This window comes from Domibacillus enclensis, assembly GCF_900156125.1.
In the GTDB taxonomy this organism is placed as follows: Bacteria; Bacillota; Bacilli; order Bacillales; family Domibacillaceae; genus Domibacillus; species Domibacillus enclensis.
Genome location: NZ_FTLX01000015.1, coordinates 1 through 44,247, shown reverse-complemented (window position 1 = coordinate 44,247; position 44,247 = coordinate 1). Strand labels below are relative to the sequence as shown.

The window sequence follows — 44,247 nt, the reverse complement described above, 5'->3', positions numbered from 1 at the left end:
GGAATGATGCCGGTGAACATGCCCATAAAGGTTTCGCCGCCTTTTTGGAACATGCCAATGAATCCTTCTGCAAATTTAACTAAAAAGTCCATGTTTCAATTCCCCCTTACGTTCAAAATATATAACGCTTACATTTATCTGCTAATTTCAGTCCTTGACTGAAATTAGACCTGCTCTAAAAGTGCAGAAGCGGTGTCTTCATCTGTAATCAGTACGTCGACAAGCTTGCCTTTTAGGGCTGCTTTGATCGCTTTCACTTTTTCCTTGCCGCTTGCCACGCCGATCACAAGTGGAAGCTCCTTCAGCTTTTCCAGCTCGAATGCAATAATTCGCTCGTTCCATGTGTCTTCTGAAACATGGCCGTCCTCATTGATAAAATTGTAGCAAATGTCTCCCGCTACATCCTGATCCGTAAAATACCCTTGATGCTCAAGACCAAGATACGATTGAACCATCGTCGAATGCTCCGGTGTGCCGCCGATGCCGACTATGGCAATATCCGCCTCAGCCGCAATGTCAAACACACGCTTGATTGAGGTTTGCCTTTTAAATACTTCTTTTGCTTCTTTGGAATCGACCATCACCGGTGTATGAAGAAGCTCATATTCCGCATGAAGCTGCCCGGCAAGTGCTGCCACGATATGATTGGCGTGGATATCCACCCGCTCATTGCCCATTCCGCCTACAAGCGGAACGAACCGGACTGATGGAAATGCTTGATTGGATGTCATGGCTTTTGCGACTTCAAACAGTGTCGTTCCGGATGAAACGCCAATCGTCTGGCCATCCTGCATCACACGCAGCAAGTATTTTGCTGCTGCGGCTCCAAGACGGCTTTTCGATGATTCACCGCCAAAGCTTGGAATACAGACCACTTCCCGGATGCTGTAAGCACGCTCTACCTTCATCTCAAGCTGACGAAATGGATGGATAATGTCGTCATGAATAATGATTTCAACGATCCCCTGCTCTTTTGCCTTTGCCAGGTATTTCGATATTAACGAACGGCTGACGCCCATTTCTTGTGCAATTTGCGATTGTGTAGCGCCTTCCTCGTAATACATGTGAGCCATTTTCACGAGCGCGCGGCGGTCCTCTATAAATGTCATGTTTTCTACCCCTTTGCCATGCTGAATGAAAAGGAAGAATGACTCTTCCTTCCCTTATTATACAGCATGAACGGTGCTGGCAGATGGTTGATTAAACGCTCGTTAAGCTAGCCAGAAGCTCTTTTTGAAGCGCATCTTCAGGAAATAGGTGGTCCTGGAGCTGTCTCAGCTTCCAAACTGTTGTGCTTGGATCAAGCTCGACATCATCTGTTGTTAGGAACTGTCCTTGTTTAATCGCTCGCTTGGCGACAACTTTCCCACTGATCAAGCCGATCGGAATATGACCGTTACGTTTCATATCCTGATGTGTTTCCAAAACACCCCGAACCGAATAGCCGCCGATTCCATCTAATGCGTCCCCAGGCTGCATATCCTTTTTTGCTACGGCGACCGTTTCAGAAATCGGCGCACCGAGCGGATGAATGGAAGACTCATGCTGAAGAACGGCTTTGGCAATCGTAATCGGCGTCTCCAGGCTCGCTAAATGATAAGGGCGATACAGCGTGTAATGCGGTCCTTTGCCCACTTTTAAATAACGAAGCTCTTCATCCACCGGCTCAAGATCACTTTTTACAATAACGAACACACCCGGTGCCAGGCCGTGAACGTAATCGACAACGCCGAATTGATCGAGCACACCGCCATTTTCCTTCACGTTCAGTTTATCTGCCACTGTATTCACGTCCGCCTCTACTCCGTGCATCCCTACTTGATCCGGAATTAACCCGGTCGCGTTGCTGAGCAGGTTCATCTCTGCCATTGTTTTTGTCCCATCCTGGAACGCCGCCAGCATGTGTGAGCTCATATGCTTCTGCTTTGCTTCCGCCGCACATGTATCCGGATTCGATGTTGGAATAAATGGGTTGTTCTTCCCTTTTCCGGCCACTAGCACGTCCATGCCCATCGTTTTCGCAAATTCGAACAGCTCCATCGTGGCAGCAGGCTCATCACCCGCTGATCCTGTATAAACGAGCCCGGCGTTTGTGAACAACTGATTCATCACAGAGCCGATCGTAATGTCTACTTCCACATTTAAAAGCACGATATGTTTTTTGGACCGAAGCGCTTCAAGGGAAATGTTCGCGCCTACCTCCGGAATACCGGTCGCATCCACAATTACTTCTACGTTCGGAGACTGAATGACTTCCCGCAAATCATTGGTCACGACAATAGACTCTTTTCGCGCCGCTTTCAAATTGTAGTAACCCGCTGCTTTTTGTGCGGCCTGCACGTTAATATCACTGATTCCCGTTACACTCATTCCTGGAATGTTTGAAATTTGTGCGATCATGCCAAAGCCCATTTGACCTGCTCCGATCACCCCAACTTTAATTGGCTGATTTGCTTTTTCTCGTGCTAGTAATTGCTGATAGATAGACATCGAATAGCCTCCTTTAAATTAAACAATCATTTGTCAAATGTGAATTAAATTCTTTTTTATATTTATTTTTCACATTTGATAATTTAATTATCATTTGTTAATTAGAATAATACAATGGAATGAAAGGGCTGTCAAACTGTTTTTTGAATTTTGTCCACAAAAAAAAGAGCGCTTATGATTAAACGCTCTTTTCATGTCATTCATTAAATTTCCATTAATAAGTAAACGTACTTTTTACCATGCCACTTCGTAATCTACCACGATCACATTTTCAATCAACCCATCAATGGCTTCAAGGAATTCCTTGTGAACCGGGTGAGGCAAGTAGCCATCCAGTGCTTCCTTGTCTTTAAAGGAAACGCGCAGCCCGAGCGTATAGCCTTGCGCACGATCTGTTTCTTCCGTTGCATTGACGCCTGCTGTGACTTCCAGAATGCCAGGAATCTTTCCTTTAAAGGCTAAAAGCTGAAGCGCCAGTTCCTGCTGCTTTTCAGGTGATACGTCTTCTTTGAATTTAAAGCTGACCAAGTGTTCATACATGTACAGCGACACCTTCCTCTTTTTAGATTCAATCCCTTTATTCCCTTTTTTATGATGGAATATGCAAAAGAAAAACAGAAGGGATTGGGGGTCCACTTCTGTTTTTGTTTGATTGCTATTACTTAGGGTTGATATTAGTATACACTATTTTTGTTTATTTTTGAATATCTTTTTTATTTTTTATACTTGGAACTGTTTTACTTTATTCTCTAGCTCGTCGGACAGAGTAAGAAGGGATACCGCACTCCCTTTCATGTCTTCCATTGATCCGTTCAGCTGCTGGGACGAAGCGGCTGTTTGCTGAATGTTGGCTGATGATTCTTCGGAAACCGACGCAATCGACTGGCTTGATGAGCTAATTTGATTGCTTCGGTCTGTTAACGTATCCATTCTCTTGGAAATCAACTGAATTCTCGAGACCATGTTCGTCACAGATTCAATAATCCCTGCAAATGTGCCGGTCGTTTTCTCCATCGTTCCACTGCCTTTTTCTACTTGCTCGTATCCTTCGTTTAAGGTTGTCACAACGGCGCCCGTTTCTTTTTGAACGCCGGAAATAATGCCCGTGATTTCGTTAATGGATTCGTCTACCTGAACCGCAAGCTTCCGTACTTCATCCGCCACGACTGCAAAACCGCGGCCATGCTCACCTGCACGTGCTGCTTCAATGGCCGCATTCAGGGCCAGCAAATTCGTTTGAGCGGAAATGTCTCGGATCACTTGAATAAGTGTCGAAATCTCGCCCGTCCTTTTTTCTAATCCGTTCATCTTTTGAACTGAATTGGACACAAGACGGGTCATCTGGCCCATCTGTTCGGCAAGCTCCGCGATCTGCGCCCGGCTGCCGTCTGATATAAGCAGAACATCCTCAGACATTGCCTTTAGTTCATCGCTTTCCTCACGCGTTTTCGTAATTTCCTGGTTGAGCATTTCAATCAACTGGCTGATTTCGCCTGCTGCGTCCGCCTGCTGTCCCGCTCCATCCGTTAAATCATTCATGGCCGCCGCGATTTGGCCGCTGCCTTCCTTCACTTCATCTGACATCGTATTTAGCGTCCGGCTTTCTTTTTTCACTTCACCTGCAACCGCTACAAGCTGACTGACGATGCCGCGCAGCTGCTCGGCAATTGAGTTCGTGGAAGAAACGAGCTGGCCGATATCGCCTTTTCCGCTTCCTTCAAGCGGTAATACGGCCAAATTGCCTTTCGCAATCTCGCTGCTGTTATGAACAACACGATTTAACTGTCGATTCACGCGTCTGCCAATGAGGACGGTTAAGATGATGCTGACTAGAAGGGCTGCCAAAACAGATAGAACTAAAATAATAAGTGCTTGCTTTGAATCGGCTTTTGCCTTGGCAACAGAAGCTGTATAGTCAGCTTTTAAATCTTCCTGAAGGTCTGTTAAATATTCCAGTGTCATGCTCCGAATGTCCGCGGACCGGATGCGCGAATACATAATCATATTTTCTTTTTCTTCTTTCACTGCGTCGATCGTTGTCTCGAAAAACAAAGTATTTATTTCTTCATTGCTTGATAAAATTTGCTGGAAGATTGCTTCACGCTGCTGCGTGTTCATGACCGAGTCTACCTGTTCCTTTAAGTCATTAAACTGATTATTTTGCACTTCAAATTCTTCTACCAGCCGCTCATCCTTTGTAAAAATGTAGTCGCTAACAACCATATCCTTGGCACGAAACACTGAACCGATCTCACTTAACGCAAGGGCTTGATCGCCTTTTTGCTCTAGATCGTCCATCTGGCTGTTTAAATTCATCAAAATTGAGCCAGCGAAAGCGCTTGCAGCTATAAACAAAAAAATAACGCCAGCAAGAACGAGCCCATACGTTTGACTAATTTTAAGCTGATCTAAAAATCTGGCTTTTTTTCTTTTTTTGAGACTGGGCTGTTTTGCTTTTTTCTTAAACAAAAAAACATTGCTTTTCCCTTTTTTTTGCTTCGGCTCTCTTTTTTTAGCCGGTTTTTTCCCCATTTGAATACGCTTGCTTTCCATTCTCTCACCATCCCATCCTACTAAAAATACCAAACGATCGTCCCTGCGTCAATATACCCAGTTAATATTTTTTGAAAAAGCAGAGAATTCAAACGAATTCTCTGCTTTTCTTTAACGTTTCGACAACACGGCTTTTTCATATTCCTTTACTTCATTTAACCACGCCTCTTGAACAGGTACGTTCATTTGCTCACAGTAGTAGTCCCAGACGGCGCCAAATGGATAGGTTTTGAATTCTTCCATGAGGGCAAGACGATCCGTGAAGTTCCCTTCCTCCTGAAGCTGCTTTAAATGATCATTCGGTACAAGCAGCGCATACAGAAGTGCTTTAACCATATTGCGGGTGCCGATGGTCCAGGCTGCGACACGGTTAATGCTGGCGTCAAAAAAGTCCAGGCCGATAATCACCTTGCCCAGCGCATCGTTGCGGACAATCTCCAGTGCAATTTCACGAAGCTCATCGTCCAAAATGACAACGTGGTCACTGTCCCATCGAACGGGTCGTGAAACGTGAAGCGCCAATTTATCTGAGTACAGCAGCATCGATGAAATTTTATTCGATACCGTTTCAGTTGGATGATAGTGGCCTGTATCAAGCAGACAGAGCTTGTTGTTTTTTAATGCGTAGCCGAGGTAGAATTCGTGCGATCCGACGACATATGACTCGGAGCCGATGCCGAACACCTTGCTTTCAACGGCATCTAAATGATATTGCTCGTCAATGTCTTCGGCGAAAATCTCGTCAAGTGATTCTTTTAAACGCTTGCGCGGTGTCAGGCGGTCACTCGGAATATCCTTGTAGCCATCTGGAATCCACACGTTTGTTAAACAAGGTGTGCCGAGCTCCCGGCCAAAATGCTCGCCGATTTTGCGGGAAGCGATGCAGTGATCGATCCAGAACCGGCGGATGTCCTCATCAGGGTGTGAAAGAGTTAAGCCGTCTGCTGCTTTTTCATGCGAGAAAAGAGTCGGATTAAAATCAAGGCCTAGACCGTGTTCCTTCGCCCAGTTCACCCAATTCTCAAAGTGCTCCGGCTTCAGCTGGTCCCGGTCCACTGCTTCACCGTTTGTTTCGGCATACAGCGCATGCAGGTTGACACGATGTGTTCCTGGAATAAGCGAAAGGGCTTTTTCTAAGTCGGCCCGAAGCTCCTCTGGTGTCGTCGCCTTTCCAGGATAATTACCGGTCACGTCAATTCCGCCGGACAGCTCGCTTTTATTCACTTCAAACCCGCCAATATCATCGCCCTGCCAGCAATGAATCGAAATCGGTACACTCTTTAATGTGTCAAGCGCAGCATCTACATCGATGCCCCACTTGGAATACGCTTGTTTCGCTGATTCATATTGTTGTTTTACAGACATTGACTCGTGCTCCTTTTTAAATAGGCTGTTTGCCGGTTTTTAATTGAAATTCCTGAATCCGTTCGTCCCGATTGACTGAAGCAGGCTGAAAGGAGACAAGCGGGAATGAATGGCTGATCAGCTGTCTTCCTTCCTCGAGGTCAGCTAGTTCACCTGCTGCGATCATCTGCATAATGAGGTTTCCGATGGCGGTTGCTTCAGATGGCCCCGCTAAAACGGCCTTGCCGCTCATATCAGCGGTCATCTGATTGAGCAGTGCATTGTTCGACCCGCCGCCGACGATATGAAGACGGTTTACAGAATGACCTGTAATCTTTTGCAGGTCGTTTATCGCGATGGCATAAATAATCGCCAGATTGCTATACACACAGGAAGCGAGCTCCCCTGGTGTTTCCGGCACAGGCTGATTTGTTTCACGGCAATAGACTTTGATTTCGTCCACCATATTCAACGAGTTTAAAAAACGGTCCTCGTTAAAATTCACAAACTGCTGATACGGCTCCACTTTTTTTGCTTCCTCCACAAATTCAGCGAAATTGTAGTCCTGCGGCAGATGGCGCCGTACCTCCTGCATCACCCACATGCCCATAATGTTTTTCAAAAAGCGGTATGTTCCAAAAACACCCCATTCATTCGTATAGTTGTCTTCATAAGCAAGCGGATTTGTAATCGGGGCAGCGGATTCAATTCCAAGCAGCGACCACGTACCGCTGCTTAAATACGCCCACTCTTCTCCAAATCCTGGCGTTCCGGCAATAGCAGAGGCGGTGTCATGTGAGCCCACCGTATAAAATTCACAATCAGGCAAATCGTATTCAGGAAATGTCTCCTTTCGCAACGGACCCAATTTTTCTCCCGGCCCGACAAGCGGGGCAAACTGGTTTCGTTGAATGGATAAGAGGTCGAGGAGCTCCTGATCAAAATCCTGCCCTGCTACATTCAGCAGCTGCATAGTCGACGCGTTTGTCGCTTCTGTCACAGCGCGCCCAGTCAGACAAAAGCCCAGGTAATCTGGCACGAGCAAAATATGCTTTGCTTTTTGAAGCAGCTCTTTATCTTCTTCATATAATTGAAATAACGTATTAAAAGGCAAAAACTGAATGCCTGTTTTTTCATAAATAACGTTTTTCGGGATGATACTGGTTACTTTTTCAATGGTGTGCTCCGTCCGGCTATCGCGATAGGCGACGACCTCCTGGAGCCGTTTTCCCTGTTCATCAACGAGGACGTAATCGACCGCCCACGTATCGATTCCGGCTGTGACGGATGCGTAGCCGAGCCGCTTCACTTCCGCAAGCCCTTTCACAACTTCTCTCACTAAATGATCGATATCCCAATAAGCCGTTCCCTTTTTTTCAGTGAATCCATTTGCGAAACGGTGGACTTCCTTCATATGAAGCTTTCCGTCTTTCATTTCTCCAATAATGAGCCGCCCACTTGATGCGCCAATATCAATCGCTGCATGCGTCATCTTGATCACTCCTGCTTGGTCGAAAAGAGCAGCATTTCTGCGTGCAGAAATGCGCCCGTTTCCTTTATTATCGTGTAAATGCTGCCGGTACGCCACCGTCAACCGTAATCATACAGCCTGTTGTTTTGTCTGCTTTTGAGGAAGCGAAAAAGGCAATCGATTCTGCGATATCAGACGGGTAAATATTTACAAGCAATGTTGTGCGTTTTTTGTAATGATCCTCTAATTGATCCGGCTCAATTCCGTACGCTGCTGCACGTTCATTACGCCAGTTTGACCCCCAAATCGCAGAACCTTGAAGCACAGCGTCTGGAAGCACTGAATTCACACGGATGCCAAATTCGCCCCCTTCAGCTGCAATACAGCGAGCCAAATGTGTTTCCAGCGCTTTAACTGAGCTGTAGGCAGAAGCGTTTTTGCCTGCGTATACCGAATTTTTAGAGCCGACGAATACCATGTTGCCGCCCGTTCCCTGCTGCTTCATTTGTTTAAAGGCTTCACGTGCGACAAGAAAATAGCCTGTACCAAGCACATTCATATTCAAGTTCCATTCCTTCAGTGACGTTTCATCAAAAGGGCTTGACGTTGCCAGTCCGGCATTGTTCACGATAGAGTCCACACCGCCAAACGTCAATGCCGCCTTGGCGAAGGCGGCCTCAACCTGCTCCTCACTCGTCACATCCATTTGAACAGCAACCGCACGCTGTTCCTTGTATTGCTCGTTGATCTCGGCAGCGACTTTTTCCGCTCCCTCAAGATTTAAGTCGGCGAGTACAACGTGGGCACCTTCTGAAACAAGACGGCGGGCTGTTGCGCTGCCAATTCCGCCGGCACCTCCCGTGATGAACGCGACCTTACGGGAAAACTCTGCTTCTGCTGGTGCAAGAGACAGCTTGTATAATTCCAGAGGCCAGTATTCGACGTTGTACGATTCATTTTCACTTAAAGATACAAATTCGCCAAGCGCTGTCGATCCTTTCATGACAGAAATCGCACGATGATACAGGGCGCCGCTCACATTCGCCATTGTGATATTTTTGCCGGAGTTGACCATGCCGACTCCCGGAATCAATGTGACGCGCGGTGCAGCTTCAAACATAACGTCACCCTCATGTTGATTTTGCTCGAAGTACGTTTTATAGTCGGCTTTAAACTGCTCCACCCCTGCTTTTACTTTTTCAATCAGCTCTTCTGTTGTGCCGCTTTGCGGGTTCCAGTCAATATACAGCGGCTTCATTTTTGTGTGGACAAGGTGGTCCGGGCACGCTGCTCCTACCTGAGACAACGTCCCGGCATCCTTGCTGTTGACGAACTCGAGGACATCGTCTGCGTCATCGTACGTGAGCAGCATTTTCTTTTCATCGCTCACTGATCCGCGAATGACCGGCATCACCGCTGCTAGTACGCGCTGCCGCTCTTTTTCAGAAAGTGCCTCATAGGCTTGTCCACCAAATGTATCTGTTTCTTTTTGTTTGTTTTGAATATAGCTTTCCGCTTCATTAATAATGTTGATTGTCTGGTTATATGCTTCCTCTGACGTTTCTCCCCACGTGACAAGACCGTGCTTTTCCATGATAACCAGCTCTGCATTCGGGTTTTCTTTTACTCCGTCTGCAATCATTTTAGACAGCGTAAAGCCAGGACGGACATACGGGACCCACACAAAACGATCGCCAAAAATCTCTTTTGCGACTTCTTTTCCATTGTCCGCGCAGGCAATACTGATAATGGCATCCGGGTGCGTATGGTCAACGTGCTTGAACGGCAGGAATGCGTGCAGCAGCGTTTCAATAGACATACGCGGATGCTTGCTGTCGATCATGCAATGAGTCAAGTAGTCCACCATTTCTGCATCCGGCATTTCTTCACGCTCGATCAGCGGGCGGATGTCTTCCAGGTTTAAGCCTGTGAAGTTTCCAGCTTTCATCGTAGCCAGATCGGAGCCGCTTCCTTTTACCCACATCACTTCAACGTCGCGGCCGCGGAAATCTGTTTCGATTGTTTTCATTGACGTATTGCCGCCGCCCCAGTTGCATACAGCACGGTCTGAGCCGATTAAATTTGAACGGTAAACCAGTTCTTCTACACCTGATTTCGATGACGCTTCATTTGAATTCCACAAGTTTTTGACCATTTGGTTTTCTCCTTTATAAATCTTTATTTATGTTTGTTTCATTGTACTATACATTTGTTTATTTTTGAATACGTTTTTATTATTTATTTTCCAATATAAAAGAGCCTCTCCGAATTGGAGAGGCTCTAAAATGAAAAAAGCCTGTGCCAGACTCCCGGCATAGGCTTCTCTCATTCCCATTATGAAGCGGGAATTCGCTGGAGAAGATCTGCTCAACCTTTCAGCAGTCAACTCTGCCTATTCGCAGGAACCGCTAAGTCGATTCAGTCGGTGAGTTTTCCACTTCACCGCTTTTAAGCAAATCATTCATCCTGTACAGTCCATACAAGGCTGAACGAATACCGTTCTTTCGTTTCAGTTTCAGGAATAAAGGCTTCAAGTCATCGTTTCATCCGATCTAAAGATTCGGATGCTGCTATTGCCCTTGTGCATTCCTTTTTGTATGTCTGTACTTATTAACTACCCGCTTCACCGAGAATGAAACCGCTTTTTTAACTCTTTTTTAATTCTTTTTTTCTACCTGTCTGATCATAAAGAACAAGGCCGATGCAGCCCGCGAAAGCAAACCAGCCAAGGAGCTGATAAAGGTCAGCTGCGCCGCCTGTCCAATCAATCATCCAGCCGCCGCCAAGCGATCCGATGATACCGGAAAGCCCGAAGAAAGCGGAGATAAACACCATCTGGCCGGTTGCCAGAAACTCTTCTGGCATGATTTTCGTTACAATTTGAAACGTGCATAAATAAAACACACCGAACGTCAGGCCATGAAGCGGCTGCAGTAAAATCAAATGAATGGGTTCTGTCGCCAGGGCATAAAGCATCCAGCGTACCCCATACAGGCCGGCTGCCAGAATAACGAATGTGATATTCCGCTTGAACAAGCGGATCCAGTAGGCACTGAACATAAAAATAGCCGCCTCAGACGCCACCCCCATAAACCAGGCCAGTCCAATTTGTGATTCACTGCCGCCGAGCTCTGTTACATATAACCCGATAAACATATCATTCGCACGATGAGTGATGGTCACCAGCATAATAATGACTAAAAACCATAAAAAAGAGGGATTGCTGACCACTTTAGCCGCTTCCTTCATATTAATGATTTTAGATGAAGCGGTGACATCACTTATTTTCTGAATCACAGCGAATGTCAAAATGGCATACGTAAGAAACAAATAAAACAAGTAGTCAAGTCCCACCTGTCCTAATATAAAGCCGCCTAACAGAGAGGTAACGGCAAAGCCGACCGACCCCCACATTCGGATTTGTCCGAATTGAACGCGATGCAGCACAGCTGTTTTTTGCGACAAGCTGTCTCCAAGCGCTCCAACCGGCGATTGAAAGGAAAAGAAAATAGCAGCGATTAGCATGAGCATCCAAAACGAATCCGCTTGAAACAAAAAGAAGCTCATCACGATCAGGCTTCCTGAACAAATCATGACGATCCGCTTCACCGTTTTGTATTTATCGCTCATATAACCCCAAAACGGCTGTGAAAAAAGAGCCATAAAGGGACCGATGGCCATCAGCCAGCCGATTTCCGACGCAGACAACCCTTTCTCCTGAAAATAGGAGGGCAGAAACGTCGCCGTCATTGCGACGGATGAATGAAAAAAGAATAAAAACAAGCTGAGAAACAAAACAGGCTGTTTTTTCATATGTATGTGTCCTCCAAACTAAAAAAGCAGGAAAGCAGGAAGCATATGCTGCTCCCTGCTTACCGATCATTATGGGCGAATGCGTACCTCTGACGTCGCATCAAAGAAATGCGCTTTGTTCATATCGAATGCAAGCTGGATTTTTTCGCCTGCCATAATATCAAGGCGTGAATCAAGGCGTGCTACAAAGTTCTGGCCTTCAATATCCGAATACACCATGATCTCAGCACCGAGAAGCTCGGATACAGAAACCGTCGCATCAAAGGCGGAATGTTGAGAAGCTTCAAGGAAAATGAGCTCGTCATGAATGTCTTCCGGACGAACACCTAGAATAATGCTCTTGCCAACATATCCCTGGTCACGAAGGTAACGCATTTTTCCTTCTGGAACATCCAGTGATCTGTTGCCGATTTTCACAAATCCATCACCAAGCTCTGCATTAAAGAAGTTCATTGGCGGTGATCCGATAAAGCCAGCGACAAAGGCATTTTCAGGGTTTTCGTATACTTCTTTCGGTGAACCGATCTGCATGATTTTACCGGCTTTCATAACAACGATACGAGTCGCCATTGTCAATGCCTCTGTCTGGTCATGTGTTACGTAAATCGTTGTTGTCTGCAAGCGCTGATGAAGCTTAATAATTTCAGAACGCATCTGCACACGAAGCTTGGCATCAAGGTTGGAAAGCGGCTCATCCATTAAGAATACTTTAGCATCACGGACGATCGCGCGGCCAAGTGCCACACGCTGGCGCTGACCGCCAGATAATGCTTTCGGTTTACGCTGCAAATATTCCGTTAATCCAAGAATCTGCGCCGCATTGTCAACGCGCTGCTTGATTTCATCTTTTGGCATTTTGCGAAGCTTTAATCCAAACGCCATATTGTCGTAAACTGTCATATGCGGATAAAGAGCGTAGTTCTGGAACACCATGGCAATGTCGCGGTCTTTCGGCGCTACATCATTTACGCGGCGGTCATCGATGAAAAAGTCGCCTTTTGAAATTTCCTCAAGGCCGGCGATCATACGAAGAGTCGTCGATTTACCACAGCCAGATGGCCCTACGAATACGATAAACTCTTTATCTTGAATGTGAAGGTTGAAGTCCTCCACCGCTGTTACGTTTCCATCGTACACTTTATAAATATTGTTTAATTGAAGTTCTGCCATTTCCAATTCCTCCTGTAACCGTTTTCTTGTTTTTATTGTATTCGCTTACAAGATAAATAAAAATGGACAGTGTGCACAAAGATTGCGCTTTCACCTTGTGCACCTTGTCCCTATTCTTTCTGGCCTAGTACGATAGATGGGTCAATCCTTATTGCTTTTTGACACTCATTAAGCAAATCATATAAACAAGCAGCGCGCCTTCATAAGAACGGACGTCAATTCCGGTTCTGTCGATGAACTTATCAATCCGGTACTGCAGACTGTTCCGGTGGAGATGAAGCTGCTTCGCGGTCTGGCTGACGTTTAAATTATTTTGAATAAACAGCTGAAGCGTATTGCGCAAATCATCATCTTCCTGAAAAAGCTCCTGCTCCTCTGCAAAAAAGCGGACTAGCTCTGAACCGTTTTGAGCTAAAAACAGATGTGGCACAACGGTTTCAATTGTTGTTACCTTTTGCTCTGGAATCAGCAGCGCTGCTTTACGGGCCGCTTCTGTTTCATTGGCATAAACGAATTTCAATGAATCGGCTAGTTTGGCGAAACGGCCGGTAAATAATCGCCCGGCCATATAAAAGTCTCCTGCTAATACATCTAAAAACGTCTGGGCATCTTCTTTTTGAATGGGATAATCAGATTCTTCCTCTATCAAAATGCACTCTTTTTCTCCTGTCCACACAACAAGAAGAGAATGATCAAAAAAGGTATCGACCGCTTCAAAAAAACCGCTCCGGTCGTCTTCTGCCAGCTTTATGTATAAAAAACGCACGCGCTCCGCTTTCACAGACGGACATTCTCCGTCATTCGCAAGAAAATCCCACCACTTTTGTTCAACAGAAGAATGCTGACTTTGCCCGTTATTCCGCTCAATTGGTGTATATAGCTGTGAGAGAAGCTGCCGTTCTGTATCCGTTACATCTTCTTTTGGAATGGAAATGTAGCGGTTTTGTCCTTTATCATAGAAATGAAAGCATGTCTCATTCGCACCAGGGCGATCTGTCATAACCGCTCTTTTATAAATCGTTTCGATCGTATTCATTCCGTCTGCCTCTTTTCAAAGCGGAACGCCACCTGAATAATCAGATGACGTCCTTATTCTTACTCTATAGTATACTGATTTTTTCAAAAAATCTCACGCAGTCTGTTCAATCAATCAATCAGACTGACCTTTGCTCCAGTTCGTGCACTTTCCAGCGCCCCGAACACCATTTTCATGCTTTTTATATTATCGCGGCAGTCCGTTTCAGCAAGACGGTTCTCTTTGAGAGATGCAAACATTTCATCAAGACAGCCGGCGTGTCCCTCTTTTCCCGGCCAGCGATTCTTAGCGGTGACCGTCTGTACAGGGAAAATAAATTCGCCTGTTCCGGATTCATCCCGTATCTCCAGTACCGGGGCGCTTTCTCCATCCCAGCGGGCGCTGCCTTTTGAACCTGAAATACGCCAGTCGGCATCCCACGATGTTTTGTGACCGTCTGTACACCACGAGCCCCGGTACGTGAAAACCGCTCCATTGCTCATTTCAAAAATACAAACAGCGGCTGCATTGCCCTCATACCAGGAGCCGAGTGGGTTATATTCGTGACAATAAACAGATACTGCATCCGCACCAGTTAAGAATCGCGCCTGGTCAAACGTGTGAATGGCCATATCCACAAGCAGCGGGCTATCCATTTGTTCACGGAATCCGCCAAAACGCGGACCGATGAAAAAATCAGCGTGAATAGACCCTATCTGACCAATTTTATTTTCAACTACTAGCTGCTGAAGCGTTCGAATCGGTTTCGTATACCGCCGGTTTTGCATAACGGCATAGGTCATTCCCGTCTCGTCGGCCGCTTGAACAACAGCCACGGCATCCTCCAGCGTTTCGGCAATAGGCTTTTCGCCAAATACATGGTAGCCTGACCTCAATGCAGTCGTCACCACCTGCTTATGTGCAGCCGGTATTGTCACATCAATAAGCAAATTGCCGTTTGTATCGGCTAAAGCTTCCGATAAATCACTATAGCACGGCACCTGCAGACCACGGCGCTTTGCCATCGCCTCTGCCGCCTCTATCTTTACATCCATGAGCGCAACGATTTTCGCCGTTTCATCCTTTTCTATACAATCGATCCATTCATTCGACATGCTGCCGCAGCCTGCTACGATGATCTTAAACTGTATCATAGGACGAAATCCATTTTTTCGCACGTGCTTTCCATTTCGTAGTGGTGTCCGTAATCCGATGAATGGTGAATTCCGTGCATAATCTCAAGCACATGGTAGGCCATATCTCCATTAGCCCTCGGGCGCCGGCCTGTTGCAATCGCATCCGCCATATCGGCAAGGCCCACACCACGCGCATTTTGGGGAAGAACGGTTTCAGGCTTGAGCTCTTTCCAATCGTCTTCTCCGACCTTTTTCAGCAAAACAGGCAGGTGAAAATGATTCGGATCAGGCAAACTGATCGTGCCCTCTTCGCCGTAAATTTCGATAAATGGCGTTCGCGCAGCTGCTACATCAAAGCTTGTTGTAATCGTTGCCGATGCGCCTTGTTCAAAGTCAAGCAATCCTGTTACATGAGTCGGAACTTGCACGATAATTTTCTCGCCCTTTTTCGGCTCGCTTGTGATCAGCCGCTCAGGATACGTAATGCGCGCGGAGCCAGTCAATCGCTTGACCGGACCGAGCAGGCTGACGAGCGCCGTTAAATAATACGGCCCCATATCATACATCGGCCCGCCCCCGGCATGATAGAAGAATTCAGGATTCGGATGCCACGACTCGGGGCCTCTCGACATCATAAAAGCGGTCGCGCCGACAATTCGGCCGATTTCGCCTTCCTCAATCAGCTGGTGAGCAAGCTGAATGCTGCCGCCTAAAAATGTATCTGGCGCGGAACCGGCTAACACGCCGTACTCTGCTGCTTTTTCAATGATCCGCTTGCCGTCTTCTAATGTGATCGCAAGCGGCTTTTCTGAATACACGTGTTTCTTTTGCTCAATCGCCCGGACAGCTACCTCGGCATGCGCATGCGGAACGGTTAAATTCAAGACGAGGTCAATCTCCGGCGACGCAATCAATTCATCCACATCCATCACACGAGGCACCCCGTACGCAGCCGCTGCCTCTTCTGCCTTCGCGCGATCAAGATCCGCACAAGCTTCAATCGTAAACGAATCAAACGTCTGGCTGTTTTCCAGGTATATGCCGCTTATATTGCCGCAGCCAATTAATCCAACACGTAATGTCATGCGACGACTCCTTACTTGCCCGCTAAATGCGGCAGCTTTGTTTTTAAATAATCCAGGCTCATTTCGATGCTTTCAAATGGTGTGCGCTTCGTCATATCCTGCTCCACTACCCACCACTCTACATTTGTTGCCTCGGCAGTTTCAAGAACAGCTTCAATGTCTACGCCGCCTGTTCCAAGCTCTGCGAAAAACTGCACATCGTCTGTTGTCATGTCTTTTAAATGAACAAGCGGCGTACGGCCTGCGTATTTTTTAATCCATTCGGCCGGCTGTTCTCCCGCTTTTGTCAGCCAGTAAATATCGAATTCAGCTGCTGTTTTCGTTTCATCCAAAATCGTTTCGAGTACGGTGCGCCCATCCGCCATTTTTTCCAATTCAAAATCATGGTTGTGGTAGCAAAGCGTCAGCCCTTCTTTCCTGCATGCTTCCCCTGCTGTTTCTAACGTCTGCAGCAGTGCCCGATAGTTTTCTTCACTGCGCTGCTCTGGCAAAATATACGGGCATACAACGTAACGGCTGCCGATGATCTTTTGCTCCTCAATGACGTTTTCAATGTCCTCCTGAATGCGGTCAAGCGGAACATGGCTTGATGAGGCTTTTAAACCATATTCATCGAGAAGAGCTTTTACTTCCTTCGCGCTCAATTCGCCAAAACCGGCAAACTCAACCCCATCAAATCCTAGTTCAGCCACCCTCTTTAACGTGCCGGCAAAGTCCTTTTCCGTTTCCTCGCGTAATGTAAAAAGCTGTACAGCTACTGGAATATTGTTCATGTTTTTTCCTCCTCTTTGTAATGGATTACATTTTATTAAAAGTGCGGCTCATCTTTGATGAAAACCGCATGACTCTCTAATTTTAAATTCACTTTCAATATAAATCGGCTGATCGGAAGGTGTCTGCCCGTCCATTAATTGATACAGGACCTCCATTGCCTTGCGTCCCATTTCATGAAGCGGCTGTGCCATTGTCGTTAAAGACGGATTCATGACAGCTGAAAATTTGATGTCATCAAACCCTGCTACAGCCACGTCCTCAGGCACACGCATTCCTTTTTCTCTCAACGCATGAATGGCGCCAATCGCCATTTCATCGCTTCCGCAAAAGATAGCTGTCGGATGATTGGGACGTTCCATCATGTTAAGACAAAGACTGTATCCGGATTCAATCGAATAGTCTCCTTCTTCGACCCATTGCTTTTGCAGTGAAATCCCTGCTTCGGTCAGTGCCTGCTTAAAGCCGTTTAACCGGTCACGGCTGACTGAGGCCTGTATGTTGCCGCCAATAAAGCCGATTTTCGTATGACCCAGATTAATGAAATGATTGGTCACTTTTCTCCCGCAGGCGGTGTTATCAATGGAGATTGTCGGGACTCGAATGCCTTCCACATAATCAGACGCAATGACAACCGGATACCGCTCAGCGATCTCCTCCCAGACGAGCTCATCCAGCTGAACGGAAAGCAAGATCAGCCCATCCACCTGCTTTTGCTTGAGCTGCTCAATGTAGCCATCCGTTTTGCGCTTGTCTCCATTTGTATTGCCAAGCAGCACCTGATAGCCATATTTCGCTGCTTCTGCATCAATGCCGGCCATCATGCCGGAAAACACAAGATTATTCAAGTCTGGGACGACAACCAGCAGCGTGCCGGTTCTGCTGGTTCGGAACTTTCTTGCCAGCATATTTGGCTGATAATCCAGTTGTTTAATGGCTTCATATACTTTTTTCTGTGTCTCTTCTTTAACAGCATCCGGGCTGCGCAACACTCTGGAAACAGTGGCTGTCGAAACACCCGCCAGCTCTGCTACATCACTCATTTTTGCCATGTTGGTTCTCCTTACAAAATGTAATCGATTACATTTACACACATTATTTTAGTTGTTTTCCTTCTTATTTGCAAGCGTTTTCCAATAAAAGTTGAAGACAAAAAAGCCCGTCTCATGAATTTTTCTCACAAGCCAGACCTTTTCATTATTTATATCCAACGATCGCATGCGGTACGTACGGTTCTTCCAGCCATTCCACTTCCTCCGCCGTCAGTTGAACCGATAAAGCGGCAGCGGCTGCTTCAAGATGGGACACCTTTGTGGCACCAATAATCGGTGCTATGACCGGCTCCTTTTGAAGAAGCCAGGCAATGGCGATTTGGACGCGCGGCACACCGTGTTTTTCCGCAATGGCAGCCACCCGTTCAACAATAAGCCGATCTGCTTCAGCCGTTGCATCATATTTGGATTTTTGCACCTCATCTGTTTGGGAGCGATGTGTCGTTTCAGACCAGTCGCGTGTCAGCCGCCCGGATGCCAGCGGGCTGTATGGAATAACGCCAATTTTCTCCTCCCGGCAAAGGGGAAGCATCTCCCTTTCTTCTTCACGGTACAAAAGGTTCAAATGATTCTGCATGGAAACAAACTTTGTCCAGCCGTTTTTCTCTGCTGTATGATTCGCCTTTAAAAACTGCCATGAATGCATTGCTGAGGCCCCGATATAGCGCACCTTTCCCGCTTTCACAACATCATGCAGCGCTTCCATCGTTTCTTCAATCGGCGTCTGGTAATCCCAGCGGTGAATTTGGTAAAGGTCGACATAATCTGTTCCGAGCCTTTTTAAGCTGTTGTCAATTTCACTCATGATGGCCTTCCTTGACAACCCAGAGCCATTTGGGCCGTTATCCATCGGAAAATAAACTTTGGTGGCCAGCACAATCTCATCGCGTCTCGCAAAATCCTTTAGCGCGCGGCCGACAAATTCCTCGCTCGTTCCATCTGAATACACATTCGCTGTATCAAAAAAATTGATACCGAGCTCCAGTGCCTTTTTGATCACTGGCCGGCTGCTTTCCTCATCCAGCACCCATTGATGAATCCATCGGTTTTTATCACCAAACCCCATGCAGCCAAGGCAAAGTCTTGATACATCCAGACACGTATTTCCAAGCTTTAAATAATCCATATTTGTCCCCTCTTCCCATTTCATTAATTCTTCATATGCATTTTTGCTGCCTGCAGCGCTTTTTGCTCATCAATACCAACTGCTTTTAACTGAATACAGACGCCCGGTTTGATTGGCAGTGCCATTACGTCCATGATCGATTCAGCACACCCTTTAATGTGGACGGTTTTGTCTTCATATTGAACGAATAAATCGGCCGTATACAAGCGGGCTGTCTCTGAAAGCTTCACCGCTAATCGGGCAAATCCAGTTCCAGCCGCAATATTCACACAGCATTCCACCATTTCCATCATCTCCCTGCAAGCATCCTTATTCCCTTTTATTATGAAGGAGCTGCCACCGAAAGCGTTATCTCATTCATCTCAAATGATTGCCTATTCCTCTCAAGTATGCGATTCTAATGAAAAAAGGAGAATTCCTATGACTGACGCCATTCACACCACTTTAAACGAGCTTATTCACCTCGCTAATGATCACGCAGCAAAAGAAGGTGTTTTACCCACCGCTATACCATCCCTGTTTTTCGTCCGTGAATCGCACGTCACAGAACCGATCCATGCCGTTTATAAACCTTCCTTTTGTGTGATTTTACAGGGTGAAAAGGAAGTCTTGCTCGCACAGGATCGTTTTCATTACGGTCCTGCTGATTACATTGTGTCATCTGTTAACCTGCCTATCACAGGACAGGTAACAAAAGCAGCAGATCATGCACCTTATCTGGCATTGAAGGTTGAATTTTCGCCTGATCAAATTTTGGATGTTGCTCGTCTATCCAGTTCTCAAAAGGGGCCGAAGAAAAAAGCGGACCGGGCGATGTATGTGAAGGAAGCGGACCCGGATTTGCTTCAAGCCGTCCTCAGGCTGTCCTGCCTGCTCAAAACGCCTGACGATATCCCCGTGCTTGCGCCTTTGTTCAAAAAAGAAGTTCTTTACCGGCTTTTGCAGGGGCCGCACGCCGGAGCCCTTCAGCAGATGGCCGTAGAAGGAAGCCATGCGAATCGAATCAGTCACGTGATCGATTTTATTATGAGTCACTTTCACGAGCCTTTTCGAATTGAAGAGCTTGCCGATATCGCGAATATGAGCGTGTCTTCTCTCCACCGCCACTTTAAGGAAGTCACGGCTATGAGTCCGATCCAGTTTCAAAAACAGCTCAGGCTTCAGGAAGCGAGAAGGCTTATGCTGTCTGAAACAATCGATGCCGCTGAAACCGCTTTTCGTGTCGGCTACGAAAGCCCGTCACAATTCAGCAGAGAATATTCCCGCTTATTCGGTCTTCCACCGAAAGAAGATGTTAATCGCCTTCGGGCTATTGATGTTTCTGTCCGAAAAAACGAGTATTATCCAGACTTACAAGCTGAATAAAATCATTCCAGGAATAGCATAAGAGCTTTGCACCGCTAAATGAAAAGGAGATTTGACTGTTTCGTCAAATCTCCTTTTCATTTATTTCCGAAAGAACGATTCCTTTTTGTGAATTCCCGCCCAAAAAACAATCGGAATAAGCACCAGTGAAAGCATGGCACCTGTAACGGAAAGAATGGCATAACTTGAATTCGCTACAATCACCCCTGATACACCTCCACCCAGTGCCCCAGACAAGGCAATCCAAACATCTACAGATCCTTGCGTCTTTGCCCGAGTGGCGGCCGGCGTTGCATCAACCAGCATGGCCGTGCCGCTGATCAAGCCGAAGTTCCAGCCAAGCCCAAGTAAAGCAAGCGAGAAAATCAGAACAGCCATCGAATCCGCAGATCCAAAAGCGGCTAAAATACCTGAAGCAAGCAATGTAATAACAGAAGCAACAGCCATCACAAGACGGCCCACCTTGTCAACAAGATAACCCGTCACCAGTGAAGGCAGGAACATCGCCCCAATGTGAAACCCAATCACAAGCCCAACCGCGTCCAACTCATGTCCGTGGTGCCCCATGTGGATGGGCGTCATCGTCATAATCGCCACCATCACAAGCTGAGTGACGATCATAACCGCAGCTCCGGCCACAACACCGCGCTTATTTGTGAGTGTCGATTGCGCCGCTTCCTCTGAAGGGGATTGACCGGTTTTTGCGTGCGCATCTGCTATGGCTTTTGCGACTAAATAGGGGTCCGGCCGAAGGGATAGCAGCAAAACGAAGCCTGCCAGCAAATAAGCGGCGGCGGCCAAAATAAAAGGACCCGCTAATGAAGGAATGCCTATCGATCCAGCAAACTCACCCATCACGCCGACTAGATTCGGTCCTGCAACTGCACCGAATGTGGTGGACACCATGGCCATGCTCACTGCCTTTGCCCGTTGGGTAGAATGGGCAAGGTCGGTCCCGGCATAGCGTGCCTGCAAATTCGTAGCCGATCCTGCGCCGTAGATCAGCAGAGAAATGAATAAAAGCGGAACGCTCGTGATCAAAGCAGAGACAACGACGCCAACCGCGCCGATTCCTCCCGTCAAAAATCCTGCCGCAAGACCAAAACGGCGCCCAAATCGCTGGGAAAGCCGTCCAACCAGCAGGGCAGCACCGGCCGACCCTAACGTAAATAATGCGGTAGGAATGCCCGTTACACTATCTGTTCCCAGCATGTCTTGTGCTAAAAGGGCCCCCACTGTTATGCCTGCGGCCAACCCTGCCCCTCCAAAAATTTGAGAGATCACAATGACGATTAATGTTTTTTTGTATAATTGCTGCTGTTTTTCTGAAGAATGGACATAACTTTCTAATCCGATGGCCTGATCTTTCTCTTTATGCACCGTGACTTCCCCTCCCTTTCCTGCGAGCTGGACCTTCTTTCTTATAATCGCTCATTCGATTTGCATCATCATAACACGCATAAAAAAGCCATACAATAGTCCAATTGCGTGGCACACAATTTTAGGTAAGGTCGTCGAGCAGATGCTTAAGATTGATCCATCCTTGTTGAAGCTTTTCAATATAATCTGGCTGATGGACCGGAATGCAGGTGTCTGTGACCGGATTCCAGCTTTTCCGGTCATCGGCATATGAAATCCGGTCGTTGCTGAGATATTCCGGTCTTTTTCAAACAAAATAAACGCGCAACCTTAGAGAAGCTTTTCTAAGGTTGCGCGTTCTTCATTCTTTAAGCCCACCACATCTCGCCCGCTGATTCGCGAATGAGGACGTCGTTTAAGTTTTTTACTGCACGGCCGAAGCCTTCATCGATCGACATGATCGCATCTTCATGCTCAATGCTCACAACGTAATCGTAGTTATACATACGAAGCGCGCTCATCATATCCGACCACTCCTGCAGGCTGTGTCCACAGCCGACACTGCGGAATGTCCATGAACGCGTTTGCACGTTGCCGTATGGCTGCATGTCCGTCAAGCCGTACATGTTGACATTGTCCTGATCAATATACGTATCCTTTGCATGAAAATGATGGATCGCTCCCGCTTTTCCAAGAATCTTGATCGCGGCAACCGGATCAATTCCCTGCCACCACATATGGCTCGGATCAAGGTTGGCCCCGATCGCGTCACATGTTTCTTCACGAAGCTTTAACATCGTGTGCGGCGTATGCACAAGGAAGCCTCCATGCAGCTCAAGACCGATTTTCACGTTATGGCTTTTCGCCAGCTCGCCGATTTCTTTCCAGTAAGGAATGAGTTTTTTCTCCCATTGCCACGTTAAAATGTCATGATACTCAGCTGGCCACGGTACAACAGGCCAGTTCGGCTGTTTCGCTTCATCTGAATCGCCTGGTGTACCTGAGAAACAGTTCACAACCGGCACATTCAAAAGAGATGCCAGCTTAATCGTTTTGCGAAGAACCGAATCACATTCCTCCGCAAATGCCTTGTCCGGTGTGAGCGGATTGCCGTGACAGCTGAATGCACTGATCATCAGGCCGCGTGATGTCACTGCTTCAAGATAATCAGCCCGCTTTTTTTCATCTTCAAGCAGTTCGTCAAGCGGACAATGTGCATTGCCTGGATAGCCGCCTGTGCCGATTTCCACGGCATCAAGCCCTGAAGCTTTTACATGGTCGAGCATTTCTTCAAATGATTTGTTTGAAAACAAAACGGTAAAAACACCTAATTTCAAATGAATCGCTCCTTTTATCTAATTTTAACGCTATTTCCAATTTTAGCACTTTCATAGACAGATTCAATAATATTTGACACATACATCGATTCTTTTGGACTTGATAATGGCGTGCTTTCCCCGAAGCAGCAGGAAACAAAGTGCTCTGCCTGCAAAATCGCAAATGGCTTTTCTTCCGGAATCCACGTGACATCGGAATTCATCAGAACGCCATGCTCTGCTTTATTTAAGCGAAGCGGGAACACATCAATGCCGCCTTTTGTACCAGAAATGCTGATTGTCTCTTCATCTTCCGGAATGTTGGCGGCCCACGACGTTTCAAGCATAACGACCGCACCGTTTTCCAGCCGGATAAAGGCGGTTGCATGATCTTCCACTTCGAACGTCGCCGGGTTGATTGTCCCCCATTCGTTCACCATGTCCTTTTGCATGCTCAAATCATTAAAGGTCGTACCGGTTACCTCGTACGGTTTCGGACTGCCGGTCAGCCACATCGCTAAGTCAAGCAGGTGACAGCCGTAGTCGATCAGCGCCCCGCCACCCTGCAAGTCCCGGTTTGTGAATACACCCCAGCCTGGCACTTTGCGGCGGCGCATCGACTTAATCCGGATGACAAGCGGCTTGCCGATTTCGCCATTGTCGATCAATCGTTTTGCTGCCCGTGATTCCTTCAAGAAACGCCAATGATACGCAATGAGCAGTACCTTGCCCGACTGCTCTGCTGCGGCCACCATATCTTCACATTCTTTTGTGTTCAGTGCCATCGGTTTTTCGCATAAAACGTGCACACCGGCGTTGAGTGCCTGGATTGCTGCCGGCGCATGAAATTTATTCGGCGTGCAAATAAGCAGCGCATCAATTTTCCCAAGCATTTCGTCTAAATCCACACAAACGTGTGGAATACTGAATTTCTCAGCGACTTCCTTTGCCCGGTCGATATTCACATCACTGACAGCTGTCAGCTCCACTTCCTTTACATGCTTAAACGCAGGAATGTGACGGTCTGTCGCGATGCCGCCTGCTCCTAACACACCGATTCGAAGTTTTGACATGCTGTTCATCTCCTCCATTACACGCGGACGATTTGTTTTGTTTCGCTTGACTTAAGTGCTGCTAAAATAACCTGAAGCGACTTTTTGCCTTCGTTTCCACAGACAGGAGGTGTCATATCGTCGAGAATGCTGGCAATGAAATGCTCGACTACATGCGTATCTGTTTGCTGGCCTTCTTCGTTTGATTGAATGACCCCAAGACTATGGCGCTCGCTGTTGCCGTTTTTATATTCGACGATCAGTGAAAAATTCGGATCATCCTCTAAGCGCATAATACCGTTTTCTGCGTAAAAAACCGTAGAATTGTCTTCGCCGCCGTTATATGCCCAGCTTGCTGCCAGCGTTCCGATCATGCCGCTTTCCGATTTTAAGATGCAAACCGCATTATCATCGACTGTCGAATTTTCTTTTGCAGATCCTTCTACAAAAGCTGCCACTTCTGTGAACTCTTCTCCAATTAAATAACGAAGCAGATCCGTTTTGTGAACGCCCAGGTCGCCCATTGCGCCGATAAAAGCCAATTCTTTTTTGAAAAACCAGCTGTTGGAGCCGTCTGCACTCCAGTTTTCCGGACCGCCGTGACCGAATGCTGTACGGAAGCTGTAAATTTTGCCGAGTGCGCCGCTTTCAATAATACTGCGCGCTTTTGCATGAGACGCTACAAAACGCTGGTTGTGAGCAATCATTAGTTTCTTGCCGTTTTTCTCCGCGGCCGCGATCATCGCATCTGCTTCTTCAGCAGACGTCGCCATCGGTTTTTCACACAAAACGTGCTTTCCTGCATTCAGCGCTGCAATCGAGATTGGGGCATGAAGGGAATTCGGTGTACAAACACTGACCGCATCCACCTCTTCATTTTTCAGCAGCTCCTCAAAGCTCGTATACGCTTTTGCATTGTATTGATCTGCGTATTCTTGCGCCCGCTCTTCAACAATGTCACAAAATGCGACGATTTCCACGTTTTCGTTTGCTGCATGCTCCGGAATATGACGATGCTTGGCAATGCTTCCACAGCCAATCACCCCTACTTTTATTTTAGACATGACCATTATTCTCCTTTTAACGTTTCAATTGGTTGTGCATTACCGTAAACCGGACGCTCCCGCTTCACCGGTGCAGCCCATTTGACTGCATTTTGAATCACTCGCTGGACGTTTTCGTTATAGTATGTAGGATGTGTTTCATGCCCAGGGCGGAAGTAAAAGATTTTCCCGTTTCCACGTGTATACGTCACGCCGCTGCGGAACACTTCGCCGCCTTCAAACCAGCTCATAAAAATCAGTTCATCTGGTACCGGAATGTCAAAATGCTCGCCGTACATTTCTTCATGCTCAAGCTCAAAATATTCACCGATGCCTTCTGCAATCGGATGAGCCGGATCGACTACCCACAGGCGTTCCTTTTCACCTGCTTCACGCCATTTTAAATCACAGGAAGTGCCCATGAGTGTTTTAAAGATTTTAGAAAAATGACCGGAATGAAGAACGATTAAGCCCATTCCATCCAGCACACGCTGCTGTACTTTTTTCACAATTTCATCGTCTACTTCATCATGCGCCACGTGTCCCCACCACAAAAGAACATCTGTCTTGTTTAAAACGTCCTCCGTCAATCCATGCTCTGCTTCATCCAGTGTAGCTGTTTGAACGGTTTGGCCTTCTGTTTTTAAAAATCCGGCGATCACTTCATGAATGCCTTCCGGATAAATTTCCTTCACCGTGTCATTCTTTTTTTCATGTCGAAATTCGTTCCATACTGTGATATTCATCCAATCGCCTCGTTTTCTGATATTTTTTCACACGATTCCCTTACGACAATAGATGTCGGGACAAGAATATTCCGTTTCATCATGTTCGGGTTTTCCAACAGGTCAACTAATGTTTTTGCCGCTTCATAACCGAGCTGAAACGCATGGATGTCAACCGTTGTCATTGGCGGACTCGACAGCTCTGACAGCATTGAATCCATAAACGTTGTAATCGACATCTCATCCGGCACCCGGATTTGCTGCTCATATAATGCGGATAGGAGACTCATCGCCATTAATTCATCTGTTGTGACAATTGCCGTTGGCCGCGGGGACATTTTCAACATTTCTGAAATCGTTTCTCTGGCCGCTTCGCGTGAAACTTCTTTTCGAAACAGCATGCTCGTCTGAATATTCGCAAGCTTTAACGCCTGTTTATATCCTTGTTCACGATCTTTATGCACTTCAAACCTCGGATCTCCGCCGACATAGGCAATATGCTGGTGTCCGGCACGAATCAAATAATCGGTAATGTCGCGAGCCGCCTTTACGTTATCGTTGTCCACATACATGACTCGATCAATATGCTCTGTCGGCTTGCCAATCATCACAAACGGAAATTTTTGTTCCAGCAGCAGCTTTAACACCGGATCCTCATCCTGAGAATAAAGCATAATCATGCCGTCTACACTTTTCCCCTGTACCATGTTGACCACTTCCCGGTAAATATCCTCATCCGATTCACCGCTCGTCATTAAAATGCTGTACTCCTTTTGGTGCAGCAAATCACTCATGCCTTGAAGAGCGGCTGGAAAAAACGGATCGGATAGGGAATGCTTTGATGATGTCTTTCGAATAATACCAATGGTTTGCGAAGACTGTGTTACGAGCTTTCGTGCAAGCAGGTTCGGGTGATACCCGAGCTCCTGCATAATTTTTCTGACTTTTTCTTTTGTTTCTTGCGTAATTTTCGGATGATCTGCAATAACACGGGAGACGGTCGACGGTGCAACCTGCGCCCTTTTTGCGACATCTTTAATTGTTACAGCCATGACCAGTTCCTCCCTTAATAGTATTTATAGTATCATTTTTTTATTTTACTGCGCCATCAGATACACCTTTAATAATTTGTTTTTGTGCAATCAAGTACGCAATGATGACTGGAATGATGGAAATCGTCAAACCGGCAAGAGCCAGGTGCCATTGCTTCGTGTATTGACCGAAGAAAAGGAACAATTTCAACGGAATCGTATCGGTTCCGGCACCGCTGATTACAAGAGATGGAAGAAGGTAATCGTTCCAAATCCAAATGATGTTCAAGATCGCGACCGTAATGGAAATCGGCTTCAGCATTGGCAGGATAATGTACCAGAATACCTGGAACCGGTTACAACCATCGATCGTTGCTGCCTCGTCAAGCGACTTCGGAATCCCCTTTAACGCACCGTGATACAAGAAAATCGACAAGCTGCACCCGAAGCCGAGGTACATAAACATTAACCCGTAAAAGTTCAGCGCATCTGCTTTTCCGAACAATGCAACAAGCGGAATCATAACAGATTGGAACGGGATCAGCATGGCTGCGACGAAAAGAAAGAAAATCGCGCCAGACAGCTTGCTTCCATTACGTGACAAGGCATAAGCGGCCATTGCCGAGAAAAAGAGAATGATAATAATACTGCCGACAGACATAAAAAGAGAGTTCATAAATGTCTGCAGGAAAGCGAGTTCTTCAAACGCCTGCTTGAAGTTATCAAACGTCCACATCGTTGGTGGCTTTAACGTGTCCTGGAAGATTTCCAGCTTCGTTTTAAATGCATTGACAATCATCAAGTAAAATGGCGACAGCCACAAAAGGCCGAACAGCAATCCCAATACTTCAATAAGAATTCTTTGGGTGGATTTTTTCTTTTTCATTACATTTCCACCTCCCGTTTTTTGTTAATGTACACTTGCGTTAATGAAATAATCGCCACGATGATAAAGAAAATAACGGCTTTTGCCTGGGCATTCGCCATCATATTAAATTTAAACGCGGTATCAACAATGTCCATTGCAACCATTTTCGTTGAGTTATATGGACCGCCGTTTGTTAACGACAAGTTTTGATCGTAAATTTTAAATGCGCCGGACAGTGTTAGGAACATGCTGACGGTAAATGCCGGCATCACAAGCGGGAACGTAATGTTGCGGAATTTCTGCCACGGGTTTGCTCCATCGATTTCTGCTGCCTCTAATAAGTCACCCGGCACGTTTTCCAGGTAGGCAATGTAGATAACCATAATGTAACCAGCCATTTGCCAGCTCATGAGAATGACCATTCCCCAGAACCCTGTCGCAGAATCAGATAGCCAGCCCTGCATCCATTCAATCCCTGTTGCACGGCCAATCGAGTCAAATACTTTTGTGAAAATAAACTGCCAGATGAAACCAAGAATTAAGCCGCCGATCAAGTTGGGCATAAAGAAAACCGTCCGCAAAATATTGCGCGACTTAATTTTTGACGTAACCAGCATGGCGAGGGCAAGCCCCAAAATATTAATCACGATAACAGATGCTACCGAAAACTTCACTGTAAACCAGAGTGCATTGCGGAACCCTTCATCTTTAAACAGTGTAACGTAATGGTCAAGACCGACAAATTCCGTGTAGCTGACGCCATTCCAGTTCGTGAAGGAATAATAAATGCCGTATAAAAGGGGAATAAGTACGACGGTACCGAGAGCGAATAACACAGGTGCGAGAAATAGCCAGAAGGATAGATCTTTATTTTTCATGCCTGTAAACCTCATTTCAGGTGAATTTGTGTAAAGAAAAAGATAACAGCGTCGACAAGCCTGTTATCTTTTCCGTTTTCAAATGGCTCGTGAATTATTGAGCGAGCTTCGCCCATTCGTCTTTTGATGCCTGGATGGCTTCATCCCACGATGCTTCGCCTGCAAGGTATTTCTGCAAGTTCGCACCTAGCACATCTCCCCATCCTGTTGGGTAGCCAAGGAACGTCCAGCCTGTTGTATTTCCAGCTTGTGCATATTCATAGATTGTTTTTGACAATGGATCAGAGATTTTTTCTGTATCGTAGCCATCGTAAGCCGGGATAAATTTAAACTGAGTCAATACCGCTTCTTTTCCTGCATCCGAAGTGTACAGCCAGTCTAAGAATGCTTTTGCCGCTTCTTGCTCCTCTTCACCTGCTTTTGCATTGACTGTCCAGTATTGCGGTACGCCAACCGGCATTTTCATTTCGCCGTCAACTGGAATTGGCATGATGCCTACGTTTTCTGCAAGCTCAGGGTCCATTTGCTCGATTGTTGGATATACCCAGTTCCCTTGCTGAATCATCGCTACGCGTCCAGTTGAGAACAGCTCTTCTACCTGCTGTGAATAGTCAAGGCTGACAACCGGCTGAACCGAGTATTTGTTTTGAAGATCAATGTACGTTTTGAATTGATCCGCTTTTGTAAATGGAAGCTCCTTTGAATTGTAAGCGTCAAGTGCACTGTTGTTAAAGTCAGCTGCTGTAAACGCGTTGGATCCGTGGTTTCCTTCTGTCCATTTTTCTTTGGCAGCCATTGCGAAGACGCCGTCAAGGCCAAGCTCTTCTTTTTTGCTGTCAATGGTTTCAGCGGCTTTTGTTAAGTCTTCAATTGATTTGATCGACTCAGGATCCACTCCTGCTTCTTCAAAAACCGTTTTATTGTAAACGAAGCCGTATCCTTCCTGGTTAAATGGAAGCCCAAGTACTTCTTCGCCTTCTGTTACTGTTTCAAGCGTTCCTTCAAGCGCTGCGCCAGCCGCTTCTGTATCGCTTAAATCTGTCAAGCGGTCGCGGTATTCTGCAACAGCTGTTGGGCCGCCGATATTAAAGATGGCCGGCTCGTCCCCAGACGAGAACTTCGCTTTTAGCGCTGACGCGTAATCGTTACCGCCTCCGACTGTTTCTACTTTAATATCTACATCTGGATTTTCTGCTTCGTATTGAGTAGCCAGTTCTTCAAACTGCTCTTTGAACTCCACTTTAAACTGGAATACATCGACAACGGTTTTGTCGCCGCTTCCGCCTCCAGAATCATTCGACGAACCGCTATCTTCTTCAGCTGTCGAACAGCCAGCAAGACCTAAAAACAATGCGGATGAAAGTACAAATGCTTTTTTCTTAAACACGTCATCTACCCCTTTGCAGTCTTTTGATTTAGGTTGAAAGCGTTATCGCTATCAACTTCTGAACCTACTATAACACCGCTTTCATGCAAACGTCAACACTTTTTGAGAAATCGTTTGCACATTTTTTGAAAAGCCTTTCATTTCTTTACTTTCGCGATTATTATTTCTTGTATATACAAAACATTTCTGCAACCTTTCACGCAAACGATTGCTCTTTGTTTCACAAAAAAACAGCCTTAATGGCTGTTTCATAGTGTTGAAAAACAAACTGGTCAAGAAAGAACAGATGTTTTTTTCGGGATTGTCCCCTTTTTTATTGTCAAAAAATAGGTTGTTTTTCTAGAAAAGAACATTCAGGGGCTCCGGACTGTGTTTGCGCAAGCACATTAGCTTTGAAAAAGAGAAAATGTCACCTGCTTTTCATTGACACATTCTTTCTTCAACAGCATGAAAAAAGAATCTCAAAAAGAGATTCTTTCTTACAAATCAACTGTCCGCTTTTCGCGGCTGCTTAAAAGCGCTGCTTCAATTAACTGGATGGTCTTTACACCGTCTTCTCCAGATACAGGACAGGCTTTTCCCTGCCGAATGCACGTATAAATATCTTGATAGTACAGGCGATAATCACCCGGGAGTGTAACTATTTTTTCGCTGCCACTCTCTGTGTACAGCGTACCGTATTGATCCAGAGGGTCCATTCCCCAGTCGGCTCCGTCCGGCTTTTTTCCTTCGAGCAGCTCCATTTCCTGCGGATCCTCGCCTCTTTTCATAAACGTTCCACGTGTCCCGTGCACCTTGTATTTCGATCCTTGCTCAAAGGCAATCATGCTGCTGTGCAGGATCACTCTCTTTGAACCGTAGGCGAGAACAAGGTGAAAGTAATCATCGACTTTGGCATTGGGCCGCTGCTTTTGAACGTCTGCTGTTAGGCTGTCCGGCATACCGAACAGTGAAACGGCCTGATCAATAAGATGAGCACCTAAATCATACAAGATGCCGGATGCAGGCTTTTCTTCTTCCCGCCAGCCGGTTGAGACAGCCGGTTCAAAACGGTCATAATGGACTTCATATACATAAACGTCGCCAAGCCTTCCTTCCTCTATCATCTTTTTGACCGTTAAAAAGTTTCCATCGTATCGGCGGTTTTGAAAAACGCTCAGGACGACATCATTTTCTTTGGCACAAGCTGCAAGCTCTTTTGCTTCTGCCAGTGTCGGAACCATCGGCTTTTCCACGATAACATGCTTTCCTGCCTGAAGTGCTTTTTTGGCCAAATCGAAATGAAGACTGCTAGGCGTTGTCACGACAATAAGCTCGACGTCTTTTCGCCGAATCACTTCTTCAATTGTGCCTTCTACATCGGCAGACGGCAATTTCTGCTTTACTTTTTTTTCATTTGACGATAACACACAGACCACGTTAAACTCCTTCATTTCAGTTAAAAAAGGCGCATGGAAGGTTGAACCTGAAAACCCGTATCCAATAATTGCGGTGCCGATCGGTTTCATATTGTCGTCTCCTTCTTTTAGATGAATTCCCTTTAAACTTTTCCCAATCTTTTCTTTTTTCAAACGATTGGGATAGAAGGTGTTCGATCGAGTGATCCTTATAGTATAATACTATTATTAAATCGGCAGAACCTTTTCACTACTTTTGAGGGGATTGACAATCATGGCTCGAAATGATTACCGGGTAATGCTCTCCAAGCGGATGGAAAAAGATTTTTCCACCTGGTTTGAAAAAGAGCATATTCTGGAAAGAGAATTATACAGCTTTTTGCATACGATGAAAGGGACGGCCGGTACGATTGGGATGGATGACTTATCTTCTTTTTGTGCTGCGCAGCTTGAGACTCTTTCGGAATCAGGCGATGCCGTTATTCCGGTTCGTTCATTAAAGAACTTTATTTTGCTGATGAGAGATTTCTTTCGCGATAAACAGGAAGACGCTGATTTAAACAAGGAAACGCTAGAAGTGGAAAATATTTCAATCGAAGAAAACAGCTCATTCATTTTAATGATTGATGATGATGCGGAATTTGCTTCTTATATAAAAGAAAGCCTTGAAGAAAATGGTGTTCAAGTTGTAATTGCCTTGACTGGCAAACGCGGTGTGGAGCTTTTTTATACGCTTCAGCCTCATATGGTGATCGTTGACGTCCAGCTGCCGGATATGAACGGATTTGATATTTTAACGCAAATCAATGACATTGCCAGAAGCCGGCACGTTCCTATTACATTAATTAGTGTCGATGGCCGTGTGGAAAATCAAATTAAAGCGCTTGAAATGGGCGCGATGGATTTTATTGCGAAGCCGATTCATATGAACACCTTTCTGCCATACATTTCAAATCGCTTGAAGTACAAATCAGCCGTCTGGCAATCTGCCTTAACAGATGAACTGACCGGTGCGGGAAACCGGCGCCAATTCACGCAGACGCTTACCCAAATGTCCGCTCTAGCGGAACGAAAACGCCATACGTACACGCTCGTCATGCTTGATTTAGATTATTTTAAAAAGGTGAATGACCGATACGGGCATCCGGCTGGCGATGAAGTGCTGCGTCGCTTCAGTGCATTTGTGATGGAGTTAAAGCGGGAAACCGATTATTTCTTCCGGTACGGCGGTGAGGAATTCGCATTGATTCTGGCGGATACGGCCCCTCAGGAAGCCGTTACACTCATTGATCGAATTCGCTTTAAAATGGCTGAATACGCGTTTACGATCGCCCCCTTTGACCCATTTTATGTTACTTTTTCCGCTGGCATGTCCGAGTATCGGCTGGATGAAGCAACCGTCCTGAATGAAGCGGACCAGGCGCTTTATCAGGCAAAACGAAATGGACGAAATCAAACAGTCATATACGAGATTGACAGCGGTGATGTCAAACGGCATTTAAACATTATGATTGTGGACGACGACCTGCTGGTGCGAAAAATGCTGTCGAAGCAATTTTCTGGCTGGAAACCAAACGATCTTGACGTTGTCATCCACGAATATCCTGATGGGATCACGTTTCTCGAATCTGACTGGTACAAGGCAGACGAAAATTATATGATTCTGCTGGATGGCATTATGCCGAAAATGGACGGGCTGGAAGTATTGACAAATGTAAGAAAAAGATTCCCTGATGATAATATTGTCATCTCGATGCTGACAGCCAGAACAAATGAAGCCGATATCGTGCTGGCGCTGAAAAGCGGAGCAGATGATTATATCGTCAAACCGTTTCATCCTCAGGAAGTGGTCGCACGGGTGCAGCGTCTGACGAAGAGGATGTTTAAATGACTCTTTATTTCTTTCTTGCCTTAATCATGCTGCTTTTTCTTTTTCAACTAGTACTCCTTCTTTATTTAACAAGGCGCAAAAAAGAACGGCAGCGCTATGAAGAAGAAATTGAACAGCAGTATATCCATCTAACAGAGCCCTTCAGCTCTTACATTATGGACCCATCTGATGTCCGCTTTTTATATGCCATTCGAACAATCTCGCACAAAGAGGTTGTTTTGGAGCGATTGCTAAATGGGTATGTCGCTTTTACAAAGGGGGCGAATATTTCTCCTCTCGTTAAGCAATTATCCGAGGAATTCTTAACAGACTTATACAGTCAAATACTGAATCAGCGCAACTGGGCAAAACGTATCAACGCCCTTCATTACATTGAAGACTTTCACATGTTATCTCTATCTCCTATGCTGCTTAAAAAGATTATAGAGACCCATAAACTAGATGCTGAAACGCAGCAGCTCGTTCGAACCCTTGCCTCATTGAATGAAACCAGGGTTATAGCCGAACTGCAGCGGTTTCCAGCTGTGCCAAGCCGCTTGTACGTTGACATCTTTGGCCGTCTGCAAAAAGAAAGTGCATCAAAAGAGATTGAGACGGCCCTTAAAGGGACTGACGCCGCTTTAAAGCATGCTGCCCTCGTTTTTATCGGACAGTCCGGTGCGCTATCCTTTCTTCCTTTTGTTGAACAAGAGCTGGAAAATCAGCAAGTAGAAACAAGAATCCAGGCACTGAAAACCATTTTCCGTTTGGAATATTTATCAGATCCAGATTTAATTGAGCCCTTTTTCGAATCATCGCATTGGACTGAGCGTATGTTTGCCGCTCGTATAGCGGGTATTTTGCAGCTTTCCCGCTATAAAAAAACCTTAAGCACATTGCTTGGCGATTCTGTTTGGTGGGTTCGCTATTCTGCAGCTGAAGCTTATACACGTTTTTCTGATGGAGATATGCTTCTTGCTCATTTGTCGGAAAATCACCCTGACCGCTACGGGCGTGATATGGCTGCACAGTGGCGCACTTACCGGTCTGGAGGTGCCCGAACATGAATCTGTTTTTTCTGTTTCTTTCATATATCATCATTGCCTATATGCTGTTATCGAGCTTAAGCTATATCGCTCTTTTCCTGCTCGCCTTTCGAAAGGTCTATCGTGAAAGCGAGCTGGACCCGCGTGAGACGACGGAGGATCTCGCCGGCAATGAACGAACGTTTCCTGTCTCCATTCTTGTGCCTGCTTACAATGAAGAAGTAGGTGTGGTCAGTACAGTCCGGTCTTTGCTTGCACTGGAATATCCGGAAAAAGAAATCGTCGTCATTGATGATGGCTCCAAGGATCAAACGTCCGCCCGTATGATTGAAGAATTTCAGATGACAGAAATTCCTTTTGCCGTCCGGACTTATTTAAAAACCGCTGACATTAAAGGCATTTATCAATCATCTATTTTCCCTTATATCCGTCTTATAAAAAAAGAAAATGGCGGAAAAGCGGATGCATTAAATGCAGGGATTAATTTATCCTCCTATCCTTATTTCTGTGCTATAGACGGAGATTCGATTCTTGAAAACGATGCGCTCCTAAAAACAATGAAGCCGATTATTGAATCGGATGGACAGATTATTGTCACAGGCGGCTCGGTGCGGATTGCAAATGGCTCTACGATTTCAAGAAGCAAGGTAGAGCTCATTAATCTGCCCACCAACCCCATTGTTATTATGCAAATTATTGAATATTTCCGTGCCTTTTTAATTGGGCGGCTGGCGCTGAGCAGACTGAACATTCTGCTGATCGTTTCCGGTGCATTTGGGGTTTTTCATAAAGAGCGCGTGATTCGAGCGGGCGGCTACAATGTTAAGACAGTAGGTGAAGATATGGAGCTGGTCGTTCGTTTGCACCGGCTGCTGAGAGAAGAAAAATCCAAGCAAAGAATTGAATACATACCCGATCCTGTCTGCTGGACGGAAGCGCCTGAGTCACTGGATGTGCTTCGTTCTCAGCGAATCAGGTGGCAGCGCGGCTTGTTTGAAACGCTCTGGACGCATAAAAAGATGATCTTTAACCCGTCTTACGGCTCCGTTGGCCTGCTGTCGATGCCGTACTTTTTATTTGTGGAATTGCTCGGTGCCGTTTTTGAATTGTGCGGCTACTTTATCATTGCAGGCGGGTTCTTTTTTTCACTCATTGACCCAAAGGTGGCTGGCATCTTATTTTTAGTGACCATTTTTTACGGCTCCCTTATATCCGCTCTTGCTGTGCTGCTCGAGGAATTAACGCTTCATAAATACCCGAAGGTTTCCCATTTAGTTCGTCTGTACGGCTGGGCACTGACCGAAACGTTTTGGTACCGGCCGTTTATGATCATTTGGCGTGTACAAGGCATTATTGCCGCTTTTCGGAAAAAACAGCACTGGGGCGATATGAAACGAAAAGGAATTTCTACTTAACCCACATGGAGGTGGATGCGGATGAAAAAGATACTAGTAGCGGACGATGAGGAGATTTTGCGGATGCTCATTGTAGATACGCTTGAAGATGATTTTGACATTTTCGAGGCTGCGGATGGACAGGAAGCACTTTCACAAGCTCAGTCGCAGGAGCACGACCTTATTATTTTAGATTATATGATGCCGCACTTAACAGGTATGGAAGTGCTGGAAACGATTCGGAAGGAAGGCAACTCAACCCCGGTTTTAATGCTGACGGCCAAAGCTCAGGAAGCAGACCGGGAGCTGGCTATGGCGCAAGGAGCCGATTATTTCATGGCCAAGCCATTCAGCCCGATTGAACTCCTGAACCTCGTCGAAAGCATACTTAATTAAAAGGCTGGGCATTAATAGTGAAAACAACAAAGAAAGCCGAACGAATGCGATTGCATCGTCCGGCTTTCTTCTGTTTAACCCTTTTAATTCAGTCTCTTATTTTGTATCCGTTTGTTCGAAACGTTCCTGCAGCATGTAATACGATTGCTTTAATCGTTCACTGGACACCGGTTCGTTCCACGGCTCCCACTTGTACGTGTTCATTTCAGGAATGGACACAGCCGCTTCCTTTTCTTCCGATACAGCGATGCCAATGCCATCGATAGCTGTCTCTGCTGCGAGTCCTTCTTTAAACACGTCCCCTGCCGCTTTTAAGCTGCTCGGATCTTTTATGTTTAAAAGCAGCCACGGAATACGGATTTCGATGTCGCCGGTTTGATCATTGACATAATAATCGGCGAGCGAGTCATAGTCGGCTGATTCCGGGTTGCTGTTGCCGAATCGCATCGCACCTGTTTCATAATAATCAAACGGCAATACCTCCCTTGTATCCGGCCGGACAAGTTCCTTATTTAACGGCAGCCGGATTGGATTGAATACACCGCCGTTGTTCACTGGCTTTTGCGGTGCAGGCTTTAGCATCGGCACATCAAATCCATATTGATATAAAAAAGTGTCATAATACGCATCCACACGGAGTGCACCTTTATTCTCACTGTCAAAAGACAATTCAAATTCCGGCTTATTGGATTGGAAGGAAGCATTCCCTACGTTCTCACTTCCGATAGATGGGTGAACATCAAAATAAAAGGTGGGCATATTCCCATTTACTTTTTTCAAACGAACGTAAAGATAGCGCTCATCATGCGTGACATACAGGTTCTCATTTCCTTTATCCAGCGGCTCTATCCCTTCCCAGTCTTCCACCTCACCGTCTGTTTGAACGAGAAGACGGTCGAAGCTCATCACGCCGAACTGCTGCTCATTTGTCTGGGCATTGGACCAGAATGGACGGCGCTCTGGGTCATCGAGGTCCATTGTATTCCACGTGCGTTTAAACCATTCATCCTGCCATGTAAACACAAGCCCACCCATCATATTCTCCGCCAGAATGTCGTCGTACAAATGAATAAGCGCCGATCCCTGCTGCTCTTCACTCATAAAGCCTTGATTAAGACCGAATGCATTCCGGTGGGTCATGCCGCGTGAGGCTGGAATGCCAAACTCGGCAATCAAAACCGGCATGTTGTGAGCTGCCCGCAGATCATGTAAATAACCGGCGTAGCTGTTGTTTTCACCGCGTGAATCCTTATAAGTTAAATACTTTTCTTCCAGATTTAAAAAGTCAGGGTAATACGGATACACATGATATGAAGCAAACAAATCCGTATCTTTTTTCGGTTTAATATGATTCGGATTGACCGTAGCCGAATCTTCCTCCTCCTGCGGTTCAGCCGGATGATCAAGCAAGTCGGTCGTTACCCAGTTCGTGAAGCTCATCGGTCTTGTCCACTTGTACTGCTCCGCTTCATAGTTCATTATCATCTCCATTTGTTCCGCCAGCCAAATTTCCATCGGCTCTGCTTGATCTGTTTGAACAAATTCTCCATCGAACTGGGCCATATCCGGGTACTTCGTTTTCATATGGTCTACCATTTCCGGATTCCACTCAATTCCAAGCACCCAGCCGAGAACATAAGGGGACACATCTGCCCGGTACACACCAGACGCATGTCCTGTTCTTTTTTCAATATCGGCATTTCCATGAATAACATCTGCGATTTTTTTCATCTCAGCCTGGAATTCAGCGGTGATGTCCGGGTTAAACGCATCGAGCGTTTCTTCTAATGGCCCTTCATCGATCCATACACCGTGCAGCACATAGATCGGTTTTTCGTGCTCCTCATTGTACCGCTTGAGGGCATTGTAAAAGCCGGGTGGATGCAGCGTATAGACACGAATCGTATTGGCGTTCATGTCGCCGATTTGCGTCAGCCACTCATAATATTCATTTTCCGTAATCGCCGCTTCTCCCGGGAAGGCGCCTGGCTTGCCCATTCCGATATTGACACCCTTCACTGTCATCGTTTTCCACTCACCCTGTTCAAACACATCAAACCGGTCGCCGTTTAAACGGGCTGTATACGACAAACCATTTCTCTCAGCTGTCGGAATAACCGCTTCTTCCTTTTCAGCTTCTTTTTCCATGTTCAAAATACCTTTCATAAGGGGCACATAGGTTTTCCAGAAAAACGCCTGCTCCGGATACAAACGGGAGGGCGTAATCAATGCCCGCATAGAGGCAAAACCAGAATATTTATAAACAGAGGAAACATCCGCTGTGTCGGCAAAATCACCCGCGAAGTAAAAAAGGTCCGACTGTTCAAGCGAATGATGGATGACGGCCGGGAAAGAAAGCGGGATGCCTTCAGATTCCAAAGTAGTTTTCCCTTTTTCCGATAGATCCCACTCATAATTAGCCAAGATATCCTGTTCGTTTTCAGGCACCGTTACATCAAACCAATACGTATACGGCGCCCCCTTTTCCAGGCTGGTTACCTGTTGCCCTTCATCTGTAAAGTCCATCGTCAGTTCTGTGCCATTCAAGTCGCCCTGCTCATCAGAAAGCACGATCACTTTTTCTTTTTCTTCGTTTACCAGTACAAAGCCAGCACCTTCATACGTCCACTTTTCACCGCCTGCTTCGTAAAGAGAAAGAATCCCTTCTGTCAGTTCTTCATTTTCTCTTGATAAATCCTGAAACGCGCGGCCGGTCCAGCCTGTTGGCTTTGTTCTTAGAAAAATGGCCACATCGTTTTTTACCTCTTGCTTTGTAGGAGAAGCAAACGTATTAAACTCCATAATGAGAGTCGTTGGATGGTCAACTACCTGTTTCTTCATCGCCATCCACTCTTCCATCTCCAGACCGCCATACACCAGCTGGTTTTCGTCATCATAGACACCATACGTATCAGCTGCATAGATAATATCCGCTCCGTTAAGGCTTTCAGGCAGCGATTTGACCTTTGTTTCCTTCTCAGGAAAGTAGCCGTAATAATCCTCTTCTCCTTTAAACTGTTCAAAGCGCATATGCTCCAGCACCCATGCTAGTGCACGGTGCTCTCGTTTATCCTCAGTCGGGACGGTTTTATCTAAAATGACCACCTTCTCCGTCCTCTCTTCACCGAAGGACCAAATGATGCGAGGCAGAACAAGCAGAAAAACGAGTACGATTAGCCATCGCCATGCTTTATTTACTTTCATGTTCATCAGAACCTTCTTCCGGATAGAAAATAACGCCTTTTTGCACAGGTTCACTTAAGAAACCGAGAACGGCTTTTGACAGCTGCTTGGGCGGATATGGCTTCGTTAAATAATGATCAATTTGGCTCAAATGACCTGCTTCTTGATGAGGGTCAAGCGCCGACGAAATAATGATCGGGATATGCCGCGTTTTCTTCTCTTCTTTTAACAGCCGCACTAAGTCCCATCCATCTAATTCGTCTCCGAGCATAATATCAATGACCACTCCGACAAGATCTGTCCTTTTTGCTTCTTCAAACGCATCCATCGGACTCATGTGATAGATGACCGTAAAGCCATTCATCTTTAATTCTTCTGATAAAAGAAGCGCCAGACTCATGTCATCTTCTACAATCATGACCGATGGGCTGTTTTCCTGCGTCTCTGTCCCGATCATCTGGCTCGTCCCGGCCGATACAAGGGGAAGGGAAAAACGAACAGTAGTCCCTACCCCTTCATCAGATTCAATCGATATGGATCCATTATGCTTTTCAATGATCTCCCGGCAAATGGCCAGACCGAGTCCCGTGCCGCCAATTTTCCGGCGGGCACTGTTGTCAATTCGTTGGAATTTATTGAACAGCTTCGGCACATCTTCAGAAGGAATGCCAATCCCTTCATCACGGACCGAAACCACAACCTGATCCGCTTCATTTGAAAGAGTCAACGTCACGTGTCCACCGTCTGGTGAGAACTTCACCGCATTGCCAATGATATTCGTCAGCACCTGAGCGATTCGATCGCGGTCACCTTCTACTTTTACATTCGGCGCTTCATCCACGATAACAAAGGGGTGGCTGCTCTCTGAACGGAAGCGGCCAATGGCTTCAACCGCGATTTCATTGAGCAGGATTTCGTCCATTCTATATACTTGACTGCCCGTCTCCATTCGCTGCAAATCCAGAAAATCATTAATTAAGTTGGTCAGCCTCTTTGCTTCCTTGTATATCGTTTCTAAATATTTCTTTTGTTTTTCCGGCTTTAACTGTTTATGGAGCAGCAATTCCGTGAAGCCCAATACACTTGAAAGCGGTGTTCGCAGCTCGTGGCTGACGGTACTGACGAGCTCTGTTTTCATCTGATCGACTTCATATTCTTTCGTAATGTCGCGATGCACAAAAATAGTGCCTGTTTTTATTCCATCAATCATGACCGGAGCACTGTATACGTCAACGACACGTTCAGTGGGCCTGATCACTTTATATCGATGCTTGGAGACACCCTGCCCGGCCTGGTTCAGACATTTTCCGATAAAAACTTTCATGTTCAAGGGGTCATCTGCCTGGTTAGCCAGCCGATCAATCCATTCCTCTTTTTCAAGGGCGGCATCGAGCGGCATATGGCCACAATCAAGAATAGAGCCTAATGCTTCATTACGCTGCAGCATTTCCCCGTCTGTCCCCACAAATTGGATTCCTTCGTTAATATTATTAATGATCCGCTCATTCAGCATCCGCTCCTGCACATTGCGGTCGTACAGCTGAATGCGCTCAATGGCCAGGTACACCCGGTTCAATAAACCGAGCATATCTTTCTGTTCCTGCGCTGTGAAGTCACGCCCGATTCTTGAACCGCCGAATAAAGCAGCCATGTCTCCATTTGGATGATGAACCCCGGCAAAGTAGTCATGGACATAAACCGGATCCAGAGCCAGTCCTTTTTCCTGTACAGCTTCTCTTTTGATCGTAAAGAAAGGAGCTTCCTTCAGCCGTTGATCCACATATTCCGACTGACTGTTTTGAAAGTCACTGAACATGGATTTTGTGACGCCTTTCAGTGCATGCTCCCCGCTATCCCGAATCCAGAAAAGCCCCAGGTCTAATTGATACACTTTATCCAAATAATCAAGGACACAATGACTCAGCTCTTGTTTATTTAATGAAAACGAAAGCACATGGTTCAACTCGTTATAGCGCTCCAGCCGGTCTTTCGTTTGATTCGTCTCAGCAAGCGACTCCTCTATTTTCGCCTGGTGCTCTTGCAGCTCCTCCTGCTGCATCACAAGCTCTTCATTTTGAGCCATTAATTCTTCTTCTTTATCTTGTATCGTCCGAATCATGGAGCCGAACGAAGCGTTAAGGACACCAATCTCATCGTTTCTATCTACCGGAAGCAAAGAAAAGCTTTTGCCAGACGTGAAATCATCTGCCACTTCTCGTATCCTTTCAAGCGGTTTTACAATGTCGTTCATCATCCTCCAGATAAAGTAGGAAATAAATAAATACATGAACAGAATGAATGTAATCGTCCCAAATGTAAGAAGATTCGCCTGTTGAAGCATGTCTTCCGATAAAGATTCCAGGTCGTCGTCAATCGCTGTTTTATATTGTTTCACGTACTCTATAAACCGGTTGACTTCAGCGGTCATTCCGCCGCTTGCAAGTGTCCGTACCCCTTTATAGTCATTGTCCCCAACCAATACGATGACACTTGGAAGGGCTTCGTTTTCATATGTATCCAAAAAGGCTGTAAGCTCGACGATCATTTGTTGTTCCGTTTCGGTTAAATTCAATTCCTGAAGGTCCTGCAGCGATCGGTGTACTTGCTCGATATCTGTATATGCCCGGTCGAGCTCGGTGCTGTTTTGATAGGCGATATACCCTCTCACCCGAAAAAACAAGTCATTCAATGAATCTCTTAATTGTTCTAACTCCACCTGCTTTTCATACATGGCTTCCCGCTTTAGTTTTAATTCGTCCTGGGAATCTTTCATATAGATAAAAGCGCCCGCTCCTGCTGTTGCCAAGAAAAATAAGATTGATAATGACAACACCAAATAACGCCGTCGAATGCTTGATGGCAAAACCTTCCTCAAACCGGACCACTCCCTTTCAATTCCATCTTTCCATTATAAACCGTTCCAATAGTAACGGAAAGCACAAAAAACCCGCTGCGGGAGCGGGTTAAGGCTGGTCTGAAGAAAACATATAGTGCCGTTCATTAAACGTGATGGAAAAGATTAAGGCAATCGCCATCATGTTCCCCATCATCGCGCTGCCGCCGTAGCTGATAAACGGCAATGGAATCCCTGTGATGGGAAGCAGCCCGATCGTCATGCCGATATTTTGAAAGGCATGAAACGTAATCATGGCGATCACGCCGGCGCATACGTACGAATAATACGGAATTTTTGTATTAAGCGACAGCTTTGTAATGTGATAGATCAGCACAAAAAACAAGCTGACTACAATGGAGGCACCGATAAAGCCGTACTCTTCGCCAATGACGCTGAATATAAAGTCGGTATGGCTTTCCGGAAGATATACTTCCCGGTAGCCGAATCCTTTGCCCATCGTTTGACCGGAGCCAATTGCCAGAAGCGACCGTGTTAAATGAAAACCGATGGTGCTTTCATAATTGTATGGGTCCAGCCAGGAATAAATACGGTCGAACTGGTACTGACGGACGCCTAAATATTTTTCCAGCACTGCCGGCTGCCAGAGAACCATGTAAAACACAAACGCAATAAGAGCCCCAGCACTTCCGAATAAAGGAAGAAGAATTTTCCACGTAATGCCTGAAACAAAAATAAGACCGAGCAAAATAGAAATCATGACAAGTGACGTCCCTAAATCCTGCCGTACAACAAGCATTAGCGGGACCGCTGTAATACCGCCCAGCTTCAAGAGAAGGACCCAGTCGCTTTGCATCGTTTTAATCGGGTTTTTAGCATGATGATTGACCATTACGCGGGACAGCGTCAGAACTAGAAATACTTTCATGAACTCCGAGGGCTGGATCGAACCGATGCCGGGAAGCACAAACCAGTTTTTCGCCCCATTAATTGTAGGTGCAATGGATGACGGCGCCACGATCAAAAAGATGAGCAAAAAGATGCCAAAGCCGTACAAGTACCAGGCCATCCCATGAAGCTGGTCCGAATCAAATCGTATAATTAACGCAATAATCATCACTCCGACAACGTACCAGACAATTTGCCGGATCACAAAGTTCGTATCATATTGACCTGTCGTCTGTGCACTGTAGATCGCCACACAGCTGACAACAAACAGCATAAGCAAAATTAACATCAACCCGTAATCCAAACGGCTTGATTGTTGTTGAGAATTCATGTAAATTCCTCTTTCTCCTAAAAATAGACCAATTCCTATTATAACGTTCTTATATGATTCTACAACAGTCAAACGATTCAGAAACGAGAATTCTGCTGTTGTTCATGGTAGAATACTTGCACAGACTCTATTTTTGAGCAAGAAAGGACGATTTTAAGTGGAAGCGATCAAAACAAACGAGCAATTTGAAGAACTTATTGCTGGCAGCGAGCCTGTCATCATTAAATTTTATGCAGGCTGGTGCCCGGACTGTACGAGAATGGATATGTTTATTGATGACATTATCGCTGACTACGGAAAATACCGCTGGTTCGAACTAAACCGCGATGAATTTCCTGATGCAGCACAAAAATATGATGTAATGGGCATTCCAAGCCTGCTTCTTTTCCAGGACGGTGAAAAGCTGGGGCATTTGCACAGCGCAAATGCTAAATCACCTGAAGAAGTACGTGACTATTTAGAAAGTCTGCCCGTTTAATTGAAAAAAGGATGCCGATGCATCCTTTTTTTTGATTGAACGAGCTTTACCGCCGATATACTTGCGGCTAACGCCGGAACTTCGTTTTACCGGCGTTACATCGTGTTGAAAAACAAACTGGTCAAGAGAAACCAGATATTTTTTCTAAATTGTTTCCTTTTTTTCTTAGCAAAAAATAGGCTGTTTTTCTAAAAAAGAACATTCAGGGGCTCCGGGCTGCCGGCTCCGCTTTCCGGTGGGGCGAACGCTGAACCAGCCCAAAAAGCGCGGCTGTTTCAGCCTGTCCGCTCGTCCCACTGG

The 44,247-nt window shown here is 46.0% G+C and carries 36 protein-coding genes; 6 read left to right on the top strand and 30 right to left on the bottom strand.

What is annotated here, in order from left to right:
* From BW952_RS18585 to BW952_RS18505, 17 genes are all read right to left on the bottom strand, one after another.
* Positions 1-92: PTS glucitol/sorbitol transporter subunit IIC (locus BW952_RS18585; protein WP_276206298.1), on the bottom strand; the 92-nt coding region annotated here is incomplete at its 3' end.
* 72 nt (positions 93-164) lie between these two features.
* Positions 165-1,109: a sugar-binding transcriptional regulator gene (locus BW952_RS18580; RefSeq protein ID WP_045850087.1), complete on the bottom strand. Its 945-nt coding sequence runs from the start codon at positions 1,107-1,109 to the stop codon at positions 165-167.
* Between the two features lie 91 nt (positions 1,110-1,200).
* Complete coding sequence (locus BW952_RS18575) at positions 1,201-2,490, bottom strand: NAD(P)H-dependent oxidoreductase (protein WP_045850088.1); 1,290 nt, start codon at positions 2,488-2,490, stop codon at positions 1,201-1,203.
* Between the two features lie 234 nt (positions 2,491-2,724).
* A complete protein-coding gene (locus tag BW952_RS18570) occupies positions 2,725-3,030 on the bottom strand; it encodes a Dabb family protein (RefSeq protein WP_231581331.1) in 306 nt (101 codons plus the stop codon).
* A 180-nt stretch (positions 3,031-3,210) separates the two neighbouring features.
* Positions 3,211-5,043 (bottom strand): methyl-accepting chemotaxis protein, encoded by a 1,833-nt coding sequence (locus BW952_RS18565; protein ID WP_045850089.1) that lies wholly within the window; start codon positions 5,041-5,043, stop codon positions 3,211-3,213.
* 111 nt (positions 5,044-5,154) lie between these two features.
* Entirely contained in the window at positions 5,155-6,408 is a 1,254-nt protein-coding gene (gene rhaA, locus BW952_RS18560) for an L-rhamnose isomerase (protein WP_045850090.1), read from the bottom strand.
* A 16-nt stretch (positions 6,409-6,424) separates the two neighbouring features.
* Positions 6,425-7,879 carry a rhamnulokinase gene (gene rhaB, locus BW952_RS18555; RefSeq protein WP_045850091.1) on the bottom strand — a complete coding sequence of 485 codons (1,455 nt, stop codon included), beginning with the start codon at positions 7,877-7,879 and terminating at the stop codon, positions 6,425-6,427.
* A gap of 67 nt (positions 7,880-7,946) precedes the next feature.
* Positions 7,947-10,013, bottom strand: coding sequence for a bifunctional rhamnulose-1-phosphate aldolase/short-chain dehydrogenase (locus BW952_RS18550; RefSeq protein WP_045850092.1), 2,067 nt, complete (start codon positions 10,011-10,013; stop codon positions 7,947-7,949).
* 491 nt (positions 10,014-10,504) lie between these two features.
* Positions 10,505-11,671: an MFS transporter gene (locus BW952_RS18545; RefSeq protein WP_045850093.1), complete on the bottom strand. Its 1,167-nt coding sequence runs from the start codon at positions 11,669-11,671 to the stop codon at positions 10,505-10,507.
* A gap of 69 nt (positions 11,672-11,740) precedes the next feature.
* Positions 11,741-12,841 (bottom strand): ABC transporter ATP-binding protein, encoded by a 1,101-nt coding sequence (locus BW952_RS18540; RefSeq protein WP_045850094.1) that lies wholly within the window; start codon positions 12,839-12,841, stop codon positions 11,741-11,743.
* Positions 12,842-12,989: 148 nt separating this feature from the next.
* Positions 12,990-13,877 (bottom strand): PucR family transcriptional regulator, encoded by an 888-nt coding sequence (locus tag BW952_RS18535; protein WP_045850095.1) that lies wholly within the window; start codon positions 13,875-13,877, stop codon positions 12,990-12,992.
* Positions 13,878-13,987: 110 nt separating this feature from the next.
* A complete protein-coding gene (locus tag BW952_RS18530) occupies positions 13,988-15,010 on the bottom strand; it encodes a Gfo/Idh/MocA family protein (RefSeq protein WP_045850096.1) in 1,023 nt (340 codons plus the stop codon).
* Positions 15,007-16,077, bottom strand: a complete 1,071-nt coding sequence (locus BW952_RS18525; RefSeq protein ID WP_045850097.1) for a Gfo/Idh/MocA family protein — start codon at positions 16,075-16,077, stop codon at positions 15,007-15,009. The genes BW952_RS18530 and BW952_RS18525 overlap by 4 nt, the downstream gene beginning before the upstream one ends.
* Before the next feature lie 11 nt (positions 16,078-16,088).
* On the bottom strand, positions 16,089-16,850 hold the full coding sequence (locus BW952_RS18520) for a sugar phosphate isomerase/epimerase family protein (protein WP_045850098.1): 762 nt from the start codon (positions 16,848-16,850) through the stop codon (positions 16,089-16,091).
* Between the two features lie 48 nt (positions 16,851-16,898).
* Positions 16,899-17,900: a LacI family DNA-binding transcriptional regulator gene (locus tag BW952_RS18515; protein WP_045850099.1), complete on the bottom strand. Its 1,002-nt coding sequence runs from the start codon at positions 17,898-17,900 to the stop codon at positions 16,899-16,901.
* Between the two features lie 145 nt (positions 17,901-18,045).
* Entirely contained in the window at positions 18,046-19,026 is a 981-nt protein-coding gene (locus BW952_RS18510) for an aldo/keto reductase (protein ID WP_045850100.1), read from the bottom strand.
* Between the two features lie 23 nt (positions 19,027-19,049).
* Complete coding sequence (locus BW952_RS18505) at positions 19,050-19,319, bottom strand: HPr family phosphocarrier protein (protein WP_052698391.1); 270 nt, start codon at positions 19,317-19,319, stop codon at positions 19,050-19,052.
* A gap of 127 nt (positions 19,320-19,446) precedes the next feature.
* Here BW952_RS18505 and BW952_RS18500 point away from each other — a divergent pair, with 127 nt between their 5' ends.
* Positions 19,447-20,391 carry an AraC family transcriptional regulator gene (locus tag BW952_RS18500; protein ID WP_045850101.1) on the top strand — a complete coding sequence of 315 codons (945 nt, stop codon included), beginning with the start codon at positions 19,447-19,449 and terminating at the stop codon, positions 20,389-20,391.
* An 81-nt stretch (positions 20,392-20,472) separates the two neighbouring features.
* Here the strand turns inward: BW952_RS18500 and BW952_RS18495 are convergent, their stop codons facing one another.
* From BW952_RS18495 to BW952_RS18445, 10 genes are all read right to left on the bottom strand, one after another.
* Positions 20,473-21,771 (bottom strand): MFS transporter, encoded by a 1,299-nt coding sequence (locus BW952_RS18495; RefSeq protein WP_045852399.1) that lies wholly within the window; start codon positions 21,769-21,771, stop codon positions 20,473-20,475.
* A gap of 347 nt (positions 21,772-22,118) precedes the next feature.
* Positions 22,119-23,087, bottom strand: coding sequence for a sugar phosphate isomerase/epimerase family protein (locus BW952_RS18485; RefSeq protein WP_045852401.1), 969 nt, complete (start codon positions 23,085-23,087; stop codon positions 22,119-22,121).
* A gap of 14 nt (positions 23,088-23,101) precedes the next feature.
* Positions 23,102-24,139: a Gfo/Idh/MocA family protein gene (locus BW952_RS18480; protein ID WP_045852402.1), complete on the bottom strand. Its 1,038-nt coding sequence runs from the start codon at positions 24,137-24,139 to the stop codon at positions 23,102-23,104.
* 17 nt (positions 24,140-24,156) lie between these two features.
* A complete protein-coding gene (locus tag BW952_RS18475) occupies positions 24,157-25,182 on the bottom strand; it encodes a Gfo/Idh/MocA family protein (protein ID WP_045852403.1) in 1,026 nt (341 codons plus the stop codon).
* Between the two features lie 5 nt (positions 25,183-25,187).
* On the bottom strand, positions 25,188-25,907 hold the full coding sequence (locus BW952_RS18470) for a ThuA domain-containing protein (RefSeq protein WP_045852404.1): 720 nt from the start codon (positions 25,905-25,907) through the stop codon (positions 25,188-25,190).
* Positions 25,904-26,938, bottom strand: coding sequence for a LacI family DNA-binding transcriptional regulator (locus BW952_RS18465; protein ID WP_045852405.1), 1,035 nt, complete (start codon positions 26,936-26,938; stop codon positions 25,904-25,906). Before BW952_RS18465 ends, BW952_RS18470 begins: the two co-directional genes overlap by 4 nt.
* Positions 26,939-26,978: 40 nt before the next feature.
* Positions 26,979-27,803, bottom strand: coding sequence for a carbohydrate ABC transporter permease (locus BW952_RS18460; RefSeq protein ID WP_045852406.1), 825 nt, complete (start codon positions 27,801-27,803; stop codon positions 26,979-26,981).
* Positions 27,803-28,663 carry a carbohydrate ABC transporter permease gene (locus BW952_RS18455; protein ID WP_045852407.1) on the bottom strand — a complete coding sequence of 287 codons (861 nt, stop codon included), beginning with the start codon at positions 28,661-28,663 and terminating at the stop codon, positions 27,803-27,805. The genes BW952_RS18460 and BW952_RS18455 overlap by 1 nt, the downstream gene beginning before the upstream one ends.
* A gap of 94 nt (positions 28,664-28,757) precedes the next feature.
* Positions 28,758-30,050, bottom strand: coding sequence for an ABC transporter substrate-binding protein (locus BW952_RS18450; RefSeq protein WP_045852408.1), 1,293 nt, complete (start codon positions 30,048-30,050; stop codon positions 28,758-28,760).
* 479 nt (positions 30,051-30,529) lie between these two features.
* Positions 30,530-31,558 carry an oxidoreductase gene (locus BW952_RS18445; RefSeq protein ID WP_045852409.1) on the bottom strand — a complete coding sequence of 343 codons (1,029 nt, stop codon included), beginning with the start codon at positions 31,556-31,558 and terminating at the stop codon, positions 30,530-30,532.
* Between the two features lie 163 nt (positions 31,559-31,721).
* On the opposite strand from BW952_RS18445, the gene BW952_RS18440 reads away from it, so the two are divergent.
* The 4 genes from BW952_RS18440 to BW952_RS18425 are packed head-to-tail and all read left to right on the top strand — an operon-like array spanning position 31,722 to position 36,153.
* Complete coding sequence (locus BW952_RS18440; protein WP_045852410.1) at positions 31,722-33,338, top strand: diguanylate cyclase; 1,617 nt, start codon at positions 31,722-31,724, stop codon at positions 33,336-33,338.
* Positions 33,335-34,384 (top strand): HEAT repeat domain-containing protein, encoded by a 1,050-nt coding sequence (locus BW952_RS18435; protein ID WP_045852411.1) that lies wholly within the window; start codon positions 33,335-33,337, stop codon positions 34,382-34,384. Before BW952_RS18440 ends, BW952_RS18435 begins: the two co-directional genes overlap by 4 nt.
* Positions 34,381-35,778, top strand: coding sequence for a glycosyltransferase family 2 protein (locus BW952_RS18430; RefSeq protein WP_045852412.1), 1,398 nt, complete (start codon positions 34,381-34,383; stop codon positions 35,776-35,778). The genes BW952_RS18435 and BW952_RS18430 overlap by 4 nt, the downstream gene beginning before the upstream one ends.
* A 21-nt stretch (positions 35,779-35,799) precedes the next feature.
* Positions 35,800-36,153: a response regulator transcription factor gene (locus BW952_RS18425; protein ID WP_045852413.1), complete on the top strand. Its 354-nt coding sequence runs from the start codon at positions 35,800-35,802 to the stop codon at positions 36,151-36,153.
* 96 nt (positions 36,154-36,249) lie between these two features.
* On the opposite strand, the gene BW952_RS18420 is transcribed toward BW952_RS18425, so the two are convergent.
* The 3 genes from BW952_RS18420 to BW952_RS18410 form a co-directional block, all read right to left on the bottom strand.
* Positions 36,250-39,363: a hypothetical protein gene (locus tag BW952_RS18420; protein ID WP_231581520.1), complete on the bottom strand. Its 3,114-nt coding sequence runs from the start codon at positions 39,361-39,363 to the stop codon at positions 36,250-36,252.
* A complete protein-coding gene (locus BW952_RS18415; RefSeq protein ID WP_045852414.1) occupies positions 39,344-42,211 on the bottom strand; it encodes an ATP-binding protein in 2,868 nt (955 codons plus the stop codon). Before BW952_RS18415 ends, BW952_RS18420 begins: the two co-directional genes overlap by 20 nt.
* 88 nt (positions 42,212-42,299) lie before the next feature.
* The gene (locus tag BW952_RS18410; RefSeq protein WP_045852415.1) at positions 42,300-43,469 is read right to left on the bottom strand and encodes an FtsW/RodA/SpoVE family cell cycle protein; all 1,170 of its coding nucleotides are present in this window, start codon (positions 43,467-43,469) and stop codon (positions 42,300-42,302) included.
* Between the two features lie 157 nt (positions 43,470-43,626).
* Here BW952_RS18410 and BW952_RS18405 point away from each other — a divergent pair, with 157 nt between their 5' ends.
* Complete coding sequence (locus tag BW952_RS18405; protein ID WP_045852416.1) at positions 43,627-43,947, top strand: thioredoxin family protein; 321 nt, start codon at positions 43,627-43,629, stop codon at positions 43,945-43,947.
* Positions 43,948-44,247: the final 300 nt, after the last annotated feature.

What these genes read in the sequence shown, in the direction of transcription:
- BW952_RS18580 (WP_045850087.1), bottom strand. Translation starts at nt 1,109, where the DNA reads ATGACATTTATAGAGGACCGCCGCGCGCTCGTGAAAATGGCTCACATG.
- BW952_RS18575 (WP_045850088.1), bottom strand. Translation starts at nt 2,490, where the DNA reads ATGTCTATCTATCAGCAATTACTAGCACGAGAAAAAGCAAATCAGCCA.
- BW952_RS18570 (WP_231581331.1), bottom strand. Translation starts at nt 3,030, where the DNA reads ATGTATGAACACTTGGTCAGCTTTAAATTCAAAGAAGACGTATCACCT.
- BW952_RS18565 (WP_045850089.1), bottom strand. Translation starts at nt 5,043, where the DNA reads ATGGAAAGCAAGCGTATTCAAATGGGGAAAAAACCGGCTAAAAAAAGA.
- rhaA (WP_045850090.1), bottom strand. Translation starts at nt 6,408, where the DNA reads ATGTCTGTAAAACAACAATATGAATCAGCGAAACAAGCGTATTCCAAG.
- rhaB (WP_045850091.1), bottom strand. Translation starts at nt 7,879, where the DNA reads ATGACGCATGCAGCGATTGATATTGGCGCATCAAGTGGGCGGCTCATT.
- BW952_RS18550 (WP_045850092.1), bottom strand. Translation starts at nt 10,013, where the DNA reads ATGGTCAAAAACTTGTGGAATTCAAATGAAGCGTCATCGAAATCAGGT.
- BW952_RS18545 (WP_045850093.1), bottom strand. Translation starts at nt 11,671, where the DNA reads ATGAAAAAACAGCCTGTTTTGTTTCTCAGCTTGTTTTTATTCTTTTTT.
- BW952_RS18540 (WP_045850094.1), bottom strand. Translation starts at nt 12,841, where the DNA reads ATGGCAGAACTTCAATTAAACAATATTTATAAAGTGTACGATGGAAAC.
- BW952_RS18535 (WP_045850095.1), bottom strand. Translation starts at nt 13,877, where the DNA reads ATGAATACGATCGAAACGATTTATAAAAGAGCGGTTATGACAGATCGC.
- BW952_RS18530 (WP_045850096.1), bottom strand. Translation starts at nt 15,010, where the DNA reads ATGATACAGTTTAAGATCATCGTAGCAGGCTGCGGCAGCATGTCGAAT.
- BW952_RS18525 (WP_045850097.1), bottom strand. Translation starts at nt 16,077, where the DNA reads ATGACATTACGTGTTGGATTAATTGGCTGCGGCAATATAAGCGGCATA.
- BW952_RS18520 (WP_045850098.1), bottom strand. Translation starts at nt 16,850, where the DNA reads ATGAACAATATTCCAGTAGCTGTACAGCTTTTTACATTACGCGAGGAA.
- BW952_RS18515 (WP_045850099.1), bottom strand. Translation starts at nt 17,900, where the DNA reads ATGGCAAAAATGAGTGATGTAGCAGAGCTGGCGGGTGTTTCGACAGCC.
- BW952_RS18510 (WP_045850100.1), bottom strand. Translation starts at nt 19,026, where the DNA reads ATGGATTATTTAAAGCTTGGAAATACGTGTCTGGATGTATCAAGACTT.
- BW952_RS18505 (WP_052698391.1), bottom strand. Translation starts at nt 19,319, where the DNA reads ATGATGGAAATGGTGGAATGCTGTGTGAATATTGCGGCTGGAACTGGA.
- BW952_RS18500 (WP_045850101.1), top strand. Translation starts at nt 19,447, where the DNA reads ATGACTGACGCCATTCACACCACTTTAAACGAGCTTATTCACCTCGCT.
- BW952_RS18480 (WP_045852402.1), bottom strand. Translation starts at nt 24,139, where the DNA reads ATGTCAAAACTTCGAATCGGTGTGTTAGGAGCAGGCGGCATCGCGACA.
- BW952_RS18475 (WP_045852403.1), bottom strand. Translation starts at nt 25,182, where the DNA reads ATGTCTAAAATAAAAGTAGGGGTGATTGGCTGTGGAAGCATTGCCAAG.
- BW952_RS18470 (WP_045852404.1), bottom strand. Translation starts at nt 25,907, where the DNA reads ATGAATATCACAGTATGGAACGAATTTCGACATGAAAAAAAGAATGAC.
- BW952_RS18465 (WP_045852405.1), bottom strand. Translation starts at nt 26,938, where the DNA reads ATGGCTGTAACAATTAAAGATGTCGCAAAAAGGGCGCAGGTTGCACCG.
- BW952_RS18460 (WP_045852406.1), bottom strand. Translation starts at nt 27,803, where the DNA reads ATGAAAAAGAAAAAATCCACCCAAAGAATTCTTATTGAAGTATTGGGA.
- BW952_RS18455 (WP_045852407.1), bottom strand. Translation starts at nt 28,663, where the DNA reads ATGAAAAATAAAGATCTATCCTTCTGGCTATTTCTCGCACCTGTGTTA.
- BW952_RS18445 (WP_045852409.1), bottom strand. Translation starts at nt 31,558, where the DNA reads ATGAAACCGATCGGCACCGCAATTATTGGATACGGGTTTTCAGGTTCA.
- BW952_RS18440 (WP_045852410.1), top strand. Translation starts at nt 31,722, where the DNA reads ATGGCTCGAAATGATTACCGGGTAATGCTCTCCAAGCGGATGGAAAAA.
- BW952_RS18435 (WP_045852411.1), top strand. Translation starts at nt 33,335, where the DNA reads ATGACTCTTTATTTCTTTCTTGCCTTAATCATGCTGCTTTTTCTTTTT.
- BW952_RS18430 (WP_045852412.1), top strand. Translation starts at nt 34,381, where the DNA reads ATGAATCTGTTTTTTCTGTTTCTTTCATATATCATCATTGCCTATATG.
- BW952_RS18425 (WP_045852413.1), top strand. Translation starts at nt 35,800, where the DNA reads ATGAAAAAGATACTAGTAGCGGACGATGAGGAGATTTTGCGGATGCTC.
- BW952_RS18420 (WP_231581520.1), bottom strand. Translation starts at nt 39,363, where the DNA reads ATGAACATGAAAGTAAATAAAGCATGGCGATGGCTAATCGTACTCGTT.
- BW952_RS18410 (WP_045852415.1), bottom strand. Translation starts at nt 43,469, where the DNA reads ATGAATTCTCAACAACAATCAAGCCGTTTGGATTACGGGTTGATGTTA.